This window comes from Myxococcus sp. AB056 (assembly GCF_006547365.1).
GTDB lineage: Bacteria > Myxococcota > Myxococcia > Myxococcales > Myxococcaceae > Myxococcus > Myxococcus virescens.
The window spans coordinates 1-47,826 of sequence record NZ_VHLB01000068.1 but is presented as its reverse complement, the minus strand read 5'-3'; the positions used below and the strand labels follow the sequence as shown (position 1 = coordinate 47,826).

The 47,826-nt window shown below is 69.2% G+C and carries 43 protein-coding genes and 1 pseudogene; 25 read left to right on the top strand and 19 right to left on the bottom strand.

All coding sequences use genetic code 11. The annotated features are described in order from the left end of the window. A partial coding sequence (locus FMP39_RS26045) for a response regulator (RefSeq protein ID WP_141592873.1) occupies positions 1-383 on the bottom strand: 383 nt, incomplete at its 3' end. Positions 384-553: 170 nt separating this feature from the next. Between FMP39_RS26045 and FMP39_RS26040 the strand changes: the two genes are divergently transcribed. From FMP39_RS26040 to FMP39_RS26015, 6 genes are read left to right on the top strand one after another with little or no spacing between them, the layout of a single operon-like run. Then, complete coding sequence (locus FMP39_RS26040; protein ID WP_011554146.1) at positions 554-1,036, top strand: chemotaxis protein CheW; 483 nt, start codon at positions 554-556, stop codon at positions 1,034-1,036. Beyond that, complete coding sequence (locus FMP39_RS26035; RefSeq protein ID WP_020478840.1) at positions 1,033-1,407, top strand: CheW domain-containing protein; 375 nt, start codon at positions 1,033-1,035, stop codon at positions 1,405-1,407. Before FMP39_RS26040 ends, FMP39_RS26035 begins: the two co-directional genes overlap by 4 nt. Before the next feature lie 5 nt (positions 1,408-1,412). After that, positions 1,413-2,666 carry a methyl-accepting chemotaxis protein gene (locus FMP39_RS26030; RefSeq protein WP_141592872.1) on the top strand — a complete coding sequence of 418 codons (1,254 nt, stop codon included), beginning with the start codon at positions 1,413-1,415 and terminating at the stop codon, positions 2,664-2,666. Positions 2,667-2,699: 33 nt separating this feature from the next. Next, entirely contained in the window at positions 2,700-5,033 is a 2,334-nt protein-coding gene (locus FMP39_RS26025; protein WP_141592871.1) for a hybrid sensor histidine kinase/response regulator, read from the top strand. Between the two features lie 37 nt (positions 5,034-5,070). After that, the gene (locus tag FMP39_RS26020; RefSeq protein ID WP_141592870.1) at positions 5,071-6,075 is read left to right on the top strand and encodes a chemotaxis protein CheB; all 1,005 of its coding nucleotides are present in this window, start codon (positions 5,071-5,073) and stop codon (positions 6,073-6,075) included. Beyond that, on the top strand, positions 6,069-7,871 hold the full coding sequence (locus tag FMP39_RS26015) for a protein-glutamate O-methyltransferase (protein ID WP_141592869.1): 1,803 nt from the start codon (positions 6,069-6,071) through the stop codon (positions 7,869-7,871). Before FMP39_RS26020 ends, FMP39_RS26015 begins: the two co-directional genes overlap by 7 nt. A gap of 27 nt (positions 7,872-7,898) precedes the next feature. Here the strand turns inward: FMP39_RS26015 and FMP39_RS26010 are convergent, their stop codons facing one another. Continuing rightward, positions 7,899-8,219 carry a polyhydroxyalkanoic acid system family protein gene (locus FMP39_RS26010; RefSeq protein ID WP_140792507.1) on the bottom strand — a complete coding sequence of 107 codons (321 nt, stop codon included), beginning with the start codon at positions 8,217-8,219 and terminating at the stop codon, positions 7,899-7,901. A gap of 104 nt (positions 8,220-8,323) precedes the next feature. After that, positions 8,324-9,790 (bottom strand): deoxyribodipyrimidine photo-lyase, encoded by a 1,467-nt coding sequence (locus FMP39_RS26005; RefSeq protein ID WP_141592868.1) that lies wholly within the window; start codon positions 9,788-9,790, stop codon positions 8,324-8,326. 168 nt (positions 9,791-9,958) lie between these two features. Here FMP39_RS26005 and FMP39_RS26000 point away from each other — a divergent pair, with 168 nt between their 5' ends. The 3 genes from FMP39_RS26000 (at position 9,959) to FMP39_RS25990 (ending at position 13,161) form a co-directional block, all read left to right on the top strand. Beyond that, a complete protein-coding gene (locus tag FMP39_RS26000; RefSeq protein WP_141592876.1) occupies positions 9,959-11,431 on the top strand; it encodes a hypothetical protein in 1,473 nt (490 codons plus the stop codon). A gap of 68 nt (positions 11,432-11,499) precedes the next feature. Next, entirely contained in the window at positions 11,500-12,645 is a 1,146-nt protein-coding gene (locus FMP39_RS25995; RefSeq protein WP_194858567.1) for a DUF1015 family protein, read from the top strand. 183 nt (positions 12,646-12,828) lie between these two features. Beyond that, positions 12,829-13,161 carry a hypothetical protein gene (locus FMP39_RS25990; protein WP_228558340.1) on the top strand — a complete coding sequence of 111 codons (333 nt, stop codon included), beginning with the start codon at positions 12,829-12,831 and terminating at the stop codon, positions 13,159-13,161. 354 nt (positions 13,162-13,515) lie between these two features. Here the strand turns inward: FMP39_RS25990 and FMP39_RS25985 are convergent, their stop codons facing one another. Further along, complete coding sequence (locus FMP39_RS25985) at positions 13,516-14,760, bottom strand: cytochrome P450 (RefSeq protein ID WP_141592865.1); 1,245 nt, start codon at positions 14,758-14,760, stop codon at positions 13,516-13,518. Positions 14,761-14,818: 58 nt separating this feature from the next. Continuing rightward, the gene (locus tag FMP39_RS25980) at positions 14,819-16,456 is read right to left on the bottom strand and encodes an FAD-dependent oxidoreductase (protein WP_141592864.1); all 1,638 of its coding nucleotides are present in this window, start codon (positions 16,454-16,456) and stop codon (positions 14,819-14,821) included. A 287-nt stretch (positions 16,457-16,743) separates the two neighbouring features. Here FMP39_RS25980 and FMP39_RS25975 point away from each other — a divergent pair. Further along, a pseudogene (locus FMP39_RS25975) lies at positions 16,744-16,974 on the top strand (efflux RND transporter permease subunit); the annotation flags it as partial. An 82-nt stretch (positions 16,975-17,056) separates the two neighbouring features. On the opposite strand, the gene FMP39_RS25970 reads toward FMP39_RS25975, so the two are convergent. Then, entirely contained in the window at positions 17,057-18,073 is a 1,017-nt protein-coding gene (locus FMP39_RS25970) for a nitrous oxide reductase family maturation protein NosD (protein WP_141592863.1), read from the bottom strand. A gap of 274 nt (positions 18,074-18,347) precedes the next feature. Between FMP39_RS25970 and FMP39_RS38500 the strand changes: the two genes are divergently transcribed. Genes FMP39_RS38500 through FMP39_RS25945 form a run of 5 tightly spaced genes read left to right on the top strand, consistent with a single transcriptional unit; the run spans position 18,348 to position 21,664 of the window. Then, a complete protein-coding gene (locus FMP39_RS38500; RefSeq protein WP_194858566.1) occupies positions 18,348-18,809 on the top strand; it encodes an amidohydrolase family protein in 462 nt (153 codons plus the stop codon). Beyond that, positions 18,806-19,213, top strand: a complete 408-nt coding sequence (locus tag FMP39_RS38495) for an amidohydrolase family protein (protein ID WP_141592861.1) — start codon at positions 18,806-18,808, stop codon at positions 19,211-19,213. Before FMP39_RS38500 ends, FMP39_RS38495 begins: the two co-directional genes overlap by 4 nt. 51 nt (positions 19,214-19,264) lie before the next feature. Next, the gene (locus tag FMP39_RS25955; RefSeq protein ID WP_141592860.1) at positions 19,265-19,996 is read left to right on the top strand and encodes a hypothetical protein; all 732 of its coding nucleotides are present in this window, start codon (positions 19,265-19,267) and stop codon (positions 19,994-19,996) included. A gap of 29 nt (positions 19,997-20,025) precedes the next feature. Beyond that, positions 20,026-20,964 carry a RimK family alpha-L-glutamate ligase gene (locus tag FMP39_RS25950; protein ID WP_141592859.1) on the top strand — a complete coding sequence of 313 codons (939 nt, stop codon included), beginning with the start codon at positions 20,026-20,028 and terminating at the stop codon, positions 20,962-20,964. Then, positions 20,915-21,664, top strand: coding sequence for a 2OG-Fe(II) oxygenase (locus FMP39_RS25945; RefSeq protein ID WP_228558339.1), 750 nt, complete (start codon positions 20,915-20,917; stop codon positions 21,662-21,664). The genes FMP39_RS25950 and FMP39_RS25945 overlap by 50 nt, the downstream gene beginning before the upstream one ends. Positions 21,665-22,097: 433 nt before the next feature. Here the strand turns inward: FMP39_RS25945 and FMP39_RS25940 are convergent, their stop codons facing one another. The 3 genes from FMP39_RS25940 to FMP39_RS25930 form a co-directional block, all read right to left on the bottom strand. Next, entirely contained in the window at positions 22,098-23,522 is a 1,425-nt protein-coding gene (locus FMP39_RS25940) for a DUF1552 domain-containing protein (protein WP_141592858.1), read from the bottom strand. Further along, on the bottom strand, positions 23,519-25,234 hold the full coding sequence (locus FMP39_RS25935) for a DUF1592 domain-containing protein (protein ID WP_228558338.1): 1,716 nt from the start codon (positions 25,232-25,234) through the stop codon (positions 23,519-23,521). The genes FMP39_RS25940 and FMP39_RS25935 overlap by 4 nt, the downstream gene beginning before the upstream one ends. A 229-nt stretch (positions 25,235-25,463) precedes the next feature. Then, the gene (locus FMP39_RS25930; RefSeq protein ID WP_141592857.1) at positions 25,464-26,834 is read right to left on the bottom strand and encodes a hypothetical protein; all 1,371 of its coding nucleotides are present in this window, start codon (positions 26,832-26,834) and stop codon (positions 25,464-25,466) included. A 364-nt stretch (positions 26,835-27,198) separates the two neighbouring features. On the opposite strand from FMP39_RS25930, the gene FMP39_RS25925 reads away from it, so the two are divergent. After that, positions 27,199-27,756 (top strand): dihydrofolate reductase family protein, encoded by a 558-nt coding sequence (locus FMP39_RS25925; protein ID WP_141592856.1) that lies wholly within the window; start codon positions 27,199-27,201, stop codon positions 27,754-27,756. A 517-nt stretch (positions 27,757-28,273) separates the two neighbouring features. On the opposite strand, the gene FMP39_RS25920 is transcribed toward FMP39_RS25925, so the two are convergent. From FMP39_RS25920 to FMP39_RS25895, 6 genes are all read right to left on the bottom strand, one after another. Further along, the gene (locus FMP39_RS25920) at positions 28,274-29,212 is read right to left on the bottom strand and encodes a pirin family protein (RefSeq protein WP_141592855.1); all 939 of its coding nucleotides are present in this window, start codon (positions 29,210-29,212) and stop codon (positions 28,274-28,276) included. 60 nt (positions 29,213-29,272) lie between these two features. Continuing rightward, positions 29,273-30,208: a LysR family transcriptional regulator gene (locus FMP39_RS25915; protein WP_141592854.1), complete on the bottom strand. Its 936-nt coding sequence runs from the start codon at positions 30,206-30,208 to the stop codon at positions 29,273-29,275. 50 nt (positions 30,209-30,258) lie between these two features. Beyond that, a complete protein-coding gene (locus FMP39_RS25910) occupies positions 30,259-30,438 on the bottom strand; it encodes a hypothetical protein (RefSeq protein WP_141592853.1) in 180 nt (59 codons plus the stop codon). Between the two features lie 44 nt (positions 30,439-30,482). Beyond that, positions 30,483-31,880 (bottom strand): DUF1552 domain-containing protein, encoded by a 1,398-nt coding sequence (locus FMP39_RS25905; protein WP_141592852.1) that lies wholly within the window; start codon positions 31,878-31,880, stop codon positions 30,483-30,485. 5 nt (positions 31,881-31,885) lie between these two features. Next, a complete protein-coding gene (locus FMP39_RS25900; RefSeq protein ID WP_141592851.1) occupies positions 31,886-34,213 on the bottom strand; it encodes a DUF1588 domain-containing protein in 2,328 nt (775 codons plus the stop codon). 490 nt (positions 34,214-34,703) lie between these two features. Then, positions 34,704-36,368 carry an Ig-like domain-containing protein gene (locus tag FMP39_RS25895; protein ID WP_141592850.1) on the bottom strand — a complete coding sequence of 555 codons (1,665 nt, stop codon included), beginning with the start codon at positions 36,366-36,368 and terminating at the stop codon, positions 34,704-34,706. Between the two features lie 235 nt (positions 36,369-36,603). Between FMP39_RS25895 and FMP39_RS25890 the strand changes: the two genes are divergently transcribed. Continuing rightward, positions 36,604-36,984: a DUF4190 domain-containing protein gene (locus tag FMP39_RS25890; RefSeq protein ID WP_141592849.1), complete on the top strand. Its 381-nt coding sequence runs from the start codon at positions 36,604-36,606 to the stop codon at positions 36,982-36,984. Between the two features lie 116 nt (positions 36,985-37,100). Further along, positions 37,101-37,754 carry a hypothetical protein gene (locus FMP39_RS25885; RefSeq protein ID WP_141592848.1) on the top strand — a complete coding sequence of 218 codons (654 nt, stop codon included), beginning with the start codon at positions 37,101-37,103 and terminating at the stop codon, positions 37,752-37,754. Positions 37,755-37,828: 74 nt separating this feature from the next. Here the strand turns inward: FMP39_RS25885 and FMP39_RS25880 are convergent, their stop codons facing one another. The 3 genes from FMP39_RS25880 to FMP39_RS25870 are packed head-to-tail and all read right to left on the bottom strand — an operon-like array spanning position 37,829 to position 40,663. Then, the gene (locus tag FMP39_RS25880) at positions 37,829-38,941 is read right to left on the bottom strand and encodes a hypothetical protein (protein WP_140855345.1); all 1,113 of its coding nucleotides are present in this window, start codon (positions 38,939-38,941) and stop codon (positions 37,829-37,831) included. A gap of 1 nt (position 38,942) precedes the next feature. Continuing rightward, entirely contained in the window at positions 38,943-39,779 is an 837-nt protein-coding gene (locus FMP39_RS25875; RefSeq protein ID WP_140792442.1) for an ABC transporter permease subunit, read from the bottom strand. Beyond that, positions 39,776-40,663 (bottom strand): ABC transporter ATP-binding protein, encoded by an 888-nt coding sequence (locus FMP39_RS25870; RefSeq protein WP_141592847.1) that lies wholly within the window; start codon positions 40,661-40,663, stop codon positions 39,776-39,778. The genes FMP39_RS25875 and FMP39_RS25870 overlap by 4 nt, the downstream gene beginning before the upstream one ends. Before the next feature lie 299 nt (positions 40,664-40,962). Here FMP39_RS25870 and FMP39_RS25865 point away from each other — a divergent pair, with 299 nt between their 5' ends. The 7 genes from FMP39_RS25865 to FMP39_RS25835 all read left to right on the top strand — a co-directional run bounded on the left by FMP39_RS25865 (position 40,963) and on the right by FMP39_RS25835 (position 47,218). Next, positions 40,963-41,172, top strand: a complete 210-nt coding sequence (locus tag FMP39_RS25865) for a hypothetical protein (RefSeq protein WP_225887741.1) — start codon at positions 40,963-40,965, stop codon at positions 41,170-41,172. Positions 41,173-41,236: 64 nt separating this feature from the next. Then, positions 41,237-42,205, top strand: coding sequence for a porphobilinogen synthase (gene hemB, locus FMP39_RS25860; protein ID WP_228558336.1), 969 nt, complete (start codon positions 41,237-41,239; stop codon positions 42,203-42,205). A gap of 192 nt (positions 42,206-42,397) precedes the next feature. Next, positions 42,398-42,787 (top strand): hypothetical protein, encoded by a 390-nt coding sequence (locus FMP39_RS25855; RefSeq protein WP_228558335.1) that lies wholly within the window; start codon positions 42,398-42,400, stop codon positions 42,785-42,787. Next, complete coding sequence (locus FMP39_RS25850; protein WP_194858565.1) at positions 42,784-43,431, top strand: RDD family protein; 648 nt, start codon at positions 42,784-42,786, stop codon at positions 43,429-43,431. Before FMP39_RS25855 ends, FMP39_RS25850 begins: the two co-directional genes overlap by 4 nt. Next, a complete protein-coding gene (locus tag FMP39_RS25845) occupies positions 43,416-45,593 on the top strand; it encodes an ATP-grasp domain-containing protein (protein ID WP_141592843.1) in 2,178 nt (725 codons plus the stop codon). Before FMP39_RS25850 ends, FMP39_RS25845 begins: the two co-directional genes overlap by 16 nt. Before the next feature lie 110 nt (positions 45,594-45,703). Next, positions 45,704-47,056, top strand: a complete 1,353-nt coding sequence (locus tag FMP39_RS25840) for a P1 family peptidase (RefSeq protein WP_090490548.1) — start codon at positions 45,704-45,706, stop codon at positions 47,054-47,056. Positions 47,057-47,098: 42 nt separating this feature from the next. Continuing rightward, positions 47,099-47,218: a hypothetical protein gene (locus tag FMP39_RS25835; RefSeq protein WP_002636551.1), complete on the top strand. Its 120-nt coding sequence runs from the start codon at positions 47,099-47,101 to the stop codon at positions 47,216-47,218. A gap of 31 nt (positions 47,219-47,249) precedes the next feature. Here FMP39_RS25835 and FMP39_RS25830 read toward each other — a convergent pair whose 3' ends face one another. After that, a complete protein-coding gene (locus FMP39_RS25830; RefSeq protein WP_141592842.1) occupies positions 47,250-47,723 on the bottom strand; it encodes a hypothetical protein in 474 nt (157 codons plus the stop codon). Positions 47,724-47,826: the final 103 nt, after the last annotated feature.

The window sequence follows — 47,826 nt, the reverse complement described above, 5'->3', positions numbered from 1 at the left end:
GCGGTGGGGATGCCCAGGGCGGGGGGGCCAATGAGACCCATGACCCCGCCGAGCACGGCTTCGAGCCCACCGCTCTTCAGGATGTAGCCATCCGCCCCCGAAGCCTTCGTCTTTCCGTCCAACTCCGCCTCGGAGATGTCGGAATAGAGGACCAGCTTCGCGGTGACCTTCTTCTGCCGGCGGAGGTACTCCACGACGTCGTCGCCGAACATCTCCGGCATGTTGACGTCCATGAGGATGAGCGAGAACGGCCCCTCGGCGAGCTTCTGCTCGAGGCTGGCAAGGTCCTGCGCGCCGCTCGCCTGGTAGCCGGCGGCGGTGAGCGCCCGGACAGTGAGCTCCACCAGCATCGGGCTGTCATCAATGACCAGTACGCGCGACATCGTCCTCCTCAAGGGCTTCGCGGTAGAACCCTACACCTTTGGTGCAGCGCGGACCATCGAAACGGCGACCAGGCGGGCTGGTCGTCAGGTCCTCTTGACCGCTATTCATCGCCTCCGGATACTTTGGCGCCTTGACCACGACCTCGACTCCCCTCCAGCGAGCACTCCGGATGGCTCCGGACCGCGCCTTGGCCGCCCAGGCCCGGCCGGAGCAGGAGTTCTTCTGCTTCCGCGTGGGCGACCTCCGCCTGGGCGTGCCCAGTGAGAACGTGCTCGAAGTGCTTCGGGCCGGTCTGCTCACGCCCTTGCCCCGGACCCCGTCCTTCATCATGGGCGTCACCGGCCACCGGGGCGAGGTGCTCCCGGTGCTGGACCTGCTGCGCTTCCTCTCCAAGGGAGAGGCCCGCATCGGCCCGCGCACCCGCCTGTTCGTCGGCGTCACGGGCAGCTACGTGGCCGGCGTCGTCGCGGATACGGTGCTGGGGCTGCGCCGCATTCCCGTGGCGGACATCCTCCCACCGCCCCTGGGCGGCGACGCCGCGGCCGAGCACCTGCTGGGCGTGGTGCAGGCCAGCGGCAACCAGGAAGCCATCAACCTCCTCAACTTCTCCAAGCTGCTCCAGACGGCACGGCAGCGGGCGGTGGCGCGGTGAACGACGACGCCTTCCATGAGAAGGAGGAAGAGGTGGACCTCCTCTTCTTCGACATCGGCGCCACGCTCTACGGCACGGATGCGTCCCAGGTGCTGCGCATCGACCGCGCGCTGCCGGAGGACCTCACGCTGGCGGAGCTGGGCCTGCCCCACCGGGGCAACCGCGCCATCGTCTTCGACACCCCGGAGGGTGAAGCCCACCTCAAGGTGGACGCCGTGCACGGCGTGCGCTCCATCCCCGTCAATTCCTTGCGCCGGATGCCTCCCACGGCCGGCGCCGCAGCCTACGCAGTCGGTGTGTGCCTGGAAGAGGCCCGCACCGTGTTGCTCATCGATCTGGTCGAAACCGCAAGGACTCAAGGAAGGCACTGAGACACATGTCCCTGGACACCCCCAACGAGAAGCCCGCTGGCAAGGCTCGCGCCCGGAAGGCCCCCGCCTCCAAGGCCGGCGCCACGAACGCGGCGTCGACCCCTTCCTCCACGAAGGCCATCACCGACACGCTGCTGACGGTGCTGTCCGGCAACCTGCAGGCCCGCGTGCCCAAGGAGCTGGTCGGTGAGTCCGGCGCGGAGCTGGCGCACCTGCTCAACCAGGTGCTGGACCAGTTCGCGGCCTCCGAGCACCGCAAGCACGTGGCGGCGCAGGAAATCGACCAGGCGCTGGACGCGCTCATCGGCCTGGTGCGCGAGGGCGACCTGTCCCGGTGGAACACCACCACCGAAGACCCGCAGCTCGGGCCCCTGCTGGAGGGCTTCGGCAAGGTCATCGAGACGCTGCGCACCTTCGTGCGGGAGATCAACGAGGCGGCGCTGAGGCTGTCCTCGTCCGCCAACCAGGTGCTGGCGGCCTCCACGCAGCATGAGACGTCCTCCACGGAGCAGGCGGCGGCCATCCACGAGACGACCGCCACCATGGAGGAGCTGAAGCACGCGTCGGCGCAGATCGCCGAGAACGCGGGCAGCGTGGCGCGCGTGGCGGAAGAGACGCTGGGCGCGGCGCGCGCGGGCCGGGGCGCCATTGGCGAGTTCATCCAGGCCATGCAGCAGATCCGCAGCGACGGCGTCGCGGTGGCGGACTCCATCGCGAAGCTGTCCAAGCGCGTGGAGCGCATCGGCACGGTGGTGGAGGTCATCGATGAGATCGCGGACCGCTCCGACCTGCTGGCGCTGAACGCGGCGCTGGAAGGCAGCCGCGCGGGTGAGGCCGGCAAGGGCTTCTCCATCGTCGCGGCGGAGATGCGGCGTCTGGCGGAGAACGTCCTGGACTCCACCAAGGAGATCAAGAACCTCATCACGGAGATTCGCGAGGCCACGGCCGCCGCGGCCGGCGCCGCCGAGGCGTCCAAGTCCGCCACGGAGTCCGGTGAGAAGCTGGGCGCGGTGGCGGCGCAGGCGGTGGAAGGCATCCTCGCCGGCGTCCAGGAGACGAGCGACGCGGCCCGCGTCATCAACCTCGCCACGCAGCAGCAGCGCACGGCTACCGAGCAGGTGGTGGCCTCCATGGCGGAGATCGAGGACGTGACGCGCCAGACGACGCAGGCCTCGAAGCAGGCCACGGGCGCGGCCGCGGAGCTGACGCAGTTGGCCGGACGGCTGGCCGAGCTCATCAAGCGGTTCAAGGCCGACTAGCGCTTCCTGGAAGGGGAGGGGCGTACGCCGGCCATGGACACCGAGGCTCTCAAGAAATCCCTCCTGAAGAAGTTCCAGGAGGTCACCGCCGACCGCCTCCAGAAGATTCAGCTGGGGGTATTGGACCTGGAGAAGGAGACCGCGGACCAGGCCGCGGAGGACGTCGCGCGCGAGCTGCACACGATGAAGGGCGAGGCCCGCATGTTGGGTCTGGCCGCCATCGGGCAGCTGGCGCACGCCGCCGAGGACGTCCTGCGCGCAGAGCGCGAGGGCAAGACGGCCACGGAGGTGGCCACCGACGTCCTGCTCAGGGCGTGCGACGTCCTCTCCGATCTCAACGAAGACCTGTCCGGCGCCAACACGGGCAACCCGGCCAGCGAGGAGATGGTCCGCATGCTCGCGGAAGTCTCCGGACAGACGCCGCCCGCCATCGCTGGCGCACGGCCCGTGGCGCCGCCTCCCGCGCCGCCGCCGGCCCCTGTCGCCGTGCCCGTGGTGGCACCGGCGGCCGTCGCCGCGCCGCCCGCGCCGGTGCAGGCTCCGGTGGCAGCGCCCCTGCCGCAGGTCCCCGTGGCCGAGCCAGGGGCGCACGCCGCCGCAGCCGCGCCTCACCCGGCTGCCGCGCATGGCCGAGACGAGGAGGCCCCGAGCGCCGCGAAGTCCGCGGTGGCCGACCGGAGCATCCGCGTCAACGTGGAGGTGCTCGACGCGCTGGGGTTGCTCGCGGGCGACCTGCTGGTGGAGAGCGCCCGCGGCCGGCTGCGCAGCTCGGAGACGGAGGCGTTGTTCGAGCGCTTCAGCCGCCTGGGGGACCGCTTCCTCCGGCTGGCGGAAGAAATCGACATCTCGAACGAGGTGCGTGAGCAGTTGGACCGCGTGGAGAGCGACCTCCACATGCTGCGCGACGACGCGTTCCGCTTCGTGCGCCGCAACGACGACGGCATCAACACGCTGCACGGCAACCTGGCGAAGATGGCGGACCATGTGGCCGAGGCCCGGCTGGTGCCGCTGTCCACCGTGTTCGACGCCTTCCCGCGCGCCGTTCGCGAGATGTCGCGCACGCAGGGCAAGGAAGTGGACCTGGTCATCGAGAACGCCGACATCGGCGTGGACCGGTCCATGCTGGGCGACGTGCGCGATGCGCTGGTGCACCTGCTGCGCAACTCGGTGGACCACGGCGTGGAGTCCCCGGACACGCGCCAGCAGCTGGGCAAGCCGCTCAACGGCCGCATCCGCATCCGCGTGCGCGTGGACGGCGACATGCTCCACATCGAGGTGGAGGACGACGGCCGCGGCATCGACCCGGAGCGGCTGCGTCAGGCGGCCATCTCCAAGCGCCTCATCAACGCGGTGCAGGCCGCTGCGCTGTCGGAGCGCGAGGCCATCGAGCTCATCTTCCGCCCCGGCTTCTCCACCCGCGACCAAGTCAGCGAGCTGTCTGGCCGTGGCGTGGGCATGGACGTGGTGAAGCGCAAGGTGGAGACGCTGGGCGGCTCGGTGGGCGTGAGCAGCCGAATCGGCCGTGGCTCCACCATCACCCTGCGCCTGCCGCAGTCGCTGGCGTTGATGAAGGTGCTGCTGGTGCGACTGGGGGACGACGTCTACGGCATGCCCGCCGCGGACGTGGAAGCCGTCATGCGCGTCAAGCCGGATGACCGGCTGGAGATCTTCGGCACGCTGGCCGTGCGGCACCGTGGCAAGCCCACGGCGCTGGTGGCGCTGGGGCCGCTGTTGGGCCTCAACGGTGGCAATCGCTTCGACAAGCCACCCGCGGTGGTGGTGCGTCACGGCGAGGACCACGCGGCGCTGGTGGTGGACGGCTTCGTGGACGAGCGCGAAGTGGCCGTGAAGCCTTGCGGCGGCGAGTTCCTCAAGGCCGCGCCCTTCATCGCCGGCACCGCGGCGCTGGAGGACGGGCGCATCGCCGTGCTGCTCCATGTCCCGGACATCATGGCGGAGGTGCGCCGGATGGCCCGCCCCGTCACCCAGGCCCCCGCCGCCAAGCGCCTCCGGGTGCTGCTGGTGGACGACTCGCCCATTGCCCGCGCCACGGAAGGGGCGCTGGTGAAGGCGCTGGGGCATTCGGTGGAGGAAGCCCAGGACGGCGAAGAGGCCTACGTGAAGGTGCAGAACAACACCTACGACCTCATCCTCACGGACGTGCAGATGCCCAAGCTGGACGGGTTCTCGCTGGCGCGGCGGCTCAAGTCGACGCCCGCGGTGGCTCGCATTCCGGTCATCATCCTGTCGTCGCTCGCCTCGCCCGAGGACAAGCGGCGCGGGTTGGATGCCGGCGCGGACGCGTACCTCGTCAAGGGCGAGCTGGGCGTGGAGGTTCTCGCGCAGGCCATCGACCGGCTGACCTGAGGAGCCAGGCTTGGTCGGTGGCGCGGCAGTCGCAGGTATGGCGTTTCGGGTGCTCATGGTGGGCAAGGGGCTGCGTGCGCTCGCGGCCCGGGGCCTGTTCGATGGGGAATCCCTGGTGCCCGTGGGGCCGGCGGAGGTGGACTTCGCCGGCGCCCTGGTGGCCGTGCAGCGGCACTTCCCGGACGTGGTGCTGGTGGACCTGAGCGCGCTGGACGCGCTGCCCGCCATCGAGCACGTCATGGTGGAGCGGCCCGTGCCGGTGCTGGCGTTGCACCCCGGCGTGTTGTCCGGCCAGGAGGCCTTCCAGGCGATGGTGGCGGGCGCGCTGGACGTGCTGGAGCGTCCGGCGAACCCCGGGCCCGAGTTCTGGGCGCACGTGTCGCGCAAGCTGGTGCTGCTGGCGCAGGTGAAGGCGGTGCGGCAGGTGCAGACGCGGCCGCCACCGCAAGCGGCGCGTGAGGCGAAGCCGCCTCCTCCGTATCCGTTGGTGGCCATCGCAGCGTCCCTGGGCGGACCCAAGGCGGTGGCGCAGGTGCTGCGGATGATTCCGCGCGCCTTCCCGGCGCCCATCGCCTACTGCCAGCACATCAGCGACGGCTTCACGGAAGGGCTGGCGCACTGGCTGGCCAATGAAACGGCGCTGCGCGTGCTGGAGGCCGAACATGACGTGCTCATGGCGCCGGGCACGGTGTACATCGCTCCGTCGGGGAGTCACCTCTTGGTCAGACCGGAGGGCAGGTTGGAGCTGGACGCGGGCCCCGCGCTTCGCGGTTTCCGGCCGTCCTGTGACATGCTGCTGACTTCCGCGGGCGAGTCGTTTGGCTCGCGCTGCATCGGGGTCATCCTGACGGGCATGGGGCGCGATGGGGCGCGAGGGTTGAAGGAGATTCGAGAGCGCGGCGGTCGGACCATTGCCCAGGACGAAGCGTCGAGCGTCGTCTGGGGCATGCCGCGCGAGGCGGTGTTGATGGGCGCGGCGCACGAAGTGCTGCCACTGAGCCGGATTGGCGCGGCGCTGATGCAGTGGGTGGATGTGTGTTGACGGCGAGCCAGAAAGTCTTGCAGCAACTCGCCGCGCTGCTGCTGGAGCGCGCGGGACTGAAAATCACGCCGGATGGCTTCCACAGCCTCCGGCTGGCGCTGTCGGCGCGGATGCCCGTGCTGGGCCTGGAAGAGCCCGAGCACTACATCCAGCGCCTGACGGGCGCCGGTGGCGAAGAGGAGCTGCGCTCGCTGTTGCCGCTGGTGACGGTGGGGCACACGGAGTTCTTCCGCGACGCGAAGCAGTTCCGCGCGCTGGAGAAGAGCGTGCTGCCGGACCTGGTGTCCCGTTCGCGGCGCGAGATGCGCAAGGTGTCCATCTGGTCCGCGGGCTGCGCGACGGGGGAGGAGCCCTACAGCCTGGCCATGGTGCTGGCGGAGCTGGGCGCGCTGTCGCTGGAGGTGGACCTGTGGGCCACCGACCTCAACCTGGCCGCGGTGGAGGCCGCGAAGCAGGGGCGCTTCACCTCGCGGCGGGCCATCAGCATCAACCAGGCGCGGCTGACGCGCTTCTTCAAGCCCGTGGAAGAGGGCTATGAGGCGCTGCCCGCGCTGCGTGAGTACATCCGCTTCGATGGACAGAACCTGGCGGTTCCCGTCTTCGACAAGGTGGCCCTGTCGTCGCTGGACCTCATCCTCTGCCGCAACGTCATCATCTACTTCGACCTGCCCACCATCCGCGGGTTGATGGACCGCTTCCTCGCCGCGCTGCGGCCGGGTGGGTTGTTGTTCCTGGGGTACTCGGAGAGCCTCTTCAAGGTCTACGACCGCTTCGAGATGATCGAAGTCGATGGGGCGTTCGTGTACCGCCGCCCGCTGAACGACAAGAGCATGCGGGCGCCGCCGCTGCGCATCACCCCGTATCCTGGCGAGCCCGATGTCGCCGCGCGGAGGCCCGTGCCCGCGGACGCGTTCACCGCGGACCTGCGCAAGCGGATGCAGCCCGAGGACGTCCCGTTGACGACGCGGCTGCCCGCGGTGTCAGCGGCGTCGGTGGCGGCGCCTGGCTCGCCCAGCGTGACGCTGCCGGCGCTGGGTGCCTCTTCCAGTCCGCGTTCCGTGGTGCCGGGGCGGCTGCCCGCGGTGTCGCCTCACTCGCCGCTGCCGGCCATCGCCGCGCCGCTGCCTTCCAGCGTCGCGCGCTCGCGTGTCACCGCGGAGCTGCCCACGGTGGGGAGCGGGGACTCCGCCCGTCCGCGCATCACCACCGAGCTTCCGGCCGTGGCCCCCACGCCCCGCGCGGCCACCGTGGAGGTGCCCGCCTGGCCCACGCTGCTGCCTCCGGCGGAGCGGCTGGCCATGGCGGTGCGGAAGATGGCGCAGGGGGATTTCTCGGCGGCCATCGCTGGCGTGCAGCGGCTGCTCGCGGACGAGCCGAGTGACTTGGATGGGCTGCTGACGCTGGGCAACCTGTTCTCGCTCACCGGCCGCATCCCCGAGGCGCGCGAGGCCTTCGCGCAGGCCATCCAGCGCGAGCCGCTGTGCGTGGAGGCGCGGGTGTTCGGCGGGGTCGCCGCGTTGCAAGCAGGGGAGTTGAGCGAGGCGCGCTCCGAGCTGGCCAAGGCCCTGTTCCTGGAGCCCACGCTGGCCATTGGCCACTACCTGCTGGCGCAGGTGCACGAGCGCACGCAGGACCATGAGGCGGCCCGCCGCAGCTACCGCAACGCCATTGCCCAGCTTCGCTTCCCGCAGCGTCCCCTCGCGGGGCACTACCCGGAGATGCCGGACTCGGCGGATGCCATCTCTCGCGCGGCGCGTTACGCCCTGGCGGCGCTGGAGGAGCAGCCCCTGCGCTGAGGCAGGGGCCGCTTCCCCGGCTTCACGTCAGTCCAGGCTGCTCTTCACCTGGTCCAGGCTCTTGCTCGGGTCGAGCACGGCGCCGAACTTCTTCTGCAGGTAGCTCTTGGCCTGGCCGCGCAGCAGCATGCCAGGGTCGGTGCCCTCACCCTCGACGGCCTTGTCGGTGATGACGAACGAGGCATCCATCTGGATGCCCATCACCTTGCCGACGATTTTCGCGCCTTCCCCCTGCCAGTCCGCCTTCACGCCGTACTTGCCGCCCCAGTACTGGAGCAGCTGATCGACGCGCTGCTTGACCTCCTCCTTGGGGAGGGAGTGGGGGATATCGAACTTCATCATTCCCATGGCTGGCTCCTGATCTCGGTGTCCCGCTTCGTGCGTTTAGCCGTGCCCGAGCGGGAATGGAACCGCCGTGTCACTTTTGGGCGCGCGGATGTCAACAGGCTTGCTCACGGGCCTGCCGTCTTGCGAACGCGCTTGAGCTTCACCGGTGGGTCCTCTGGGCGGCCCCAGCGCTCCAGGTAGGGGGCTAGGTTGTACTTGGCTGCCGTGCGCAGGGAGCTCATGGGCCGCACCTTGCCCAGCACCTGCCGCTCCTGGAAGGGGCGGTCATGCAGTCCCAGCACCCACATGAAGTTGGCGACGCTCGCGGGGTCCCTGCCATCCACCGCGTACTTGTCATTGAGGAACGCGATGCGTTGCAGCGCTTCCTTGGGGGATGGCGTCCACTCCAGGATTTTCTTCCCCCACAGCATGCGCAGGTAGTTGTGGATGCGGCCACGCTCCACCAGCTCGCGCTGGGCCGCGTTCCACAAGCCGTCCGCGGTTCGCGCTGTCTCCAATTGCTTCAAAGAATAGCGGTGCTCGCGCGAGTCCTTCTGGTGGCGGGTGAGCGTCTCCTTTGCCCACGGAGGCAGGGAGGCCACGGAGAGCTGCTGCGGCCCCGGCGTGTGGAAGCAGTAGTTGAAGCCCAGCTCACGGCGGACGAGCAGCTCCTCCAGGAAGCCCTGCACCGAAGCATCCTGCGCGCCGCGTGCGCGGATGGCGGCGCGCGCGGCTTCTCCCGCGAAGAGGTTGCCCCAGTGGAAGAAGGGGGACAGGTTGGACTGCCGCGCCAGGCCCGGGTCGTTGCGGCCTTCGTCATAGCCCTCCAACCGTTGGTGCACGAAGGCCTGGAGCGCCTCGAGGCCCGCCTTGCGTCCGCCGCGCTCCTGGATGGGCGCCACCGAATGGTCGAAGTCGAAGGCGTCCAGGGACTCGCGGGCCTCGCGAGCGTCCGACGTGGCGAAGTCCGGCTCCAGCTTGCGTCCGGCCGCGGCGGCCTTCACCGCGCGGTTGGGCACGGCGCGGTCCAGGTACTCCGGCCACAGCTTCTTCAGCTTGGGCCGCAAGGTATAGGCGCCAATTTGTCGCGTGGCGATGCGCTGCATGGGCACCACGCATGACGCATCCACGGCGAACAGCGGCACGTCCAGGGCCTTGGCGGCGCCACGCAGGTGGCCCGGGATGATGTACGTGGGGAACAGGTCCGACACGATGGCGGCGGCGCGCCGGCCGAGCTGGGCCAGCCGGGGACGGTGCTCCTTCGAGGTCCGGGGCAGCTCCAGCCAGTAGGGCAGCCCGCGCGCGGCGCAGCCGGTGGCCATGTCCATCATCCCCTCCAGGGCCCAGGCGTGGAGCCTGTCGGAGGCATGGGGGTAGTCCGGACGGATGGCCTGGTAGACGACGACGGGAAGGCCCAGGTGGTTGCCCAGACCGATGGCGGCATCCAGCGCGTGGTTCTGCTCGGCGCGATGGTTGACCATGCACCAGTAGAGGACGAAGTCGCGGCGGCCGGAAGGAAGGGGGAGGTCCTTCACCACCTGGACGCGCGCCGAATCGACGCCGAGTTCGGACCACGAGAAGCCTTCAGGCATGGGGCCTCACTGATACGCGAGCCGCATTCGCGTCGCGGAGGAAAAGAAGTGCGTGGCTGTGAACGAGGGGACAGGGAAGGTCGGGCGGCGCTCCAATTTCCGGCACCCGAGGACAGGTTGTGGTTTTCTCCCGTCCGGCCGGACCGAAGGAGTCCTTGCGTGTCATCATTGAGAAGCTGGAGCTATCTCCCCATCACCGCCCTCGCTCTCGCGCTGGTCCTTCCGGAGCCCGCGAAGGCGCAGGCTGACGGAACCTATCCATCCCCGGCGTCTGCGCAGCCTCCGTCTGCCCCCGCGGGTTATGCGGCCCCTCCGCAGCCCACGTATCGCCAGACGGCGCCGCAGCAGCCCGCGGACTCGTACGCGCAGCCGCCGCAGACGCAGGCGCAGCAACCTGCGGACCCATACGCGCAGCCGCCGGCGTCCGCGCAGCCCGCGGACCCGTATGCGCAGCCGCCGCAGACGCAGCAGCCGGTGGACCCGTATGCGCAGCCGCAGACGCAGCAGCCGTCAGCGGATCCATATGCGCAACCGCCGCAGTCCACGCAGCCCGCGGACCCGTACGCGCAGCCGCAGCAGCAGCCGGTAGACCCGTATGCGCAGCCGCAGCAGAGCTACCCCCCGGCGCAGAACGCCTATCCCCCTTCGGATGGGCAGGACCCGGCTCGCTACCCGGGTGACACCGCGACGGCGAGCGACGCGCCCACGCTGCCTCCGGATCCGGACTCGCTGCGGACGAAGCCGCAGTCGCCGCTGACGCCGGACGACCGGGCCACGGCGAAGCGGGGCGTGCCTCCCGTGGAGGACACCGGGGTGATGCTGGACGGCAGGCCGCGCCAGGGCCCGTTCCTCTCCGGTCCGGGCAGCTTCAGCTTCATCGTGCATCACACGACGCTGGGCGCGCTGGGTGGCTTCTTCACGCAGGCGTTCGCCAGCGACTTCAACTTCGACAAGAGCTCGCGTGAGGCGATGCTGGCGGGCACGCTCATCGGCGCGGGCCTGGGTTTCGGTGCCTCGTCGTGGTGGCAGTTCAACAACTGGGTGGACCGCCCCATGGCCACCTTCGGCATCGCCAACTCGGTGGTGGGCGGCATGTTCACCGCGGGCCTGATGGACCTCTTCACGCAGGACGCGGGCGTCCTGACGTGGTCCGCCTTCCTGGGCGCGGAGCTGGGCGCGTGGCTCACGGCGGGCATTGGCGGTGGCCAGCTTCCGCTCAACGACGGCTTGCTGATTTCGTCCGGTGCGGGCTGGGGCGCGGCCTACGCGGCGCTGCTGTTGGCCATCATCCACTTCTCCGGGACGCCCGTGTCCGGCAAGACGTGGCGGGACACGCTGCTGCTGGCGCCGGGCATCGGCGCGGGCGCGCTGGCGCTGGCCACCATGCGTTACAACCCGACGCCGTCCCAAATCGTCCGAGCCAACATCTTCGGCGGCGGCGTGGGCGCCGTGGTGCTGCTCCTCTCCGGCCTGGTGCTGGGTGGTTTCGATCAGTCCACGCCGTACGTCCTGTCGTTCCTCGGTTCGGCGGGGGCCATCACCACGGTGAGCCTGCTGTGGGAGGAGAGCGTGGACCGCTCCGCCCTGAAGATGGCTGGCCGCTCAGAGAAGGACCGGCCGTACACGAACGTCTGGTGGTAGACGCGGCCTAGGGCAACCAGGCGCGCGCCATGGCACGGCGGGGCAGGAGGCACCACCTTCCCCCCGACATGGCGCGCGTCAATCCATTTTCGGCCCTTCTTGGCTCGCTGGATTCCTCGCTGGAGCCCAGCGGCTACGTGCCGCGTGGCAATGCGGTGCCCCAGCCGTCACACGTTCGCCCCCTCCTGGAGGCGGCCAATCCCACGGCGGAGCTGCGGCGCCTGCGGGACTCGGGCGCGCTGCTGAGGGACACACGCCCCGCGATGTACCTGGTGGAGGTGCAGGGACCCGCTGGCAAGCTCGGTGGCCCGCCGGTGCGCTTCCTCCTATGTGCCCTGAATCCGGATGCGGGCGCCTCGCTGGAGCATGACCCGTACCGGCCCAGGGCCTGGGAAGCGGAGCCCGCTGTCACGCTGACCGCGGATGACCATGGCGTGCTGCGCGGACTGCTCGCGGAGGCTTCTGCGCGCGCCATCGTCGTGTGGGAAGGGCGCTACGGACAGAACACCCTGTCGCTGCGGCGCATCGAGCCTTCTCCCGTGTCGAAGCGGCTCCAGGCCGTGCTGGATGAAGCGCCCATGCGCCCGCTGGCGGCGTTGGATGAGCGCGGCCCGACGCTGGCGGCCGTCGTTCCCCTGTCCGACCCGGGGCTGGAGCTGCTGCCCATCCACCGCGCGCTCAAGGGCGTGGAGACCTTCAAGGAGGAGACGTTCCTCACGCTGGTGACGGCGTATGCGCGCGTTTACGAGCTGGATGAGCCCCTGAATACCCCGCGCGGTCTCGCGGTGGCGCGAGAGCGACTGGCCACGCTCATCACCGGGCACCACGCGGTGCTGCTGGTGTTGCCGGGAGGCCGAGGCCGCATCCTCCGGTTCCGGCAGGGGTTGGACCTGGCGCACCTGAAGGGGGCGCCGCGCAATCCCACGCTGCGGAGCCTGGACCTGGCGTTGCTCAACGCGCTGGTGCTGCGGACCGTGCTGGGCATCAAGGACCCGGAGGCGCCGGGGCACTCGCAGGTGTTCCCGGTGCAGGGGCTGGAGTCGCTGGTGCAAGGCGTCGAGTCGGGCATGTTTCAGGCGGGCTTCGCCCTCAATCCGCCGCCGCTGTGGGAGGTGCGCGCGGTGATGGAGGCTCAGGCGACGCTGCCACCCAGCACGCTGCGGGTCGAACCGTTGCCACCGGCGGGGCTGCTCTATCTGGACCGGGAGGCCTGACCTCCTGGCGTGCGGGTCCTGAGCCCAAGCCCGCCGGAGGCTCTTCCCCGGCGTGTTCCGCTCGAACTCCAGCCAGGGCGGGGGAGACGCTGGGTTCGATTTGTGGCGGTGGGGTGCACGGGCAGCTTCGCGCACGTGCTGCGCAATCCGCCGTATCGGACGCGAGCATCCGGACGCAGCAGCATGTCCATGGAGAAGGCGATTGCCCGGCACGAGCTGACATGTGAGCTCCAGGACGTGGTGTGCGCCGCGGACCACCTGCTGGTGCCGCGCGGCGCGCTGTTCATGGTGTATCCGGTGTCACGGATCGGGGAGCTGACGTCCGTGCTGAGGCTTCACCGGATGGAGCCGCGCACCGTGCGGTGCGTGCATCCCTTGGCGGACCGGCCCGCGAAGCTGGTGCTGCTCCATGCCGTCAAGGCGGGCAGGGCGGACCTGACGGTGCTGCCGCCGCCGGTGCTGTACGGGGATGACGAGCACGCGTTCACGGATGAGGTGAACGCGATGTTGATGTGAATGAAGGACGCAGGGGCGCAGGGGAGCACCTGCTCGGCCGTCCACGGCTCTTCAAGCGTGCCCTGGCTGGCAAGATATTGAGTGGAGCCAGCGCAGATTTTCATGCCGGAGCCTGTTCGCAACCAGCCTCCGCCGGTGAGAGTTGGAGGCGGCGGGAATCGAACCCGCGCCGGGCGGTGCGAAACCTCTAGCAGAATCGCGCCCTTACCTCGTATCCGCCCGGAATGCTTAGGAGTCGGTATCCCGCCGCGTTCCGACTCGTCCCGTCCTGTTCCAGCCCATTCCGCACGTTCCTGCGACATACGTGCAACATGACGAAGCCCGTCGCCTTTGGTCAGTGAGCCGGGGCAGACGCTATCGCACGCCCGCCGCCCGGATGCCGTCGACCTCGACGAGGAGGTGGAGGGGACCTCGCAAGGTCGGGTTGGGCCGGTAGGGGGGCGGGTCGGCAACGAGCCTGGGGTGCTCAAGGCGGCAGGCGAGTTCGGTCAAGGCAATCTGTGCCTCCAACCGGGCAAGCGGTGCGCCAAAGCAGTAGTGAATGCCACTGCCGAAGCCCAGGTGCGAGTTGTTGGGCCGGTCGGGCATGAAGCGGTCGGGGTCGTCGAAGCGCTCTGGGTCGCGGCTGCCCGCAGCGAGCATCAGCACGAGCGGCGAGCCCTGGGGAATGGTGGTGCCGGCAATGTCGATGTCGGCCAGAGTGACTCGGTCAGGCAGGAACTGCACCGGTGGTTCATAGCGCAGCAGCTCCTCGACCAGCGGGATGCTCAGCTCGGGCTCGCGGCGCAGCCGCTCGAACACGCCGGGGTGGCGCAGCAGGGTGAGCATGCCATTGGCGATGAGGTTGACGGTGGTCTCATGGCCAGCGACGAGCAGCAACGCGGCGGTGCTCAACACCTCTTCCCGCGACATCCGCCCGTCGGGGCCGTTATCCGTCAGGAACCCGGAGAGCAGGTCGCCGCCGGGCTGGCGCAGGTGGGCATCGGCGAGCGCAGCGAGGTACTGCCCCAGCTCCGCTTTCGTCCGGTCGCGCTTGGCCTTTCGCTGCTCGATCGTCCCTGTGGTGGGGTCAAGGGTCTCGACGCCCGCGTCGGCCAACTCGTGAAAGCGCGCTTCGTCCTCGCGAGGGACTCCCAGCAGCTTGCAGATGACAGTCACAGGGAATGGGTAGGCCACGTCGCCGACGATGTCGACCTGGTTCTTGCCCGCGAGCGCGTCAAGCAGGCCCGTGGTGGTCTCGACCAGCCAGGGACGAAGGGCATCAATGCGTCCGGGGGTGTGCGGCGGCCCGAAGGGCCTCATCGCCAGCTTCCGGAGCCGGTCGTGGTCGGGAGGGTCGCGCCGGATGAAGGGCTCTGGCAGCCCTGGAGGGCCCTCCTGGGGAGAGGGCGTGGCACCGGCCTGCCGGACGAGGTTGCGTATGTCGGAGCTGACCCGTGGGTCGTGGAGCAACGCGACAATCTCATCGTAGGTGCTGACGATGTACGTGCCGTCGGCCTCGCGCGCCACGGGAGTCTTCCGCAACTCGGCGTAGAGCGGGTAGGGGTTGGCCCGGTTGGCCGGGTCGAGGATCTGCTCGAAGATGCTGGCCTGTGCCATGAAGCGGTCTCCTTGAGTCCGTTGGAGGGGAGGGGTGACGCGGCTGCCGACACTCGGCTCAAAGGTGCCGGTACACCCACCGGACCCGCCGCTCGTAGGGTTCACGGCCGGTGACCATGACGGTGGCCTCGTGGTCGGACACGGCCCGTTTCGGAAATTCGGGAGGGACGGGCCGCATCTCGGCGGGCTGATGGACGGTGCGGAAGGCGGGCGGGAACGGCGCGGCCGCATCGATCAAGCCCTGGTAGAACTCCAGCCATTTGGGCTGGTCGAAAGCGACCGCGGCGGTGACACGCCCCTTGTAGCCGTAGACGGCGACGAATCGGCGCTCGGCGAGTGAGCCCTGGGTGATGACGAGCGCGTCCGAGAAGGTCGGCACACCCACCGATTTGATGTTGACGCCGAATTGCGTGGACCAGAAGGTGGGGATGGTCAGGTGTGGCCAGCGGTCCGCTTCCGGGCTGAGCATGTTGTGGGCCGCAATTTTGGCCTGGGTGACCGCGTTGCCCCAGTGCTCGAGGGACAGGAACTGGTAGTCGTAGAGCGGGTGAGGGGCGCGGGCCACGTCCCCGGCGACGAAGATGTTCCTGGTCACCAGGCCGTTGATGTCGAACGCGTGGCAGGCCGCATCACAGGCCACCCCCCATCGAGTCACCGCCAGCCCCGAGTCGCGCAGCCACTCCACGTTGCGGATCGCCCCTAGCGCGACCACGGCCACGTCGACGTTCAGTGTCGAGCCGTCGGAGAAGTGGGCCCGCCGCAGCCTCCCGTTTGCATCCCCCGCCAGCCGCGTGACGGTGACGCCGCAGCGCAGGTCGACGCCATGGTCGCGTTGCAAGGCGGCTGCGACCGCCCCGACAACTCCGCCGAGCGCCCCCACCAGTGGAGTGGCCCCCCGCTCCGTGACGGTCACCGGCAGACCCAGCTCGCGGCACGCGGAGGCGACCTCCGAGCCGGTGAACCCGCCGCCGATGACCAGAACCCGGCCGGGTCTGGCGGCCAGACGGCGCTGCAACTGGGCCGCATCGTCGCGGGTGCGCACCACCTCTACGCCCTCCAACGACGCCTCCGCGTCGTTGGGCCACGGCCGGGCACGCGCCCCCGTCGCAATCAGCAACCGGTCGAACTGGACCCTGTTCCCGTCAGCAAGGAGGACCTGCCTGCTGGCCAGATCCAGTCCCATGGCACGGACTCCCAGGTGCCAGTCCGCATCGAGCTCGTCGCTGTAAGGCAATAGGGTGTGGTCTGCCTTCACCCAACCTGTCAGGACCTGCTTGGAGAGCGGCGGCCGGTCGTACGGGTCGCAGGCCTCATCCCCGATGAGGGTCAACGACCCAGCAAAGCCTTGGGTGCGGAGCATGAGGGCGGCAGTCAACCCGGCCAGGGATGCGCCGACGATAACGATGCGGCCACCGCGCTTGAACGCCGCTTCCGCATCGGTGAGACGCACGGGCCCCCTGGGCTTCCGTCGCTGTGCAGGCTCTTTTCGCATCGCCGCCAGGGTGCCCATCCCGCCAATGTGGATGGCCTGGACGGGGCACGCCGCAGCGGCTCGCTTGATCTGCTCACGAAGGGCGTCGTCGGGGTTGGAGTCGTACAGCAGCGCATCCCCGCTCTGCATCCTGAACACGCTCGGCGCAAGGAAGGCGCACTGCGCATACCCCTGGCAGCGGGTGAGGTCGACGACGACTTTCATGGGCACACGCCCTCCTCAACCGGGTGGCATTTCGCATGGGAGGCACACGGGAGGAATGGGCCGGAAGTTCGAAGGGAATGACCGGTGGTGTCCAGCGAGCGGCGTATGAACGCAATCTTCTCGCGCGTGAGCAGCCTGCTCTCCGCGAGTTTCCAAGTGGACCCGCACCTCTACTGGCAGCAGGTCGATCCGTATCCGTCCGGCCAAGGACGTGCTGAGAGACGTTGAGTGAGGAGTCGGCGCCGTGGACCCTGGCGTGCATGTCGAAGCCGGAATGGTGGCGGGTTGCGGTGCCGGCGCTGGGCGCGGGCTCGGAGACGCGCGCGCCCATGTCCATCGCCGTGCTCGGCGGCCTGTCCGTGTCCACCGTGCTCAGCCTGCTGGTGGTGCCCGCCTTCTACGTCATCGCGGACCGGATGAAGACGCGGGTGGGAGCGAGGCTGGGGAAGAAGCCGGATGCCGAGTCGGGCCCGCACCCGCCTCGCACCGACGAGCCCCGGCCGGCCACGCACGGCTGAGAGGCGGAACGGAGCTTCCGTTCCACGCACGCCGCCAGCACCCCCGTGAGTCCAACCGGGTGGGGCTGGCGGCGTCCTCGTCTCAGGGGGCCACGAGCCCCAGGCCCTCGAAGGTGACGTCGACGTCACCCAGGCAGTCGGCGAGCTTCAGCGGCGAGTCGGGGCGGAGGCGGAAGTCGCCCGCGTCGGCGTCCCTGAAGAGCGGCTCCAGCACCACGTTGCCGTTCTCACCCAGGACGACGCGCGGCGGGACGGCGTGGGTCTCCGCGACGTGCTGGTCATTCTGGAAGAAGACGTTGCAGCGGATGTCCCCCGTCTGCACGTACATGTGGCTGAGGCCCACGGCTGAGCCAGCGAAGACGTTGCGCCGGATGTCGACCTGGCCCGCCTGCACGCCGAGGGCGAGCGAGGTGTTCTTCCAGAAGATGTTCTCTTCGACGACCGCCGCGTCCTGGAGGTGGTTGAAGGCGAGCGCGTAGTCATTCCTCCAGAAGAGGTTGCGGCGCACGTCCGCGAGCGCGTGGAAGTAGAGCAGCACCCCGGTGCCGTTGCCCTCGAAGATGTTGTTCGTCACGAGCGCGGACGTCGTCGCGTCATGGCCGTCCGCGAAGATGGCGGAGGCGTACCAGTTGCCGCCGCACCAGCGGTCCAGGTCGGATGTCATCGTGCACCACGTGTCGGAGCCCACGTTCCGGAAGGTGAAGCCGGAGATCTCCACGTCGCTGGCGCCGGAGTAGTCGATGAGGTTGAAGGGCTCGCCCAGGCCGTCCCAGAGGGTGATGGGCGCGCCCGCGCCGATGAGCCGGATGCCGCTCTTGAGGACGACGTGCTCGGAGTAGACGCCCGGCGCGACGTACACCGTGTCCCCGTGCTGTGCGGCGTCGATGGCGGCCTGGATGGTGTCGTAGTGCTTGGGCACCACGAGGGTGCGCGGCCCGCGGGGCTCGGGCTGCTCCGGGGCCGCTTCCGCGGGCTGCTGCACGTCAGGTGTGTCGAGTGCCGCGCCCTCGGCGTCGAGAGACTCGTTGCCCGTGGGGCTTCCACAGGCGGCCAGGCAGAGCGTGAGCAGCGTGAGTGAGCCAGGGTGCTTCCAGGACATGGTTTCCCCTCCCAATGGAGTCACGAGACAGTCGGCCCCTGTCGCACCACGAAGTGTTACCCGAATCCGAAGCGGAATGGCTCCTCGAAGATCTGAGGCTCGCGGCCGTTGAACCCTCAGAGTTCTGAGAGAGTGTGTCGTGTCCTGAACGCGCCGCACGCTACGCTGCGTTCCTGATTCCCTTCGGAGGCTTCGTGAAGCGGCTTGCCCCTGTGTTGTCCCTGCTCACCCTCGTCCTGGGAGCTGTCGCCACGGCCCAGCCCGCCGCGTCGCCGTGCGCGCCGCGCGGATGCTCGACGTGAAGAGCGGCAAGTACGTGGCCCAGCCGGTCATCCTCATCGAGGGTGACCGCATCGTGAAGGTGGGCCCCGGGCTGCAAATCCCCGAGGGTACGGAGGTGGTGGACCTGGGGACGTCCACGGTGCTGCCGGGGCTCATCGACGGCCACACGCACCTGATGGCGCGCGAGTCGGAGACGCCGAACGGCTACGAGCTGGCCCTGCTCACCAAGTCCCAGGCCACCCGCGCGCTGGAGGGCGCGGCGAATGCGCGGGCCACGCTGCGCGCCGGCTTCACCACCGTGCGCGATGTGGAGAACGAGGGCAGCGGCTTCGCCGACGTGGCGCTGCGCGACGCCATCCGCCAGGGGCTCGTGGAGGGGCCTCGCATGCTGGTGGCCACCCGTGGCATCGCGGCGGTGGGCGCCTACCACCCGTTGGCACCTCTCCCGACGTGAAGGACCTGCCCACGGGAGCGCAGTTCGTCAGCGGGGTGGAGGAGGCCCGCCCCGCCGCACGTGAGCAATTGGGGCAGGGCGCGGACCTGCTGAAGGTCTACGCGGACTGGGCCACGCCCACGCTCACCGTCGACGAACTGCGCGTCATCATCGACGAGGCGCACAAGGTGAAGCGCAAGGTGGCCGTCAACGCGATGACGCCCGAGGGCGTCCGCAATGCACTCGCCGCGGGCGCGGACTCCATCGAGCATTGCCACAACGCGGACCGCGCGGCCCTGGAGCTCATCCGCCAGAAGGGTGTCTTCCTGGTGCCCACGGTCGGCATCCTCAAAGACCTCTGGGCTCAGCGTCGCCGAGGGGGGGCAGGGTTTCAATTCGTCCCAGAAACCCTCTCGACTTCATAGAAACGAGCAACTTCCGCATGGGGGGAGGCGATAACTCTCAACGGAGTCCACATGCGCCCTATCAAATCACCGACCCAATTCGTTTCCTCGCTCGAGACCCGACTGAAGGAGGCCACCCGTGGTGGCAAGCAGGTGGGAGCGCCCACCCTCCAGAAGGCGCTCAAGGGCGCGGATGCCAGCTCGCTCACCCCTCACCAGCACGAGCAGCTGCGCGATGTCTTCGAGAAAGTGAAGCTGACGCCCAAGGCCCGCGAGCTGGCGGACCGCTTCGTCGGGTCCCCGCTGGGGCATGAGAAGACGCTGCCCAAGTTCTTCGACGGCCGGGTGAAGGCCAAGGCGGATGAGCCGTCGCTGCCTGGCTTCGATGGCCCGCTCACGCCTCCGAACATCAAGGCCCCGGAGGGACTCGAGAAGGCGCTGCCCAAGTTCTTCGACGGCCGGGTGAAGGTCAAGGCGGACGAGCCGTCGCTACCCGACATCGGCGGTCCGTTCACCCCTCCGAACAACGGTGGGCTCGTGAAGGTGAAGATGGACGAGCCGACGCTGCCCGACATCGGCGGTCCGTTCACCCCTCCGAACAACGGTGGGCTCGTGAAGGTGAAGATGGACGAGCCGACGCTGCCCGACATCGGCGGTCCGTTCACGCCGCCGAACAACGGTGGGCTCGTGAAGGTGAAGATGGATGAGCCGACGCTGCCCGACATCAGCGGTCCGTTCACGCCTCCGAACAACGGTGGGCTCGTGAAGGTCATGGCCGACGACCCCTTCCGGGGCAACAGCTGACCTGACGCCCCGGACGTCAGCCGCCGCTCATGGCTCCTCGGAAGAAGGTCGTTCTCATCGGCTCGCGCACGGACGACGCCACCCGGTATGTGGCTGAAGCCGTGGAGCGTCGTCGGGCGAGCGCCATCATCGTGGAGACGGAGCGGGTGCCCGACACCGTCACCTTCGACTGGGAGGACGGTGTCGTGCACTGGGAGAAGGAGTGTCTCAGCGACCTGCGCTCCTTCTACGTCAAGAACCTGCGGCTCTCGCTCCCCGTTCCAGAGGCCGAGGCCCTGACCGAGCGCAACTTCCCGCGCTGGCAGGAGCAATACCTCGCCGAGCGGGAGCGCCAGTCCTTCCTCCACTCGGTGGTGCGCGCCCTCCATCGGCGCGGCTGCTCCTTCGTCAATCCCATGGAGGCCGTGGAGCTGCACTACCTCAAGCTCCACCAGCTCGCGCTCCTCGCGCGCCACAAGGTCCCCGTCCCTTCGAGCCTGGCCACCCACTCGCCGGACGCGGTGCGCGCGTTCTTCGCCCGCCACCGGAACGTCGTCTACAAGCCGCTGGGCGGCGGCGCGATGGTGCGCAAGCTGAGCGAGGCCGACCTCACCGACGAGCGGCTCACCCTGCTCGGAAACTGTCCCGTCCTCTTCCAGGAACAGATTCAGGGCGACGAGTTCCGCGCCTACGTCCTTGCGGGCGAGCCCGTGGCCGCCTTCCAGATTCCCACCGAGGGCGTGGTCGACGCGCGGCAGAACCTGGAGAAGGTCAGACCCGCTCGACTGCCTCGCGCGGCCTGGGACCTCTGCGTCCGTGGCGCCAAGGCATTGGGAATGGTCTTCACCGCCGTGGACCTGCGCCGCACTCCCGAGGGCGCCTTCGTGGCCCTCGAGTTCAATCCCACCCCCGCCATCTCCTTTTTCGATGACCCGCGCGATGGCAAAGTCATCACCCGACTCGCCAGCTACCTCGTCGCCCAGGCCTGAGCGCCCCAGCGGCTTCTTCATCCCGGACTTCGCCGAGGGCATCTTCGGTGCCGTCCGCGCGGTGCCGCGGCATCTCGACGCGGCCAGGCCCTGGACGCGGCTCGCCGTGGCATCCGAGGCCCTGCGCGCCACCATCCGCCGCGAGTTCTCAGAGGGCGGTCGCGTGCTCCACGTCTGCCTCCAGGACGCGCTGCTGCCCGAGCGCGCCGAGGCCCTCCACGCCGCCCTCCGTCAGGCCCTCTTCCGGCGCCATCACCACGGCCCCTATCCCCTGCACGTGGCGCCGCTCGACTCGCGCCAGCCCCCCTCCACGCTGATCGACTTCTGCGCCTGGCTGCGCAGTGACGAGGCCGCTGCCTTCTTCGCGGACCTCGTGGGCTGGCCCCGGCCCCTCCAGACCCGTCAGGTCCAGGTCTCCCGAATGGAGGTGGGGGAGTCCTTCCCTCCACATCACGACACGCAGGAGGAAGGGCTCGCGGTGGTGTTCAACTTCACGCGCCCCTGGGACGAGCGCTTCGGCGGTGTCCTCGCCTTCCCGCATCCCGAAGGCGCGTGGGACAGCATCCGCGTGCCGCCCCTCTTCAACTCGGTCTTCGTCTTCCGCGCCGTGGGCGCGCTCCACCGAGTGACTGAGTGGCTGCCCGCCGCTCAGGGCCACCAGCGCTACTCCATCACCGCGTTCATGCTCGAGCGGCCGTGAGTCACGCGCTGCCCGCGCTCCAGCGCGGCGAGCCAGCCGCGTCGTCGCGTCGGCGCTCTCATCTCCGGGCCGCCGGGGCCTGAGGGCCGGCGCGAAGGGCGGCCTCCTGACGCCAGTGCCCCAGCTCCTCCAGGACCTGGAGCGAGGGACCTGTCGTGCGTGGAGGGCACCATCCACCTCCCCGAATGAAGCCCTGCCCGAACTCATTCCCGGCTTTTCTCTCCGAGGACTCGAACGCCTTGAACCGCTCATGACGCAGCGATCGAATTCTGGGTAGGCACATGAGGGGCAAGAATGACTGAGATGCGAAGATTCGTAACGCTTCGCCGTGCTCTGTCCCGGTGCGCTTGCCCCAGCTCCACGGACAGCGTGGTCACGCTGCCTGAACGACCTGCTCCAGCGCAGGACACTGGAGCAGGTCGCAATCGTCCACTCAGGCGATGAGCTCGGAGAGCACGCCCTTGGTCAGCGACGGGTCGCCGAAGTCGTCCAGGTTCCCGCCGGCGGCGTTCCTCAGCCCCACGGCGGTGCCAATCGTGTTCAGCATCCGGTTGTGGTTGGGATTGCCGCCGCCGGACGCCTCGACGTAGACGCCCTGCTTGAAGAAGCCATTGCAGCTCCCCGCCAGAACGAAGGGCACATTGCGCGCCGAGTGGGCCGGCCCGTTGCCCAGGTCGTTGTACCAGACAGCCACGCCGTGCTCGATGAGTCGCTTTCCGTCCGGCATCTGGTAGGCCACCAGCCGGTCCAGGAGGTGCTTGAAGGCGCTCGCGAACTGCACGTCCACGTGGTGGTGCAGCAGGTCCGAACCCGTGATGATGCCGCCGCTGGAGTCGTGCGACGAGCGACGGTGGGACACGTAATGGAAGTTCTCCATCAACTGCCCCGTGTCCGGGTTGCGGTAGCGCGTGTCGCCGTCGTTGCCATTGCCCACCTGGATGACGGCCGCGCGGTTGGTGCCGCACGCCATCGCCATCACGGCGATGTCCATGTGCAGCCTGGCGGTGGCGAGCACCTCGGTGCCGTCCGTGCTGTCATAGCCGGGCGACTGCTGCTGGAGGATGAGCTCCTGGTCCGCGCGCATGCGGCAGCTCAGGGCGACCTCCAGGTCCCGGACGTTGGACAGGTGCAGGTCCAAGCGCTCATGGTCGGACGCGCTCAGCTCGGGACGCTGCTGGAGCGCCTGGAGCTGGGCCTTCACCAGGTCGTTCACGCTGCGTTGCCGGACGAGGAGCTGCTCGCGAGCCTCGGGAGTCAGTCCTCCCGGGCCGCCAATCATCGTCTGGTACGCATTCCACGGGTCATGCAGCGCGGCCCGGCGCACGTTGCTGCTCCGGTAGGAGAGGCAGGGCCCCCCGAGCCAGCCGCCACGCCGGCCCGCGTAGAAGACGAGCGAGTCACGCTGCTGCGGATTGAGCTCGCGGCCGATGCGGTGGTCGATGGACTCGCCCGCGGACTCGGAGCCGCCGCCCGCGCCCTCCACCACGGGGCCCTGCGCGGTCAGCCCCTGCATGGCGCCGCGGGCGTGGCCGTCCCCGTAGTTGTAGTCCTTCATGTTGACGTTGCGCACCAGCAGCAGGTGCGCGCGGTGGTCATCGAGCACGCCCACGGCCCGCCCGGCCATGCTCTCCGCGGTGAGCGCACCCAGGGTGCGCGGCCAGAAGCGCTCCGGCTCCGCGCCGAGCTCCGACGTCGTCTGAGCCGAGGCGACGCCGTTGGCCTGCCGGAAGAAGATGGCGTACGGCAGCACCCCTGAGTCCGCCGCGCGGGCGGTCCTCGGCATCAGCCCCTCGAGAAGCGGCAGGCTCAGCATCGTCCCGCCCAGGCCCTTCAACACCATCCGGCGACTCAGCTTCATGGCAGCTCCTCCGGGTGGCGATTCACGAATCCCTCGCTGGTGACGACCTCCACGACGAGGTCGACGATGGACAGGTTGCCCGCCTGCGACAGCTTTCCGAGCCGCTCCACCAGCGTCACATCCTCGTGGGCGGACGGGCGCCCGTGGAGGTACTCCACCCAGTGCTTCGCGTAGCACGCATGCACCGCTTCACTGGCCGCGAGTGCGTCCGCCAGGTCGAGCGCGTCGCGCACCGACACCGTCTCTCCGTGGATGTTGGGAGACGCGCTGGCGTCCACCGGATGTCCGTTGTCCGTGGTGCGGTAGCCGCCGATGGCGTCGAAGTTCTCGAAGGGGAAGCCGAGCGGGTTGATGAGGTTCGAGTGGCAGCTGGCGCACGCAGTCCCTGGCGCTTCGGTGTGCGAGGCGACGACCTCACGATTGGTGCGGCCCTGGGGGGCGGGGAGCGGCGGGATGTTGGCCGGCGGCGCGCCAATCTTCCGGCAGATGATGCGCTCGGACACGAAGACGCCGCGGTGGATGGGGTCCGGGTCCACCGACGTCGCGTGCGAGGCCAGGAAGCCCACCTGGGTGAGCACGCCCTTGCGCTCGCGCGAGTCCAGCGTCACGGGGACGAAGTCGGCGGTGAACGTGCCACTCAGCCCGTAGACGCGCGCCAGCTCGTCGTTGACGAAGGTGGCCGGCGAGGTGAGCAGGTCGCTGTAGCCGCCCTTGCGGGAGAAGACGACGTCCTGGACGAAAAGGGTCGTCTCCTGGGTCGCGTACTCCCCGAGGCGCTCGGACACCTGCGTGTAGCGCGTGAGGGAGGGCCGAATGGCGGCATAGCGGGGCACGTCGAAGAGGGTGCGGTGGAAGGCCTCCACCACCTTGTTCGAGCGCGCGTCCTGGAGCATGCGCCGTGCCTGTGTGGCGACGCCCTCGCGGGAGTGCAGGGTGCCCTCGCTCGCGGCGGCGAACAGGGCGTCGTCCGGCATGGCGCTCCAGAGGCCGTAGCTCAGCCGCGAAGCCACTTCGTAGTCGTCGAGCGGCACCCGGTCCTGCACGGCCTGCGTGCTGCGCTCCACGCGGTAGAGGAAGTGGGGCGACTGAAGGAAGGCTTCAATCACCAGCCGGATGCCACCCTCGAAGTCCGACATGTCCGCGTAGGCCTGGGGCCCCTTGCGGTACAGCCCGAGGTAGCTCTCCACCTCTTCGGACGTCAGCGGGCGCCGATGCGCGCGCAGGCCGAAGGACTCCACGAAGGCGCGGGCGCGCTCCTCGCCGGTGGCGGCCGACGGAGGCAAAAGGCGCGCGAGCTTCGTCGCGTCCGTCGTCACCTGGCCGGCGAGTTCAGCGGCGGCGCGCTGGTAGGCGCCCCAGAGGGCCTCGTCGACGGAGAGGGCGCGCGCATCGTTGTCGAAGAGGAAGCCGCTCTGGGCGGGGTCCGCGCGGAAGGTGCCCGCCAGCGTGGTGGGCGGTGCGTCCAGCCTGAGCAGCTCCTGCACGCTGTTCGTCCACTGCACGTGCGTCAGGCGCGCCATTCGCACGGACGGGGCTGGCTTCTCGATGGCGGTGGGCGGGGGCGTACCGGGGCCGGGCCCTCCACCGGGGCCCTCCGGGTTGGAGATGGTTCCTTCGCAGCCAGCAGCCCCGCTCAAGACCAGCCCGAGCACCACCGGGCGCCACCACCGTCCCCGCTCCGCTGGCTCTCGTGACAACCGTTGTGACCGCATCCTCGGCACGAGCGCCTCCATCATTGGGAGACATACCAATCAGATGGATGATGCGTTCCTGTCAATGTAGCCGCGACTCGCACGCGCATCGGTCGAATGGCCCGATGACACGGATACTGAAAAACTCGTGTCACGCGTGCATACGCGTTGCATCTTTCGTGTGGGCCTCGCGGAAAGTGGGGAGGAGGCGCCACATGCGTGGGGGACAGACCCCCTCAATGCGGTGGTGTTACAGCCTGAGGTACACGCCGAGCTGACCGCTGAAGTACAGGTCCTTGGCGCCGCCGGCGAAGACCGGGGCTCCCTCCGCGGCGTCGGCGGTGAAGGAGTAGCTCCGCAGCTCTCCGCCCAGCCGCAGACCCCAAATGCGCGTCAGGGCGAACTCCACGGCGAGCTCGCCATCGAGTCCGGAGCCGCTCAGCTTCGGGAGATAGTCGTCCGAGGACAGCTCGCCGCCGCTCAGCACGTGCTGGTAGCCCACGCGCGCGGCGATGGCCCATCGCTCGGTGAGCGCCTTGCGCAGGCCCAGCTCCACGTGCGCGAAGCGGTAGTCCACGTCGGGCATGGCGAAGGTGCTCTCCGGCGGGAGCTCCACCGCGAAGGAGTGGGTGCCGTACAGCGCGCCCACCGAGACCTCCAGCCACGGCAGCGGCAGGCGGAGGCGCAGGCCTCCCTCCACGAACTGCGCGGTGGTGCCGTACTCGGAGCCATCCGGGAGCCGTGTGGACAGCCCGAGGGCGCGTGAGCCCCGCGCCACGATACCCAGGTTGTGCACCATCCCATCCGTGAAGTGGGAGAGCGGGAAGTAGCTCACCGAGAAGCTCGCCGCCGCGGCGCTGTTGAGGCTGTAGTCGGGCAGTGCGTTGGCGTTGCTGCCCGAGAAGTTGAAGCGGCGGAACATCCCCTGTCCGGACAGCAGCGCCTCCAGGATGGGGCCGTCCAGGTTGCGAAGGCCGGCTGCCTTCGGCTCGGGCTCCACCAGCGGCTCCTCCTTCTTCACGGTGGGCGGAGGAGGCTTCACCAACGCCGGGCGAGGTGCCTCCGCGATGGGGGGCGGGGGCGCGACCTCCGGCTCGGAGACAGGCGTCGGAGGCGTGACGGCGGCAGGCGGGAGGCTCTGCTCCGGGCTCGCCTTCAGGGCCGCGCCCAGCTTGGGCTCGAGTTCGCGCCGCACGTCGGGGAAGGCGCGGTTCGTGCGGACGTCCCAGTGCTCCTCCGCGAGGAGGGTGCCGTCCTTGCCGGAGTAGGCGCGGACCTCCACGTCCCAGCGCTTCGTCCCCTTCACCGAGGCGAGGATCAGCACGTCCGCGCCGAGCTTCTTTGCCAGCGCCTGCCGCTGCGCATCCGTCTTTGGACCGCCGCGGATGCGCTTCACTTGGGCATCCACCTTCTTCGCGGGCAGCACCTCTCGCCCGCGTCCCTTCTTGCCAAACTCCTGCGTCAGCACCCTGCGCAGCGCATCCGCCTGGCGGCCCTCCGGGCGCAGCACCGCGACTCGGGTCTTCTGCGCTTGCGTCTTCTTCGCCTGCGCGGCCTCGGCCGGGCGGTACGACACGACCAGCGCCAGTACCAGCAACACCCATCCCGCGATGCGGCTCACAGGGCCACCTCCTTGGAGCGAACAGACGAGGTGGTAGCGGCCGGGAGGGCAGGGACGAAGGGGCGGGAACACATGGGGGCTCGGCTTCCAGTGTCGAGACGGGGGGCTGCCTCAGCCCCAAGCAATTGAGGGGCCAACATCCCGGAGCTTGGAGCTTATCTCGGTAGGCGCGCGTGGAACCAGGTGATGATGCCCACTGCGAGGTGCAGCATTCCCAGGGCCCAGTGGCTCGTCATGCGAATCATTCACGTGATGACGCGTGTTCTGACGCAGGCTCGCGACGCCTTCGCTCCTGGCGCACATCCTCTGCGACAAGTTCTGCGACGGCCGACCGTTCCATCGCCAGGAGTGTTAGACCCGCCGCATGGGACTCTTGACCTTCAGCATCAACGTCACCCTGGACGGCTGCGTTGACCACCAGGAGGGAATCGCCGATGACGAGACACACGCCTTCTTCACCCGCCTCATGGACGAGTGCGGGGCGATGCTGTGGGGCCGTGTCACCTACGAGATGATGGAGAGCTCCTGGCCGGCGGTCGCCCGCGGCGACGAGGAGGCGCCGCCGGCGATGCGCGAGTGGGCGGTCAAGCTGGAGGCCAAGCCGAAGTACGTGGCGTCGTCGACACGAAAGGACTTCCCGTGGACCAACAGCCACCACATCGCCGGCGACCTGCGCACGGGCGTGCAGAAGCTCAAGGACGCGACCCCCGCCGGCGTGCTCCTCGGTAGCGGCAAGCTCGCGACCGAGCTGGACCGGCTGGATCTGATCGACGAGTACAAGTTCCTCGTCCACCCCAGGATCGCCGGCCACGGCCCGACCCTGTACCAGAGCGGGCTGCCCAGCACGCGACGGCTCGAGCTGGTCTCGGCGAAGCCGCTCCGCTGCGGCGCGGTCGCCATGCACTACCGGCGCGCGCGCTGACTCAGAGCAGAGCAGCCCCATCGCGCCCAGCTCGCGGGCCAGCGCGTCGTCGGGAGCCGAGCTTGGGCCGTTCATCTCCTCCTCGCGAACGCCCGCCCCGATGATCAACAGCTCGGCCCCGTCGCAGACGCCGAAGCTGTTGACCAACGGGGCCGACTGTTGAGCGCCGGGTACACAGCTAAACGCCTCTCGGCTTCTCTCCCCACGGGCCAGGAGAGAGAGCGGGAGTGCTGTCTCACGCGGCGCTCAGCGAGGTCGCTCGGCGCTTTCTGCGAGCACACGCGAGAGCACCGCCCTTACGCGCTCGGCGCGCGAAACGCCCGGATCTTCTGGGGAGAAACGGCGATGCCCCCTCGGCTCGCTCCTGGAGGCTTCTGTCTACCGACCCTCCTCGGCCCCTCCGCTCCAGCCCTCACCTCAACAGGGCTTCTCTCCCGCCGATACGTTGACGCCCCCGGGACGGTGTGTCCCGGAGGCGTCAGCACCCCTTGCGCGACGTCAGCCGCCGCGCGCCCCGTTACTCAGGAATCCCACCGAAGGCGCCCGACTCGAAGTCGTCGATGGCCTGGATGATCTCCCGGTGGTTGTTCATCACGAACGGCCCGGTGTGGGCGATGGGCTCGTGGATGGGCTCGCCCGCGAGGACGATGAAGTGCGTGTCCTCGTCGGCCCGGAGGGAGAGGGTCTCCCCGTCGTTGGCGAACACCGCGAGCTCACCGCTCCGGATGCTCTCCGCGCCCACCGTCACGCGGCCGTTGGCGACGAGCACCAGGGCGTTGTGGTTCGAGGGCAGCGACAGGTGGAAGTCCTCGCCCGCGCGCACCTTCACGTCGAGCATGGAGATGGGCGTGAAGGTCCTGGCGGGACCCTTCGCGTCACCGTAGCTCCCGGCGATGATGCGCACCCGGCTGTGCTCCGTGGCCTCCCCGCCTCCTTGAACGGGGACCACCGGAATCTGCTCCTTCGTGATGGGCTGGTAGCCCGGAGCGGACATCTTGTGCTGGCGAGGCAGGTTCACCCAGAGCTGGAGCATGTGGAACGTGCCCCCGCGCCGGGAGAAGTCGTGCTCGTGGTACTCCTCGTGGAGGATGCCGGACGCCGCCGTCATCCACTGTACGTCCCCGGGACCGATGACGCCGGAGTTGCCTGCGTTGTCGCGGTGCGCGACGTGACCCTCGAACGCGAGCGTCACCGTCTCGAAGCCACGGTGCGGATGCCAGCCGACGCCCCGCTGGCCCTTCGCCAGCGCGGGGTAGTCATGGGGCGGATGGTAGTCGAGCAGCAGGAACGGACTGGTCCGCTCCTGGCGCAGGCCGCCGCTCGGCACGAGGGTGTGGACGCGGAAGCCGTCACCCACCCAGTGCAGCTGGCCGCCACCATGGACACTCTCCAGGGTGCGGGGGCGGGAAGTGGTTCGAGGAGAAGTGGGAACGCTGACTTGGGTCGTGGTGCTCATGGTTCCAAACCTAAGAGCCGAGCCCCGTCTGTAAATCGCTCCAGGTCGTGATGCTTTTCATCACGTCGTGTGATGGTCCGCGCCCTTGAGCGCGAGCTGGCACAGCGAGGTGAGCCGGTTCGAGGCCCACGTCGCCACCGGGCCCAGCGGCGTGCCCTTGCGGCGCACCAGGGCGAGCGGGCGCTGGGGTGGGGGACCGCCCTCCCAGGCCGCCAGGCGCAGCGCCACCAGCCGTCCGGCGGCGAGGTCGTCGCGGACGAGGTGCTCGGGCTCGAGGCCCCAGCCGATGCCGCCGATGAGGAGTGAGTGCTTGGTCATCAGGTCCGCGACACGCCAGAGGCGCGAGCCGATGACGCCCCGGTCCGCCGTGCCCGTCTTACCCTCCGGCAGCCGCTCGCTCAGGACGATTTGGATGGCGGAGGCGAGGTGCGTCTCCGTGAGGACGCCCTTCACCGCCGCGAGCGGATGCGAGGGCGCGGCGACGGGAATCATCTTGAGGAGCGCGATGGGGCGCTGCTCCAGGCCGGTGAGGTCCAGGTCCGCGCCGGCGATGCCCAGCGTCGCGCGCCGCTCGCGCACGCGCTCCGTCACCGCGGACAGCAGCTCCACCTCCAGCGCCAGCTCCACGCCCGGGTGCGTGCGCGCCAGCTCCCGCACGAAGTCGAGCAGTGCGTCGGTGGGGAACATGGCGTCCACCACCAGCGACAGCTTCGTCTCCTCGCCGCTCTTGAGCCGGCCGACCACCGCCTGGAACGAGGCGATGTCCTCGTGGAGTCGCTGCGCCGCCGCGACGACGGCTTCTCCCTTCGCCGTCAAGCGCGGGACGCGCCCGCTCCGGTCGAAGAGCCGCAGGCCGAGCTGCTTCTCCAGCCGCTGCATGGCCTGACTGACGGCGGGCTGCCCCTGACCGAGCTTCCGGGCCGCCGCGGAGAAGCTGCCCTCCTCGGCCACCGCGCGGAGCGTGCGGAGCTGGTCAATGGTGACGCTTTCGAGCACCGCGCGACTGCATCACATCGGCGGCGATGATGCACGCGCGCGTCCTCGCGCTACTTCTTCGAGGACAGCCAGGAGACGATGAGCGAGGCCAGCGTCGCGGCGGCGGTGCTCTCCGGGAGGGCGCCCCGGAGCATCTCGCGGGAGATGGCCTCCGCGCGCGCCGATGATGCCCCGCAGCGCTGTCGCAGCGTGTCCCGGGGCAGCTTACAGGGGTGGCACCAGCGAGACATGCCTGCCCAAATGACGTGGAACCCGCCCAGCCCGCGCTTACGGCTCAGCCATACAACTCGCTCAGCGGTCCCGGCGCGATGCGCGTGCTGCCCTCCTGCCCGAAGGTGTTGAAGTCCGCGTCTCCGAACGCGTGGCCGAGCGTGTTGAAGAGGTTCGAGACCTGCCGGTTCCGGGCCGCGTCGTACTTCGGGTACACGACCGTGCGTCCGTCGGTCTTCAGGCCCAGCGCGTTGCCGCCCACCACGAGCTTCGGCCACTCACGCGAGGTCGAGTGGTGCTGCTCGCCGTTGTCGGACATGAAGACGATCGCGGTGTGATCCAACATCGAGCCGCTCGCGCCGACCTCGGGCGTGGCGGCCAGCGTCCTCGCCAGGTTCGCCACCAGTTGCACGTGACGGCGGGTGACCTCGGCGACGCGATCCCAGTTCTGCCCCGCATCCAGGCCGTGCTGCAGGCTGTGTCGCGGGATGTCGGTCACGTCCGGGCCGTAGGCCACGTCGAAGCCCGAGGTACCCGTCGCCAGCACCACCGTGTTCGTCAGCCCGCCCAGGAGGGACGCCGTGGCGATCTGGAACTGCGCCTCGAACCACTTCAGCGAGTCGGGCGGTGAGCCCGCGCCGGTGATGAGCGGGTTGTCCTTCGGCGCCAGTGGCAGGTAGGGCCGCACGCGGTCCGCCATGCCTTCGAGCTGATCCTCCCGCGTGCGCAGCGACTCGAGCGAGGAGACGTAGCGCTCCAGTTTCAGCCGCTCGTTGGAGTTGCCGCTGAACTCCGCCAGTGCCTTCCGCGAGTCGGCCAGCGCGAAGTCGAAGAGCATCTTGCGATCGCGCCCGTTCGTCGAGCCGCCGAGCAGCGAGCCGAAGGTGCTGTCGAACGCGAGCGACGGGTTGACGATGATGCCCGCGGGCTTGCGGGGTCCGAGCGCGCAGGTCTCGTACACGATCGACACGCGCGCGGAGCTGGTGCCCAGGCGCAGCACGTCGAACGGTGCACCCCGGCGCAGGCGAGGTGCGATCACCGCGTCGAAGGTCGCGCCCGCGCCGTTCACCGCGCAGCTCAGCCCGCCCGTCCCGCTGGAGTGCCCGCCACCCGCGATGAGGTTCGAGAGCCCCAGCAGCACGGCGGAGCGGTTCACCAGGTCGATGTTGCCGGAAGACGCCGCCAGCGGCCCGAGACTGATCGCGCTGGCGAGATCGTCGCCCTCGCGCACCATCGGCGTGTCCTTGTACGCGTCCCAGAAGATGCGGTCGGAGGTGTTGGCGCGCCCCCCCAGCGCCGCGCGGGTGCCCGTGCTCAGGAGCGCGCGGGGGTAGACACCATTGCACTCGAGGACCAGCACCAGGCGCGCCGGCAACGCTGACGACTGGGCGTAGACGTCGTGGAAGTAGGGCGCGAAGAGGCCGGCGGCCATGCCCTTCAGGACGGTTCGTCGCGAGAACATGGCAGTCACTCTCCAGCCTGCGGCACACGCCGCGTCTTCCAGGTGTCGCTGGTCATCAGCGTGGTCAGCATCTTGGAGAACGAGCCGTTGTTCTGGTCATAGGCCTGTTCCATCTGCGTCAGCGTACAGGCGTCGCTCGGATTCTCCGGGCGGCCCATGAAGTAGCGGAAGGCCTGTCGCAGGAAGCAGCGTTTCACGTGCCGCGAGGCCGCCAGGCGCTCGCTCAACTCCACCGCGTCGCGCACCGGGCCGTCCAGCGCGGGGTCCGGCATCGACGTGAGCGTCGAGCTTCCGTCCGGCGTGGTCCAGCCTCCGCTGGTCGAGTGATCCCGCGCGCGCAGGAAGCCCGCGTGGTTGTAGATCTCGAAGGGCAGGCCGAGCGGCTCCATCAGGCGGTGACAGCCCTGACACTGCGCTCCGGCGGTCGCCTCCTGCAGGCGGCGGCGCGCATTCTTGTCGGGAGCATGAGCGCCGACCTGGGCCGCCACCTGCACGCTGCTGAGCGGCGGGACGAAGCCGCACAGGAGGTTCTCGCGCACCCACTTGCCACGGTGGACGATGGACGGATCGTCCTCGAAGTTGCCGCCGTGCGCGGCCAGCCACACCGGGTGGGTCAGCACGCCCGCGCGCTCGGTGGCAGGCAGCGTCTTCCAGCGGCCCTCGACGGTCGCGGGGAGGACCTCACTGACGTTGTAGGGGTGCGAGAGGCCCCTGTGCGAGTCGTACGCCGCGTGCTGCATGGAGGGCACGTAGAAGGTTCGCGTGGTGAGCAGGTTCGCCAGCACGTCTTTATCCTCGACGACCACCCGCGCGATCAGATCGTCGAACTGCTGGATGAAGGTCGGCTCCAGCGGATGGAAGTTGGTGAGCAGGTTCTCGTACGAGATCGCGCTGATGTCGCCGAGCCCCTCGAGCTCGAAGCGCGAGGTCGCCGCCGGGGACTCCTTGAACACCGCGGCCACGTGCCCGTAGCCGAGCCACTCGCGGAAGAAGCCCGCGACGCCGTCACCCAGCCAGTACTGCCCGCGCTTGGAGCGCTGCTCCTCGTTGTAGTCCTGCACCAGATCGAAGCGCGGTGTCCCGTTCTGGTGGGCGTCGACGCCGCCCAGGTACTTCTCGATCAGGGCGGTGGTCGTCGCATCCTGCGTGAGCGATCCATCCTTCGCGGCGGTGGCCACGTCCGCCAGATGCCCCTCGAGGGGCGCGGAGTAGTAGGGCCACACGAAGCTCGGCGTGGCCGAGGGCGCGCGCCCCGCCAGCGCGTAGGCCAGCTGCGAGCCCAGCTCGAGGCTGGTCAGCTCCACGCGACCGTCGGCCGGCTCGCCGCCCATCTCGCGGCGGAACATGGCGCCGGTCATCATCCACGCGGCGTTGGAGATCCGCGTGATGGAGTCCGCGCGGTTTCGCGGGGAGTAGCTCGGCTCCTGCGCGATGACCTCGGTCGCGAAGGCGGTGAGGCGGGTGAGCTCATCCTCGGTGGGCGGGCGGAAGAAGACGCCGAACTCGAGCATCTGGCCCAGGTGGAAGCGCTTGCAGGTGTCGCTCGGGTTCGCGTCGTTGAACATGCAGCTGAAGCGTCTGTCGGTGTAGACACGCTCCATCCGGTTGCCATCCGGGTAGTTCATCGTCCACGGCGAGGCGGCCGCGCCGACCACCGGCAGGAAGAGCTCCACCGTGGCCTCGTCCAGCGTCTCGTCCGTAGCCCAGGAGCTGTATTGCTCGATGGCGCTGGGATCGAGCGGGTTGTCGTAGAAGCTGAACCCGGTCCAACTGCGCTCGACCGAGCCACCGACGTTGCGGGTGAACTCGCGCCGGTTCATGCGGCGGATGCGCGTCGGCGCATCCGAGCGCACGCCTTCGGTGCAGCTGAAGAGCGCAGCCTGATCGAGCAGGTTGGGCTCGGGCACCACGGTGACAGGCGGGCCGCCCGTGCCACTGCAGAGGGGCATCCCCTCCGCGATCCAGGTCTCCAGCGCGGCGAGCTCGGCTGCGCTCGCGCGCGCATGCGGGGCCGGCGGCATCGGAGACGCGTCGTCGCGCATGCGGGTGAGCGCGCGCTGGGCGTTGTTGAGCCTCCCATCCATTGCCGAGCTCACCCGCATGTCGTGCAGGGTGCGCAGCGGCATCGTCGCCCCCTGGGTCGGCATCGCGCCGTGGCAGCTGGCGCAGCGCTCCGTGAGCACCGACTGCACCACGCACGCGGCGCCCCGGTTCTCCCCGGGCTCACCGGGCCCCCCTGGGTTGTTAGGGCCTCCGGGGTCGGTGTTGGGCTCGACAGAGCCCTTACACGCAACGAGGCTCAACAGTCCGGCCAGCAGAAGGACGCGGTTCATCCGGCCAGACTGGCACGGACGGCAGGTGGGATAGCAAGCAGTCCCTGCAAAACGGGCTCAGACCTGCCTGGGCTTGGCAGCGGGCGTCGCCCAAGCGCCCCACCTGGCAGCATCCGTATTCTTCCCCCGCGCCGGAAGCATCGCGGCACCCTCTTTCACTCAGTGCGGCAGGTGAAGACCGGAGACACCACGGCGCTGGGCGAGACGGCGATGTCGGAGCGCAGCCGCACCCTGGCGCCGCGCACCGCCTGAGCCGACCGCGTCGAACGCTTGAACCCCGGAAGCTCACGCCGGACCATGCCTTCTCGCCCAGTCGTGTTGCAACGCTCGCCGAGCACGGCACCCAACCGTCTTCAACAGCTCACGCCACGTCATTCGCCGGACGGTTACGAAGAGGGTCCGCGCCAGCAGGTCTGGCGCGGCCTTTCGACGGGGCACCCGGACAAGGTGAGACCCGGGGGCTACCGAGGCGTCAGTGCCCGCCTGTGGCTCACGGAACGGTGACCGTCACGGCGTTGCTGCGTTGGCTGTTGCCCGCGCGGTCATACGCGATGGCGACAATGACGTGCGTGCCGGACTTGCCCGTCGTGTCCCACGTCCGGGTGAAGGGCGCGGTGGTCGAATAGGGTGTCTGGATGACACCGTCGATCTCGAAGGCGACGTAGTAGAGCGATTGGCTGTCACTCGCATTGGCAGCCAGCGTGACGACACCGCTGACGACGTCTCCGTTGGCCGGTGCGGTCAGGACGGACGTGGGCGGCGCGTTGTCGACGATCAGCGAACGGGTGTGCATCCCGACATTGCCTGCCCTGTCAGTCGCGCGCAGGGTCAGGCTGTAGGAGCGATTGGCCAGCACCCGCGTGTCCCACGCGAAGGTGTACCCAAAGGTGCTGGGGCTCGTCAGCGAGCCCTTGAGGTACCCCTCCTGGAAGAACTCGGCCAGGACCACGCCTGAGAGAGACTGGTCCGTCACGGTCCAGCCCACGGTGATGTTGCCGCGCACATAGTTCAGGGTCTGCGGGTTGTACTGGGGCGTGCCCGAAAGAATGATGGGAGCGAAGTTGTCCACCATGACGCTCACCGGGTCGGAGATGCCCATGTTGCCGTCCGCGTCGAAGGCCTGGGCTGTCAGCGCCCGGGTGCCGGAGGGGGACGTTGTCGTGTCCCAGTCCACGATGAAAGGGGGCTGGGTGTCGGAGGCGATGAGGGTGGACCCTGAGAAGAAGTCCACGCGCGTGACGCCGACGTCATCGTAGGCGCTCGCCGTCAGGGTGATGGTGCCGCGCACGGCACTGCCCGGGCTCGGCGAGAGGAGCGTCACGGTAGGGGCTGCGCTATCGGTACACAGCAGGTTTCCGAAGTCCTTCGCGAGGCGCCGCGCGTCGGTGGATTTCGAGCGCGCTGAGTCGGGGACCGATTCCGTCGTGCTCACCTGGAGCCGGCCTGGGGCGGCGGTGAATCGGTCGGTGACGGCCTGGAGGGTGGTGTTGAATGCCTCCGTACCCGGAGTCTGCGTGGCGAGTGCATGCCATTGCCGGGCCCAGTGGAGCGCGTCCGAGGGCTTGGATGCCGGCAGGTCGTACACGAGGGTGGCGGTGAGGGGCAGCGGCTTGCCGTCCGCATCGATTGCATCGAAGACCAGGTGGCCCTCGCCAGCGCTGTGCCGGTCCGAATTGTGGGTGTCCACGTGGTTGACGATGGCCTTCAGCCGCAGCGGCGCCTTCGTCATGTCCAGGGTGCCATCCGCGAGTCTTGGCCACGCTTCGAGGAGCTGGGGCACGAGCGCGCGTGCGACCGCGTCCTGTTCCGCAGCCCGCCGGAGCCCGTCGCGGACGAACTCGGAGGGAGCGACGTCGCCGCTCATCTCCGCCAGTCGTCGGCCGAAGCTCCACGCGCCGTCCGCGGCCCCGCGCACCTCGGGCATCGCTCCGGACCAGGCCGTACGCACCGGGTCATTCAGCACGGTCGCATCCTGGATGAGCAGCTCTCGCTCCGGTTTGATCGAGGAGAGGCAATCCAGAGAAGCGCTTGTCTGCAGGAGCTCGGCCTGGGAGCCCTCCGACGCGTCCGGGACATCACCACAACCGATGGATGCCAGGGCCGCCGCGCCAAACAGTGCGGAAAGGCCACGGGCCCCTTTCGAAACGATGCGCATGTGGATTCTCCCTTGAGGAGGCTGTGCTCGCATGGAATTGAGAGCGGCAGCGCACAACGATATATCAAACAATCGGCCGGGGCGCGCCAGGGGAGGGGATTGGATGTCGCGACATAGCCCTGGCGAGGGCCCGTCCTATTCGTGCCTGTCGTTGTAGGGTGTATTTCTTCAGGGGAAGCCGGCCGCGAGGACTGTCTCTGGCGTGACACGCCCCGGGGCGTGATAGAGAACGGGCATGGATGCGACGGTCGCGCTGTGCCCCCTTCATCCCGAGCGGCCCGCGGAGGGGACGTGCAGCCGCTGCGGCACCTTCTTGTGTGAAGGCTGCCGCAGGTGGCAGGTGGGGCGCATGCTCTGCCTCCACTGCCACACCGTCGCCCTAGGAGAGAAACCCTCCAAACGCGCCACGCTGGCGCTCATCTTCGCCACGGTGGGGTTCATCGGGTTCGTTCCGGGGCTCGTGGGACTCGTGCTGGGCTACCAGGAGCTGGCGGCCATCCGGCGCGGCACTGCCCCCGGCGCAGGGGAAGGCTGGGCCGTCCTTGCGCGCAACGTCGGCTGGTTCCACATGGCCATGCTGGTCATCATCGGCTTCGGGGTGGCCTTGAGGAGCTGAGCGGGCCGCCTGGCTTCGTCACGGCGCTGCCCAAGGTCGCTCGTGGCTTTGCAATGGTGTCCACCGGACAGCTAGTTTCGCCCCCTGACCCGGTCCGGGTCGAATGAGGGGTTCACGTGGGGTCGAAGAAGCTGGCGCTGGAGGCGGGGGGGCCGCCTCGCTTGGAGTTGTCATGGGGATGGGGATGGAAGCGGTTCACCGTCACCCTGGATGGAAAGGTCGTGGGAACGCTGGACGGCGGGGCGTCCGAGCTCAGGCGAGGGGTGTTCTTCAAACTCCCCGACGGAAGCACGCTGAACGTCCTGCTCCAGAGTGGCTTTTTCCGCACGGGCCTGGCGGTGGTGCGCGACGGGGAGGCTGTTCCCGGAACGGACACGGACCCGGCGCAGCAGGTCAAGCGCGCGGCGAACCTGCTCTATTTCCTGGCGGGCCTGAACACCTTGCTCGGTGTCGTCGCCATGGTGGGTCAGAGTGACATCCTGGGGGCGGCGGGGATGGGGCTGGGCTCCATCCTCTTCAGCTTGCCAATCGCGGTTTTGGGCTTCTTCACCCATCGCGGCACCCGCGTGGCGCCCATTCTCGCAGGCATCCTGTTCACCGCCGACGGACTCTTCTCGGCCGTGAACTCGCTCACGGAGGGAGGGCGCTTCCCCATCTTCGCTCTCATCGTCCGAGCCTACATCGTCACCGCGCTCTTCACCGCGGCGAAGGCCGCGGGCGAATTGCGACGTCGCGAACAAGAGAACGCGGACGTGTCGCTCCAGCCCTGATTCCAGGAACGACGACGCCCCTCGGCGCTTCGCCAAGGAGCGTCGGGTGTACCGCGGAAGCGGCGTCCCACGGCCTATCGCTCAGCCGCCTCCGCCGCACTCCGCTCTTCCTTGCAGAACGCCAGTCGCTGCTTGATGACGTCGAGCGGCACGGCCATCTCCAGCTTGAAGGACGTTCCATCCGGCTGGACGCGCGCGAAGTCGAGCAGCTGCGCCAGGTCCTTCTCGCCTTCGGCCTGCGCCTTGATGCGCGCCATGCTCAGCGCGGCGCCCAGCGTCTTGCCCAGGTCCGTGACTTCGTCGCCATTCGCGCCGCGGACCTCGGCGACCATCGCCACATCGCCGCTCGCGTCCACGTGGAGCTCCACGTTCTGGGCCACCCGGCGGATGCGGTCCGCCAGCTCCGCCTGCTCCTTGGGCAACAGCCGCGCGAGCTGGTCCACGGACAGCACGCCATACATCTCCCCGTAGGTGCTGCCCTCGGAGATGGCGGGGGGCTCGTCCGGACCACGTCCTTCCACCCGGTCCACCACCGCCTTCACCTCGTCCGGCGACTTGCCAATCACCAGCAGCTCGTTGTTCCACGTCGCCACCGCGGCCTCGCTCCGGCCACGCGCCGTGGTCCCATCCGGCCGCGTCACCGTCATGTCGCCCGGCTCGTACACCCGGGCGCCTTCGCCGTAGTCCATGGACACGCGCTCACCCAGCAGCTCCTTGAACTTCGCGTTGCCGAAGTTGCCCGACAGCATCATCCCTTCATCGGTGATGACCAGGCGGTCCAGGTCCTGGAGCGGGTCCACGCCACTAAGGTTCCGCAGCTCCTGCAGCCGCTTCCCGCCATCCCGCATCAGGCAGTCCAGCAGCAGCTCACCAATGGGCGAGTGCCGCAGCGCGTTCGCCTCGATGACCACCGCCGTCTTGCCCTCGCCGCGGGGCAGGGCGGCCAGCAAGGGGTCTCTGGGACGCGCGCGCTCCTGCGTGCCCGCGTCCACCTGCACGGGAAGGACATGCGTCCGGCGCCGCTCCGCGCGCTCCCGCTCGGGGGCCCGCATCCGCCGGGGGAATTCCACCTTCGGCGTCTCCATGGCGGGCTCTTCACCCTGCCCGGTGAACATCAACACCGCGGCCACCACGAACAGCATCGCCGCCACGACGAGCCACACCCGGCGGCGTCCACGGTTGTCCATGTCAGTAATCCTTTCCCTCGAAGCGCCAGAACCCCACCGCCAAGGCTCCGAATCCAAACACCAGCACACCGAGCAACAGCAAGCCCAGCGAGCGCACCTCCAGCGGCGTGGACGCGGCGATGTCTCCCGCGGCCACGGCCAGCGCGGACAGCCGAGGCAACACCAGCGTCACCGCCCGGAAGGCTTCACGTCCAAATCCTTCCTCGAAGAAGGGCGTCATCTGCTGCCGGTAGCCCGCGATGATTCCTCCCACCAGGAAGACGAAGCCGGAGGCCGCGCACAGCGCCGCGCTGCGCACCAGCGTCGCCGCCGTCAGCATCACCGCGTACACCGCCGCGAAGCCCACGCACGCCAGCAATCCGGCGATGAGCGGCCCCGCCGTCCAGTACCCCGCCTTCACGCCGAAGATGAGCACCAGCCCCGTCGTCCCATACAGCGTCCCGCCCAGCGCCAGCACCATCACGCCCAGGAAGGTCCCCGCCAGCAGGTGCCAGCGCTGGATGGGCAGCGCCAGCAGGTGCTCGATGCGCCCGGGTGACATCAGCGACGGCGCGAAGTCCGAGCACGCGACGATGCCGAATAGGATGCCGCCGTAGAACACCAGGAACGCCGCGGCCTGGTACACGGGCCGCAGGGCCACGTCGACGGAGCGGATGCTCGAGCGAAGCTCCTCGCCGAACAGCCGAGACGCCGCGAGCGCTCCGTCCACCACTTCGATGCGCAAGCTCAGCGCCACCACGGTCAGCACCAGGGTGATGCCCACCATGAACGCCAGGATGAACTTGCGCGACATCGCCTCACGGAGCACGTAGCCCGCGATTCCCAGGACGGGCTTCACGCCGCGGCCTCCACAGTTCCCATCAGCACCGACTCCAAGTCCGTTCCGTCACGCCGCAGCTCCACCATCAATGCCCCCGCCGCGCGCGCCCGGTCCAATGCCCGGTTGAGCGCCGCCGGGTCCTCCGCCTCGACGACGTAGTGTCCCTCCGCGACGCCTCGGACGAAGCCTGCAGTCACCAGGGCCTCCGTGTTGGCACCCGGGGCGAAGCGCACCAGCCACCGCACGCCGCCGCGCGCCAGGTCCTCCAGCCGGCCCTCGCGCACCACGCGGCCTCCCGCGAGGATGGCGACGCGGTCACAGACGCGCTCGGTCTCCGCCAGCAGGTGGGAGTTGAGGAACAGTGTCGTGCCTCGCTGCACCTCGTCCTGGAGGATGCGCCGCACCTCCATCCGCCCCATGGGGTCGATTCCGTCCGTGGGCTCGTCCAGCACCAGCAGGGAAGGGGTGCCCACCAGCGCCGCGGCCAGGCCCAGCCGCTGACGCATGCCCTTGGAGTACCCGCCAATGCGCCGGCCCACCGCGTCCGACAGGCCCACGCGCTCCAGGAGGCGCAGGTTCACCGCCGGGTCCACGGGGAGGCCCTTCAACCGCGTCACCGTCGCCAGGAAGGCGGGCGCCGTCCAGGTGCCGGGCAGGTGCAGGCGCTCGGGCAGGTAGCCGATGCGGGCGCGGATGCGCGGATCCTCGGGCGAGCCCCCCAGCACCCGGATGGACCCCTCCGTGGGCTGGACGATGCCGAGGATGCTCTTGATGAAGGTCGTCTTGCCCGCACCGTTGGGGCCGATGAGGCCGAAGGCGCTTCCTTCCGGCACCGTCAGGTCCATGCCTCGGAGGGCATCGTTGCCTCCCTTCCGGAAGGCCCGGTGGTACGTCTTCCTCAATCCCCTCACTTCGATGGCGGGTGCCTGGCTTGTCACGGTCGGGACTGTAGACGACTGGACGGTCCATCCATTGCGTCAGGTTGCCGGACGGTCGTCCGGACGGGCGGAACGGTCTCCTGGCCGCGCCCTGCGGCGCTCCGTTCGCGCCCGTGGGAAAGCCGCTTCGCACGCCTGCGGTGCCTGCCGCGCCGCGGTAGCTCGTTGTTCCGGGGACTTGGCGGCTTGCAGATTCTTTGGAGCTCCACGGTCCGGCCCATGCATCGGCCGGCGGCACACTCAAGCCACGAGGAGCATCGGACATGACGTACGAGGACCGCATCGCACAGCAGCTGCTGGATGCCCGCCGCGAGCTGGAGCAGGCCGACAAGGACCTGGCGACCGGGACGGAGGCGGCACGCGTGCGCTACGCCCGCGCCCTGCACGAAGCGGACATCGCCGAGCGCCGCGCCCTGCGGCACGCCCGGGAGGCTCGGAACCATCAGAAGAGCTGGAGGCTCGTCGCAGGCTGAGCAGGCGGGCTGGGGCCCCAAAACGATGAAGGCGCGGCGCCGCCGGTTTATACCGGCGACCGCCATGGCCTATCCCATCCACCGACCCCGCCGCCTGCGCCGCAACGCCGTCCTGCGTGACATGGTGCGCGAGACGCGCCTCGACCCGGGCGACTTCATCTACCCCCTCTTCGTCGTGGAAGGCCGAGACGTGCGCCGTCCCATCGTCTCCATGCCGGGGATCTTCAACCTGTCGTTGGAGCACGTCGTCGCCGAGGCCAGGCACGCCCGGAAGCTGGGCGTGCCCGCCGTCCTCCTGTTCGGCATCCCCAACCACAAGGACGCCCGCGGCACCCAGGCCTACGCCGACGACGGCATCGTCCAGCGCGCCATCCAGGAGATCAAGGCGGCCGAGCCGGACCTCCAGGTCATCGTCGACATCTGCCTGTGCGAGTTCACCGACCACGGCCACTGCGGCGTGCTGGAAGGCGGCCATGTCGTCAATGACGCCACGCTGCCGCTGCTGGCGAAGATGTCCGTGAGCTGCGCCAAGGCGGGCGCGGACATCATCGCTCCGTCGGACATGATGGATGGCCGCGTGGCCGCCATCCGCGCCGCCCTGGACGAGACGGGCTTCGGCGAGCTGCCCATCATGGCGTACTCGGCCAAGTTCGCGTCCGGCTACTACGGGCCGTTCCGCGAGGCCGCCCAGAACACGCCCACCTCCGGTGACCGCCGGGGCTACCAGATGGACCCCGGCAACGTCCGCGAGGCCCTCAAGGAAGTGGCCCTGGACGTGGAAGAGGGCGCGGACATGATCATGGTCAAGCCCGCGCTGGCCTACCTGGACGTCATCCGCGCCGTGCGCGAGCGCTGGGAGCTGCCCGTCGTCTCCTACAACGTGTCCGGCGAGTACTCGATGCTCAAGGCCGCCGGGCAGAACGGGTGGATCGACTACGAGCGGGTGATGCTGGAGACGCTCACGTCCATGAAGCGCGCCGGCTCCGACCTCATCATCACCTACCACGCCCTGGAGGCGGCGAAGCTCCTGTAGGCAACAGCCGGGCGGACCCGCGGCGGGTTGAGTCTTGATCCGCCGCGCGCGTTGCGTCCAAATGTGCGTCGCACGATGCCAACCAAAAAGCGGCCTGGACGAAAGTCCCAGAAGCCCCCGCCCCAACGCCGGTCCACCGCGAAGAAGCGGCCCGGCGCCGGTCGCGCGGCCCGTGTCACCCCCCCAGGACCCTTGCAGTACAAAGTGGTCGAGCTGTCCACGGTGGACGAGGGCTCCCTGGAGCGGACCCTCAACGAGTGGGCGGCCCAGGGCTGGAACCTCGACGGCATCCAGTTCGCGATGCGCGAGTCCTCCAAGCGCCCGGCCATGGCCTTCGTCCTCTTCACGCGCCAGGGCAGCCCCGCCAGGCATGATGAAGACGCGGCGCGGGGGCGGCTGATGCGGATGTCGGAGACGGGCAGTCCCACCGCGGCGCTCGCGGCCGAGTACACGCGCGAGCACGTCGAGTGGGCCGCGCCCATGATTTCTCCTTTGAGCGCCCACGAACGTCTGGCGCGTCTGGCGGGGCTGGATGAGCCCGAGCCGCGCGAGGAAGGACTCACGCTGGAGCCGGAGGAGTGAGCACCCCGCGAAGCCGCGTGTTCATGGCGGCAAGCCGGCAAGGGGGTGGCCGCGCCTTGCGGTTGGTGTCCGGAGACGCGAAACCCGAATCGCCCTATCCCAAGGCTTCGCTCTGGCTGCGCGGCGGCGCGCGGGCGGTGGACGTGTCGGTGGCGTGGGGCCTGTACGTCGTGGGAGGCGCGGCGGGCGCGGTGGTGGCGCTGCTGTTCCTGCTGCTGGCGGACGGGATGCTCCAGGGCCAGAGCGTGGGCAAGCGCATCTTCGGCGTGAAGGTGATGCATCTGCCCACGCGCTCGGCGGCGCGGCACCGCGACAGCACCCTGCGCAACGCGCCGCTGGCGCTCATCGTGCTGCTGGGAATGATGCCCGCGCCGCATGGGACGGTGGCCGCGGCCGCGGGGCTCATTGTCATTGGCAGCGTGGAAGCATGGTGCGTGCTGAGGGATCCGCTGGGCTGGCGGCTGGGCGACACCTGGGCGCAGACGCAGGTGGTCGACGGGAAGGTCGTCGCGGGCGTAACCGTTGCAGCTCGCACGCCGGTCGCGCATGAGCGCGCCTCCGGCAGGCTCATGTCCGCGGCGAAGGTGCGCCGTGGACGCTCGTCGTTCAGGAAGCGAAGGGGGTACCCATGCGCATCGCGCTGACCCACAACCTCAGGCTGTCTGATTTGGAAGAAGAGGCGGAGTTCGACACGCAGGAGACGGTCAACGCGCTCGCGGCGGCCATCGAGCGCATCGGCCACCGGCTGGAGCGCTTCGAGGTGAGCGGCCCGGCCTCGCGCACCGTGGCGCGGCTGGAGGCCTACAGCCCGGACCTCATCTTCAACACCGCCGAGGGCCGCCGCGGCCGCTTCCGCGAGGCCTTCTATCCGGCCCTCTTCGACGAGCTGGGCTTCCCGTACACGGGCTCGGACGCGTACGCGCTGGCGGTGACGCTCGACAAGCAGCTCACCAAGCTGGTGCTGTCCAAGCAGGGCATCCGCACGCCCGGCTGGCAGTACGTGGAGAAGCTCAGCGAGCTGTCCGCGGAGAACCTGCGCTTCCCCGTCATCGTGAAGCCCAACTTCGAGGGCTCGTCCAAGGGCATCAGCCAGGACTCCATCGCGGAGACGCTGGACGAGGTTCGCGCGAAGGTGGCCGCCGCGCTGGAGAAGTACCCGTCCGGCGTGCTGGTGGAGGAGTACATCTCCGGCCGCGACCTCGCCGTGCCGTTCCTGGAGTCGGTGGACAATGACTACGACGGCGTGCTCTCCCCGGTGGAGTACGTCATCGACCCGGCCGTCACGCAGGGCCGCAAGTACGCCATCTACGACTACGCGCTGAAGACGTCGCGGGAGGGCATGGTCAGCGTGCGCGCCCCGGCGCAGATTCCGCCTCGCACGGCGGAGGACGTCCGGCGGATGGCGCAGAAGGTGTACCGGGCGCTCGACTGCCGCGACCTGGGCCGCATCGACGTGCGCCTCAGTGACGCGGGCGTGCCGTACTTCCTGGAGATCAACGCGCTCCCCAGCCTGGAGCCGGGCGCGGGCATCTACGCGGCGGCGGAGCTGGACGGCCTGCACCTGGATGGGGTCATCAACTCCATCATCACCAGCGCGGCGAAGCGGTACAAAATCAAGGACTCGTCGCGTCGCCAGGGCAAGCCGGCGCGCAAGAGCGGTCCGCTGCGCGTGGGCTTCAGCTTCAACGTGAAGCGCGTGAAGCCCACGGCCACGGCGGAGGCGGTGGAGGACAGCGAGGCCGAGTACGACTCGCCGAACACGCTCCAGGCCATCCGCGAGGCGATTGCGTCGTGGGGCCACGAGGTCATCGACCTGGAGGCCACGGCCGAGCTTCCCTCGGTGCTGTCGAGCACGCCGCTGGACGTGGTGTTCAACATCGCGGAGGGCTTCAAGGGCCGCAACCGAGAGAGCCAGGTCCCGGCGCTGCTGGAGCTGCTGGACATCCCGTACACGGGCTCGGACCCGGCCACGCTGTCCATCGCCCTGGACAAGGGCCTGGCGAAGAAGATTGTCCGGCAGGCAGGCATCCTCACGCCCAACTTCCAGCTCATGGCGACGGGCAAGGAGCGCCTCAACAAGGAGTTCACCAGCTTCCCGCTCATCGTGAAGCCGGTGGCGGAGGGCAGCTCCAAGGGCGTCGTCACCAAGAGCGTCTGCCACAGCGAGGCGGAGCTGCGCGAGGTGGTGCGCGAGATTGCCGGCAAGTACCAGCAGCCCGCGCTCATCGAGGAGTACATCCGCGGTCGTGAGTTCACCGTGGGCCTGCTGGGCGAGCGGCGTCCCCGCGTCCTGCCGCCCATGGAGATCGTCTTCCTGGACCGGGAGGAGAAGAACCCCGTCTACAGCTTCCAGCACAAGCTGGATTGGACGGACCGCATCCGCTACGACGCGCCGGCGAAGCTGGAGCCCGCGCTGCTGGAGCGGCTGCGCACGGCGGCGCGGAACTCGTTCATGGCGCTGGGATGCCGCGACGTCGCGCGCATCGACTTCCGCATGGACGACAAGGGGCGCATCTACTTCATCGAGTGCAACCCGCTGCCGGGTCTGACGCCGGGCTGGAGCGACCTGGTGCTCATCGCCCAGGGCGCCGGCATGGACTACCGGGGGCTCATCGGCGAAATCATGGCCCCCGCCATCCGCCGCTACAAGGAGCGCGAGGCGCGCCGCGCCGCCAGCGAGCACCCTGCTTCGGTGTTGCGCAAGAGCGTGCCCCTGGAGGAGGGGACTCCCGCCGCCGCGCACCCCGTGGCCGCGCCGGCGTCCCCAGCGCCGGAGCCGTCTCCGCGCGTGGACGCAAAGGCCTGAGTCCCACGCGACGCCCTGGCCGCCCCGTCCCGTGCCTCCTCTTCGAGGGGGCGGGCGGGGCCGGCTGGAGTGGTTGACTGTGGGGAGTCGTCGGTTAGTGTCCCCCCTCTATGGTGCACATCCCCGAGGAGACTGGGCCGCGCGTCCGGGCCCGTGAGCTGGGCCTGCCGCTGGGGCGCTTCAAGCCCGGCAAGTTCAACGCCATCACCGACGTGGAGGGGGTGCTCGTCGGGCACAGCACGTTGATACGGGGCGAGGGCCCACTTCGTCCCGGGCACGGTCCGGTGCGCACGGGGGTCACCGCCATCCTCCCCAACGAGGGGAACATCTTCATGGAGCGCATGACGGGGGGCGGCTTCGTGCTCAACGGCGCGGGCGAGGTCGCCGGCATGACGCAACTCATGGAGTGGGGCCTCATCGAGACGCCCATCCTCCTCACCAACACCATGGCGGTGGGCGCGGTGTCGGACGGCGTGGCGCGTTACCTGGTGGACCGCTACCCCGGCATCGGTGACGAGCACGATGTCATCATCCCCGTGGTGGGGGAGTGTGACGATTCCTGGCTCAACGACATTTCCGGGCGCCACGTGCGCGAGGAGCACGTCTTCGAGGCCATCAACAACGCCTCCACCGGCCCCGTGGCCGAGGGGAACGTGGGCGGCGGCACCGGCATGGTGACGTGCGACTTCAAGGGCGGCATCGGCACGTCGTCCCGCAAGCTGCCGGAGGTGCTGGGCGGCTACACGCTGGGTGTGCTGGTGATGTCCAACTTCGGGAAGATGCACAACCTGCGGGTGGGCGGTCTTCCCGTGGGCGAGGTGCTGGCGGAGAAGTTCAAGGGCACGCCCAAGCGCGGCCAGACGTACGGCTCCATCATCGCGGTGGTGGCCACGGACGCGCCGCTGCTGAGCCATCAAATCAACCGCCTCTGCAAGCGCGTGGCGCTGGGCATTGGCCGCGTGGGCAGCTACGCGGCGCACGGCTCAGGGGAGATTGTCGTCGGCTTCTCCACGGCGAACATCATCCCCCGGCGCACCCAGAAGATGGTCTACAAGCTGAAGCTCCTCCTGGATCAGCGCCTGGACCCCCTCTATGAGGCGGTCATGGAGGCCACCGAGGAGGCCATCCTCAACGCCATGTGCATGGCCACGTCCATGACGGGCGCCAACGGCAACCACTGCCCGGCGCTCCCCCTGGACGAGGTCCGGCGCTTCCTGGACGCCTACAAGCCGATTTTCGCGTCCGTGAAGAAGCGCCCCCAGCAGTCGAGCGCCCCGGCGGCCAAGGAGCGGCCCAGCAACGAGGACCGGGAGGGGGACGTGAAGGTGTCCACCGCCCGGCCGACCCAGGTCCGGAGCGCCGAGGGAATCCCGTTTCCCACCCGTCCGGCACCGGACGACACCGGCGAGCCGGGGGGGCCCGAGGGTTCCTCTTCCGGGAGCCCGCCGGGTTCTGATAGTTAAGCTCCTCTTTTCACGTCTCCGTACGGAGCACAGGAGTCAAAGATGGCCCGCAGCAAGAGCAAGCACCGTCGCGTGCAGATGAAGATCAAGCAGGCCTGGAAGAAGCGGGCCAAGAAGAACAAGGCCGAGGCCAAGGCCGCCGCGGAGTCGAAGAAGAAGTAGTCGTTTCGACCGTGCTCGTGCGGCCCGTGGCTCAGTCCCGGGTCGCCGAGAACGGACTGCTGACGTTGCAGCGCTGTCCCCCCGTGTCGGACGCGCGCACGTAGCTGCCCGTGAGGACGCCGTTGATGGACGCCGTCCCGCCATCCGCCAGCGGCGCCAGGTAGCTGCCGGTGAGCGTCAGGGTGTCCGTCCGGTTCGCCGAGGGCACTCCCGTTCCCGTCATCAGGAAGGTCCCCTGGGAGGTGATGGTGCCCCGGACGGGGACGCCCGCCAGCCGGCTGGTGAGGTTTTCGCCCGAGCGGGTGATGTCCAGGACTTCACCCGTGGGAACCTCCACCCCCAGGAGCGCGCACTCCGGAGGCACGCCCGCGCTTGTGTCGAATTGCAGCCGGTAGCGGCCTTCGACCGCGGGGCAGTCCGTGCAGCGGGGGGCTTCTCCGCCACAGCCTCCGGTGGTGAGCAGGAGCAACCCGGCGAAGAAGGGGGCGAAACGTCCAGAAGTCATGACTTGGTTCTCCTTGAGACGGAAGCCGGACTTCCCGGTGGGGCGGCCGGTTCCTACGTTGGGCAAGGGCGGCGTTCGGTGGGCTCGTAGGGCGGGGTGGGGT

What these genes read in the sequence shown, in the direction of transcription:
- FMP39_RS25845 (WP_141592843.1), top strand. Translation starts at nt 43,416, where the DNA reads ATGCGCATCGCGCTGACCCACAACCTCAGGCTGTCTGATTTGGAAGAA.
- FMP39_RS25955 (WP_141592860.1), top strand. Translation starts at nt 19,265, where the DNA reads ATGCGCCCTATCAAATCACCGACCCAATTCGTTTCCTCGCTCGAGACC.
- FMP39_RS25900 (WP_141592851.1), bottom strand. Translation starts at nt 34,213, where the DNA reads ATGAACCGCGTCCTTCTGCTGGCCGGACTGTTGAGCCTCGTTGCGTGT.
- FMP39_RS25985 (WP_141592865.1), bottom strand. Translation starts at nt 14,760, where the DNA reads ATGGCACAGGCCAGCATCTTCGAGCAGATCCTCGACCCGGCCAACCGG.
- FMP39_RS25945 (WP_228558339.1), top strand. Translation starts at nt 20,915, where the DNA reads ATGGCAAAGTCATCACCCGACTCGCCAGCTACCTCGTCGCCCAGGCCT.
- FMP39_RS25925 (WP_141592856.1), top strand. Translation starts at nt 27,199, where the DNA reads ATGGGACTCTTGACCTTCAGCATCAACGTCACCCTGGACGGCTGCGTT.
- FMP39_RS26025 (WP_141592871.1), top strand. Translation starts at nt 2,700, where the DNA reads ATGGACACCGAGGCTCTCAAGAAATCCCTCCTGAAGAAGTTCCAGGAG.
- FMP39_RS25905 (WP_141592852.1), bottom strand. Translation starts at nt 31,880, where the DNA reads ATGTTCTCGCGACGAACCGTCCTGAAGGGCATGGCCGCCGGCCTCTTC.
- FMP39_RS25840 (WP_090490548.1), top strand. Translation starts at nt 45,704, where the DNA reads ATGGTGCACATCCCCGAGGAGACTGGGCCGCGCGTCCGGGCCCGTGAG.
- FMP39_RS25995 (WP_194858567.1), top strand. Translation starts at nt 11,500, where the DNA reads ATGGCGCGCGTCAATCCATTTTCGGCCCTTCTTGGCTCGCTGGATTCC.
- FMP39_RS25880 (WP_140855345.1), bottom strand. Translation starts at nt 38,941, where the DNA reads ATGGACAACCGTGGACGCCGCCGGGTGTGGCTCGTCGTGGCGGCGATG.
- hemB (WP_228558336.1), top strand. Translation starts at nt 41,237, where the DNA reads ATGGCCTATCCCATCCACCGACCCCGCCGCCTGCGCCGCAACGCCGTC.
- FMP39_RS25990 (WP_228558340.1), top strand. Translation starts at nt 12,829, where the DNA reads ATGTCCATGGAGAAGGCGATTGCCCGGCACGAGCTGACATGTGAGCTC.
- FMP39_RS25980 (WP_141592864.1), bottom strand. Translation starts at nt 16,456, where the DNA reads ATGAAAGTCGTCGTCGACCTCACCCGCTGCCAGGGGTATGCGCAGTGC.
- FMP39_RS25940 (WP_141592858.1), bottom strand. Translation starts at nt 23,522, where the DNA reads ATGAAGCTGAGTCGCCGGATGGTGTTGAAGGGCCTGGGCGGGACGATG.
- FMP39_RS25950 (WP_141592859.1), top strand. Translation starts at nt 20,026, where the DNA reads ATGGCTCCTCGGAAGAAGGTCGTTCTCATCGGCTCGCGCACGGACGAC.
- FMP39_RS25895 (WP_141592850.1), bottom strand. Translation starts at nt 36,368, where the DNA reads ATGCGCATCGTTTCGAAAGGGGCCCGTGGCCTTTCCGCACTGTTTGGC.
- FMP39_RS26030 (WP_141592872.1), top strand. Translation starts at nt 1,413, where the DNA reads ATGTCCCTGGACACCCCCAACGAGAAGCCCGCTGGCAAGGCTCGCGCC.
- FMP39_RS25920 (WP_141592855.1), bottom strand. Translation starts at nt 29,212, where the DNA reads ATGAGCACCACGACCCAAGTCAGCGTTCCCACTTCTCCTCGAACCACT.
- FMP39_RS25935 (WP_228558338.1), bottom strand. Translation starts at nt 25,234, where the DNA reads ATGCGGTCACAACGGTTGTCACGAGAGCCAGCGGAGCGGGGACGGTGG.
- FMP39_RS26020 (WP_141592870.1), top strand. Translation starts at nt 5,071, where the DNA reads ATGGCGTTTCGGGTGCTCATGGTGGGCAAGGGGCTGCGTGCGCTCGCG.
- FMP39_RS26010 (WP_140792507.1), bottom strand. Translation starts at nt 8,219, where the DNA reads ATGGGAATGATGAAGTTCGATATCCCCCACTCCCTCCCCAAGGAGGAG.
- FMP39_RS26005 (WP_141592868.1), bottom strand. Translation starts at nt 9,790, where the DNA reads ATGCCTGAAGGCTTCTCGTGGTCCGAACTCGGCGTCGATTCGGCGCGC.
- FMP39_RS25970 (WP_141592863.1), bottom strand. Translation starts at nt 18,073, where the DNA reads ATGTCCTGGAAGCACCCTGGCTCACTCACGCTGCTCACGCTCTGCCTG.
- FMP39_RS25830 (WP_141592842.1), bottom strand. Translation starts at nt 47,723, where the DNA reads ATGACTTCTGGACGTTTCGCCCCCTTCTTCGCCGGGTTGCTCCTGCTC.
- FMP39_RS25865 (WP_225887741.1), top strand. Translation starts at nt 40,963, where the DNA reads ATGACGTACGAGGACCGCATCGCACAGCAGCTGCTGGATGCCCGCCGC.
- FMP39_RS25835 (WP_002636551.1), top strand. Translation starts at nt 47,099, where the DNA reads ATGGCCCGCAGCAAGAGCAAGCACCGTCGCGTGCAGATGAAGATCAAG.
- FMP39_RS26040 (WP_011554146.1), top strand. Translation starts at nt 554, where the DNA reads ATGGCTCCGGACCGCGCCTTGGCCGCCCAGGCCCGGCCGGAGCAGGAG.
- FMP39_RS25910 (WP_141592853.1), bottom strand. Translation starts at nt 30,438, where the DNA reads ATGTCTCGCTGGTGCCACCCCTGTAAGCTGCCCCGGGACACGCTGCGA.
- FMP39_RS25890 (WP_141592849.1), top strand. Translation starts at nt 36,604, where the DNA reads ATGGATGCGACGGTCGCGCTGTGCCCCCTTCATCCCGAGCGGCCCGCG.